The 56,853-nt window shown below is 55.3% G+C and carries 59 protein-coding genes and 2 pseudogenes (1 of these 61 only partly in view); 30 read left to right on the forward strand and 31 right to left on the reverse strand.

Annotation, left to right across the window (positions count from 1 at the left end; genetic code table 11):
• The 4 genes and pseudogenes from WEB64_RS14650 to WEB64_RS14665 all read left to right on the forward strand — a co-directional run.
• A pseudogene (locus tag WEB64_RS14650) lies at nt 1-210 on the forward strand (ABC transporter ATP-binding protein); the annotation flags it as partial.
• Nucleotides 207-923, forward strand: a complete 717-nt coding sequence (locus WEB64_RS14655) for an ABC transporter ATP-binding protein (RefSeq protein ID WP_368059090.1) — start codon at nt 207-209, stop codon at nt 921-923. The pseudogene WEB64_RS14650 and the gene WEB64_RS14655, both read left to right, overlap by 4 nt.
• Before the next feature lie 94 nt (nt 924-1,017).
• The gene (locus tag WEB64_RS14660; RefSeq protein ID WP_368059088.1) at nt 1,018-2,022 is read left to right on the forward strand and encodes a porin; all 1,005 of its coding nucleotides are present in this window, start codon (nt 1,018-1,020) and stop codon (nt 2,020-2,022) included.
• Between the two features lie 120 nt (nt 2,023-2,142).
• Nucleotides 2,143-2,952 carry an IclR family transcriptional regulator gene (locus WEB64_RS14665; RefSeq protein WP_368059086.1) on the forward strand — a complete coding sequence of 270 codons (810 nt, stop codon included), beginning with the start codon at nt 2,143-2,145 and terminating at the stop codon, nt 2,950-2,952.
• A gap of 12 nt (nt 2,953-2,964) precedes the next feature.
• Here WEB64_RS14665 and WEB64_RS14670 read toward each other — a convergent pair whose 3' ends face one another.
• Both WEB64_RS14670 and WEB64_RS14675 read right to left on the reverse strand, forming a co-directional pair.
• The gene (locus tag WEB64_RS14670) at nt 2,965-3,921 is read right to left on the reverse strand and encodes an AraC family transcriptional regulator (protein WP_368059084.1); all 957 of its coding nucleotides are present in this window, start codon (nt 3,919-3,921) and stop codon (nt 2,965-2,967) included.
• Between the two features lie 352 nt (nt 3,922-4,273).
• Entirely contained in the window at nt 4,274-4,828 is a 555-nt protein-coding gene (locus WEB64_RS14675) for a carboxymuconolactone decarboxylase family protein (RefSeq protein ID WP_368059082.1), read from the reverse strand.
• 165 nt (nt 4,829-4,993) lie between these two features.
• On the opposite strand from WEB64_RS14675, the gene WEB64_RS14680 reads away from it, so the two are divergent.
• Nucleotides 4,994-5,593, forward strand: coding sequence for a TetR/AcrR family transcriptional regulator (locus tag WEB64_RS14680; RefSeq protein ID WP_368059080.1), 600 nt, complete (start codon nt 4,994-4,996; stop codon nt 5,591-5,593).
• A gap of 26 nt (nt 5,594-5,619) precedes the next feature.
• Complete coding sequence (locus WEB64_RS14685; protein ID WP_368059078.1) at nt 5,620-5,859, forward strand: anti-sigma factor; 240 nt, start codon at nt 5,620-5,622, stop codon at nt 5,857-5,859.
• Nucleotides 5,860-5,980: 121 nt separating this feature from the next.
• On the opposite strand, the gene WEB64_RS14690 is transcribed toward WEB64_RS14685, so the two are convergent.
• The 3 genes and pseudogenes from WEB64_RS14690 to WEB64_RS14700 form a co-directional block, all read right to left on the reverse strand.
• Nucleotides 5,981-6,355 (reverse strand): type II toxin-antitoxin system VapC family toxin, encoded by a 375-nt coding sequence (locus tag WEB64_RS14690; protein ID WP_368059076.1) that lies wholly within the window; start codon nt 6,353-6,355, stop codon nt 5,981-5,983.
• Nucleotides 6,355-6,558: a type II toxin-antitoxin system VapB family antitoxin gene (locus WEB64_RS14695; protein WP_368059074.1), complete on the reverse strand. Its 204-nt coding sequence runs from the start codon at nt 6,556-6,558 to the stop codon at nt 6,355-6,357. The genes WEB64_RS14690 and WEB64_RS14695 overlap by 1 nt, the downstream gene beginning before the upstream one ends.
• A gap of 159 nt (nt 6,559-6,717) precedes the next feature.
• Nucleotides 6,718-6,909, reverse strand: a pseudogene (locus WEB64_RS14700) (mercuric reductase); the annotation flags it as partial.
• A gap of 197 nt (nt 6,910-7,106) precedes the next feature.
• On the opposite strand from WEB64_RS14700, the gene WEB64_RS14705 reads away from it, so the two are divergent.
• Nucleotides 7,107-7,784: a haloacid dehalogenase type II gene (locus tag WEB64_RS14705; protein WP_368059072.1), complete on the forward strand. Its 678-nt coding sequence runs from the start codon at nt 7,107-7,109 to the stop codon at nt 7,782-7,784.
• 58 nt (nt 7,785-7,842) lie between these two features.
• On the forward strand, nt 7,843-9,066 hold the full coding sequence (locus tag WEB64_RS14710; RefSeq protein ID WP_368059070.1) for an ADP-ribosylglycohydrolase family protein: 1,224 nt from the start codon (nt 7,843-7,845) through the stop codon (nt 9,064-9,066).
• A gap of 120 nt (nt 9,067-9,186) precedes the next feature.
• Here the strand turns inward: WEB64_RS14710 and WEB64_RS14715 are convergent, their stop codons facing one another.
• Genes WEB64_RS14715 through WEB64_RS14730 form a run of 4 tightly spaced genes read right to left on the reverse strand, consistent with a single transcriptional unit; the run spans nt 9,187 to nt 12,336 of the window.
• Complete coding sequence (locus WEB64_RS14715; protein WP_368059068.1) at nt 9,187-9,885, reverse strand: SDR family NAD(P)-dependent oxidoreductase; 699 nt, start codon at nt 9,883-9,885, stop codon at nt 9,187-9,189.
• Between the two features lie 46 nt (nt 9,886-9,931).
• Complete coding sequence (locus tag WEB64_RS14720; RefSeq protein ID WP_368059066.1) at nt 9,932-10,141, reverse strand: hypothetical protein; 210 nt, start codon at nt 10,139-10,141, stop codon at nt 9,932-9,934.
• Entirely contained in the window at nt 10,141-11,355 is a 1,215-nt protein-coding gene (locus WEB64_RS14725) for a YeeE/YedE family protein (RefSeq protein ID WP_368059064.1), read from the reverse strand. The genes WEB64_RS14720 and WEB64_RS14725 overlap by 1 nt, the downstream gene beginning before the upstream one ends.
• Nucleotides 11,356-11,379: 24 nt before the next feature.
• Nucleotides 11,380-12,336: a sulfurtransferase gene (locus WEB64_RS14730; protein ID WP_368059062.1), complete on the reverse strand. Its 957-nt coding sequence runs from the start codon at nt 12,334-12,336 to the stop codon at nt 11,380-11,382.
• Between the two features lie 158 nt (nt 12,337-12,494).
• On the opposite strand from WEB64_RS14730, the gene WEB64_RS14735 reads away from it, so the two are divergent.
• On the forward strand, nt 12,495-12,731 hold the full coding sequence (locus tag WEB64_RS14735) for a hypothetical protein (RefSeq protein ID WP_368059060.1): 237 nt from the start codon (nt 12,495-12,497) through the stop codon (nt 12,729-12,731).
• A 73-nt stretch (nt 12,732-12,804) separates the two neighbouring features.
• Here the strand turns inward: WEB64_RS14735 and WEB64_RS14740 are convergent, their stop codons facing one another.
• Both WEB64_RS14740 and WEB64_RS14745 read right to left on the reverse strand, forming a co-directional pair.
• Complete coding sequence (locus WEB64_RS14740; protein WP_368059058.1) at nt 12,805-13,305, reverse strand: DUF547 domain-containing protein; 501 nt, start codon at nt 13,303-13,305, stop codon at nt 12,805-12,807.
• 57 nt (nt 13,306-13,362) lie between these two features.
• Nucleotides 13,363-14,475 carry an S-(hydroxymethyl)glutathione dehydrogenase/class III alcohol dehydrogenase gene (locus WEB64_RS14745; RefSeq protein WP_368059056.1) on the reverse strand — a complete coding sequence of 371 codons (1,113 nt, stop codon included), beginning with the start codon at nt 14,473-14,475 and terminating at the stop codon, nt 13,363-13,365.
• Between the two features lie 91 nt (nt 14,476-14,566).
• On the opposite strand from WEB64_RS14745, the gene WEB64_RS14750 reads away from it, so the two are divergent.
• From WEB64_RS14750 to WEB64_RS14775, 6 genes are all read left to right on the forward strand, one after another.
• The gene (locus tag WEB64_RS14750) at nt 14,567-15,154 is read left to right on the forward strand and encodes a TetR family transcriptional regulator C-terminal domain-containing protein (protein ID WP_368065661.1); all 588 of its coding nucleotides are present in this window, start codon (nt 14,567-14,569) and stop codon (nt 15,152-15,154) included.
• Nucleotides 15,155-15,222: 68 nt separating this feature from the next.
• A complete protein-coding gene (locus tag WEB64_RS14755; RefSeq protein WP_368059052.1) occupies nt 15,223-16,347 on the forward strand; it encodes an alkene reductase in 1,125 nt (374 codons plus the stop codon).
• A gap of 30 nt (nt 16,348-16,377) precedes the next feature.
• On the forward strand, nt 16,378-17,127 hold the full coding sequence (locus tag WEB64_RS14760) for an SDR family oxidoreductase (RefSeq protein ID WP_368059050.1): 750 nt from the start codon (nt 16,378-16,380) through the stop codon (nt 17,125-17,127).
• Between the two features lie 85 nt (nt 17,128-17,212).
• Complete coding sequence (locus WEB64_RS14765; RefSeq protein ID WP_368059048.1) at nt 17,213-18,538, forward strand: DASH family cryptochrome; 1,326 nt, start codon at nt 17,213-17,215, stop codon at nt 18,536-18,538.
• Nucleotides 18,539-18,637: 99 nt separating this feature from the next.
• A complete protein-coding gene (locus WEB64_RS14770; protein ID WP_368059046.1) occupies nt 18,638-19,369 on the forward strand; it encodes a sulfite exporter TauE/SafE family protein in 732 nt (243 codons plus the stop codon).
• Nucleotides 19,370-19,603: 234 nt separating this feature from the next.
• On the forward strand, nt 19,604-20,686 hold the full coding sequence (locus WEB64_RS14775; protein ID WP_368059044.1) for a GGDEF domain-containing protein: 1,083 nt from the start codon (nt 19,604-19,606) through the stop codon (nt 20,684-20,686).
• A gap of 72 nt (nt 20,687-20,758) precedes the next feature.
• On the opposite strand, the gene WEB64_RS14780 is transcribed toward WEB64_RS14775, so the two are convergent.
• A complete protein-coding gene (locus WEB64_RS14780; protein ID WP_368059042.1) occupies nt 20,759-21,205 on the reverse strand; it encodes an META domain-containing protein in 447 nt (148 codons plus the stop codon).
• Between the two features lie 313 nt (nt 21,206-21,518).
• Here WEB64_RS14780 and WEB64_RS14785 point away from each other — a divergent pair, with 313 nt between their 5' ends.
• From WEB64_RS14785 to WEB64_RS14815, 7 genes are all read left to right on the forward strand, one after another.
• The gene (locus tag WEB64_RS14785) at nt 21,519-22,727 is read left to right on the forward strand and encodes an ammonium transporter (protein WP_368059040.1); all 1,209 of its coding nucleotides are present in this window, start codon (nt 21,519-21,521) and stop codon (nt 22,725-22,727) included.
• A gap of 133 nt (nt 22,728-22,860) precedes the next feature.
• The gene (gene cobS, locus WEB64_RS14790; protein WP_368059038.1) at nt 22,861-23,634 is read left to right on the forward strand and encodes an adenosylcobinamide-GDP ribazoletransferase; all 774 of its coding nucleotides are present in this window, start codon (nt 22,861-22,863) and stop codon (nt 23,632-23,634) included.
• Between the two features lie 171 nt (nt 23,635-23,805).
• Entirely contained in the window at nt 23,806-24,888 is a 1,083-nt protein-coding gene (locus WEB64_RS14795) for a TRAP transporter substrate-binding protein (protein WP_368059036.1), read from the forward strand.
• Between the two features lie 168 nt (nt 24,889-25,056).
• Nucleotides 25,057-25,602 (forward strand): TRAP transporter small permease subunit, encoded by a 546-nt coding sequence (locus tag WEB64_RS14800; protein WP_368059034.1) that lies wholly within the window; start codon nt 25,057-25,059, stop codon nt 25,600-25,602.
• A complete protein-coding gene (locus WEB64_RS14805; RefSeq protein ID WP_368059032.1) occupies nt 25,599-26,891 on the forward strand; it encodes a TRAP transporter large permease subunit in 1,293 nt (430 codons plus the stop codon). The genes WEB64_RS14800 and WEB64_RS14805 overlap by 4 nt, the downstream gene beginning before the upstream one ends.
• Before the next feature lie 34 nt (nt 26,892-26,925).
• Nucleotides 26,926-27,990, forward strand: a complete 1,065-nt coding sequence (locus WEB64_RS14810) for an endonuclease/exonuclease/phosphatase family protein (protein WP_368059030.1) — start codon at nt 26,926-26,928, stop codon at nt 27,988-27,990.
• A gap of 173 nt (nt 27,991-28,163) precedes the next feature.
• Nucleotides 28,164-28,340: a DUF1328 domain-containing protein gene (locus WEB64_RS14815; protein ID WP_368059028.1), complete on the forward strand. Its 177-nt coding sequence runs from the start codon at nt 28,164-28,166 to the stop codon at nt 28,338-28,340.
• A gap of 30 nt (nt 28,341-28,370) precedes the next feature.
• Here WEB64_RS14815 and WEB64_RS14820 read toward each other — a convergent pair whose 3' ends face one another.
• From WEB64_RS14820 to WEB64_RS14885, 14 genes are all read right to left on the reverse strand, one after another.
• Entirely contained in the window at nt 28,371-29,153 is a 783-nt protein-coding gene (locus WEB64_RS14820; protein ID WP_368059026.1) for a pseudouridine synthase, read from the reverse strand.
• A 25-nt stretch (nt 29,154-29,178) separates the two neighbouring features.
• On the reverse strand, nt 29,179-30,759 hold the full coding sequence (locus WEB64_RS14825) for a glucan biosynthesis protein (RefSeq protein ID WP_368059024.1): 1,581 nt from the start codon (nt 30,757-30,759) through the stop codon (nt 29,179-29,181).
• Between the two features lie 48 nt (nt 30,760-30,807).
• Nucleotides 30,808-32,961, reverse strand: coding sequence for a glucans biosynthesis glucosyltransferase MdoH (gene mdoH / locus WEB64_RS14830; protein ID WP_368059022.1), 2,154 nt, complete (start codon nt 32,959-32,961; stop codon nt 30,808-30,810).
• A complete protein-coding gene (locus WEB64_RS14835; protein ID WP_368059020.1) occupies nt 32,954-33,208 on the reverse strand; it encodes a hypothetical protein in 255 nt (84 codons plus the stop codon). Before WEB64_RS14835 ends, mdoH begins: the two co-directional genes overlap by 8 nt.
• Nucleotides 33,209-33,237: 29 nt before the next feature.
• Nucleotides 33,238-34,791, reverse strand: a complete 1,554-nt coding sequence (locus tag WEB64_RS14840; RefSeq protein ID WP_368059018.1) for a glucan biosynthesis protein G — start codon at nt 34,789-34,791, stop codon at nt 33,238-33,240.
• A 166-nt stretch (nt 34,792-34,957) separates the two neighbouring features.
• Nucleotides 34,958-36,193, reverse strand: a complete 1,236-nt coding sequence (locus WEB64_RS14845; protein ID WP_368059016.1) for a ShlB/FhaC/HecB family hemolysin secretion/activation protein — start codon at nt 36,191-36,193, stop codon at nt 34,958-34,960.
• 244 nt (nt 36,194-36,437) lie between these two features.
• Nucleotides 36,438-36,725 (reverse strand): YkgJ family cysteine cluster protein, encoded by a 288-nt coding sequence (locus WEB64_RS14850; protein WP_368059170.1) that lies wholly within the window; start codon nt 36,723-36,725, stop codon nt 36,438-36,440.
• A gap of 103 nt (nt 36,726-36,828) precedes the next feature.
• Complete coding sequence (locus WEB64_RS14855) at nt 36,829-38,220, reverse strand: diguanylate cyclase (protein ID WP_368059168.1); 1,392 nt, start codon at nt 38,218-38,220, stop codon at nt 36,829-36,831.
• A gap of 40 nt (nt 38,221-38,260) precedes the next feature.
• Complete coding sequence (locus WEB64_RS14860) at nt 38,261-39,148, reverse strand: mechanosensitive ion channel domain-containing protein (protein WP_368059014.1); 888 nt, start codon at nt 39,146-39,148, stop codon at nt 38,261-38,263.
• 53 nt (nt 39,149-39,201) lie between these two features.
• On the reverse strand, nt 39,202-40,779 hold the full coding sequence (locus WEB64_RS14865) for a PQQ-dependent sugar dehydrogenase (protein WP_368059012.1): 1,578 nt from the start codon (nt 40,777-40,779) through the stop codon (nt 39,202-39,204).
• A complete protein-coding gene (locus WEB64_RS14870) occupies nt 40,776-41,096 on the reverse strand; it encodes an antibiotic biosynthesis monooxygenase (RefSeq protein WP_368059010.1) in 321 nt (106 codons plus the stop codon). The genes WEB64_RS14865 and WEB64_RS14870 overlap by 4 nt, the downstream gene beginning before the upstream one ends.
• A gap of 159 nt (nt 41,097-41,255) precedes the next feature.
• Nucleotides 41,256-41,444 (reverse strand): CsbD family protein, encoded by a 189-nt coding sequence (locus tag WEB64_RS14875; RefSeq protein ID WP_368059008.1) that lies wholly within the window; start codon nt 41,442-41,444, stop codon nt 41,256-41,258.
• A 141-nt stretch (nt 41,445-41,585) separates the two neighbouring features.
• Nucleotides 41,586-42,959: a DUF2254 domain-containing protein gene (locus WEB64_RS14880; RefSeq protein WP_368065663.1), complete on the reverse strand. Its 1,374-nt coding sequence runs from the start codon at nt 42,957-42,959 to the stop codon at nt 41,586-41,588.
• Nucleotides 42,960-42,998: 39 nt separating this feature from the next.
• Nucleotides 42,999-43,274, reverse strand: a complete 276-nt coding sequence (locus WEB64_RS14885) for a YrhK family protein (RefSeq protein ID WP_368059006.1) — start codon at nt 43,272-43,274, stop codon at nt 42,999-43,001.
• Nucleotides 43,275-43,401: 127 nt separating this feature from the next.
• On the opposite strand from WEB64_RS14885, the gene modA reads away from it, so the two are divergent.
• The 7 genes from modA (at nt 43,402) to WEB64_RS14920 (ending at nt 50,395) form a co-directional block, all read left to right on the forward strand.
• Nucleotides 43,402-44,184: a molybdate ABC transporter substrate-binding protein gene (modA, locus tag WEB64_RS14890; protein WP_368059004.1), complete on the forward strand. Its 783-nt coding sequence runs from the start codon at nt 43,402-43,404 to the stop codon at nt 44,182-44,184.
• The gene (gene modB / locus WEB64_RS14895) at nt 44,184-44,870 is read left to right on the forward strand and encodes a molybdate ABC transporter permease subunit (protein WP_368059002.1); all 687 of its coding nucleotides are present in this window, start codon (nt 44,184-44,186) and stop codon (nt 44,868-44,870) included. Before modA ends, modB begins: the two co-directional genes overlap by 1 nt.
• Complete coding sequence (modC, locus tag WEB64_RS14900) at nt 44,867-45,955, forward strand: molybdenum ABC transporter ATP-binding protein (protein WP_368059000.1); 1,089 nt, start codon at nt 44,867-44,869, stop codon at nt 45,953-45,955. Before modB ends, modC begins: the two co-directional genes overlap by 4 nt.
• A 92-nt stretch (nt 45,956-46,047) precedes the next feature.
• Nucleotides 46,048-47,337: a cation:proton antiporter gene (locus tag WEB64_RS14905; RefSeq protein ID WP_368058998.1), complete on the forward strand. Its 1,290-nt coding sequence runs from the start codon at nt 46,048-46,050 to the stop codon at nt 47,335-47,337.
• A 180-nt stretch (nt 47,338-47,517) separates the two neighbouring features.
• On the forward strand, nt 47,518-48,507 hold the full coding sequence (locus WEB64_RS14910) for a TRAP transporter substrate-binding protein (RefSeq protein ID WP_368058996.1): 990 nt from the start codon (nt 47,518-47,520) through the stop codon (nt 48,505-48,507).
• 37 nt (nt 48,508-48,544) lie between these two features.
• Complete coding sequence (locus WEB64_RS14915; protein WP_368058994.1) at nt 48,545-49,084, forward strand: TRAP transporter small permease; 540 nt, start codon at nt 48,545-48,547, stop codon at nt 49,082-49,084.
• A 3-nt stretch (nt 49,085-49,087) separates the two neighbouring features.
• Nucleotides 49,088-50,395, forward strand: coding sequence for a TRAP transporter large permease (locus WEB64_RS14920; RefSeq protein ID WP_368058992.1), 1,308 nt, complete (start codon nt 49,088-49,090; stop codon nt 50,393-50,395).
• Here WEB64_RS14920 and WEB64_RS14925 read toward each other — a convergent pair.
• The 5 genes from WEB64_RS14925 to WEB64_RS14945 all read right to left on the reverse strand — a co-directional run bounded on the left by WEB64_RS14925 (nt 50,340) and on the right by WEB64_RS14945 (nt 56,251).
• Nucleotides 50,340-52,568: an OsmC domain/YcaO domain-containing protein gene (locus WEB64_RS14925; RefSeq protein WP_368058990.1), complete on the reverse strand. Its 2,229-nt coding sequence runs from the start codon at nt 52,566-52,568 to the stop codon at nt 50,340-50,342. The two genes, WEB64_RS14920 and WEB64_RS14925, sit on opposite strands and share 56 nt — an antisense overlap.
• A gap of 85 nt (nt 52,569-52,653) precedes the next feature.
• Nucleotides 52,654-54,216, reverse strand: coding sequence for a hypothetical protein (locus tag WEB64_RS14930; protein ID WP_368058988.1), 1,563 nt, complete (start codon nt 54,214-54,216; stop codon nt 52,654-52,656).
• Nucleotides 54,217-54,429: 213 nt separating this feature from the next.
• On the reverse strand, nt 54,430-55,098 hold the full coding sequence (gene tenA, locus WEB64_RS14935) for a thiaminase II (protein WP_368058986.1): 669 nt from the start codon (nt 55,096-55,098) through the stop codon (nt 54,430-54,432).
• A 95-nt stretch (nt 55,099-55,193) separates the two neighbouring features.
• Complete coding sequence (locus tag WEB64_RS14940; protein ID WP_368059164.1) at nt 55,194-55,703, reverse strand: DUF421 domain-containing protein; 510 nt, start codon at nt 55,701-55,703, stop codon at nt 55,194-55,196.
• 140 nt (nt 55,704-55,843) lie between these two features.
• Nucleotides 55,844-56,251 carry a polyhydroxyalkanoate granule-associated phasin gene (locus tag WEB64_RS14945; protein WP_368058984.1) on the reverse strand — a complete coding sequence of 136 codons (408 nt, stop codon included), beginning with the start codon at nt 56,249-56,251 and terminating at the stop codon, nt 55,844-55,846.
• A 212-nt stretch (nt 56,252-56,463) separates the two neighbouring features.
• Between WEB64_RS14945 and WEB64_RS14950 the strand changes: the two genes are divergently transcribed.
• Nucleotides 56,464-56,853 carry the 5' end (the start) of a YihY/virulence factor BrkB family protein gene (locus WEB64_RS14950; protein ID WP_368058982.1) on the forward strand. It continues 585 nt past the right edge of the window, so only the first 390 of its 975 coding nucleotides appear in the window; its start codon is at nt 56,464-56,466; the stop codon falls past the right edge of the window.

Raw genomic sequence — 56,853 nt, forward strand, 5'->3', positions numbered from 1 at the left:
CGCATCATCGAGCTGCTGGGCGAGCTCAAGCAAACCTACTGCATTGTGCTGGTGGAACATGATATGGACGCCATCTTCGAGCTGTCTGACCAACTCACCGTGTTGGATAACGGCACCCATCTGATTACCGGTACCGTGGAGGAAGTGCGCAACGAGCCCCGGGTAAAAGAGGCGTATCTCGGGAAAGATGACGAGGAGGAAGCGGCATGAGCAACAGCAGCCTGTTGGCAGTAAAAAACCTCAATACCCTTTATGGCCGCAGTCATATCCTGCACGACCTGTCGTTTACGCTGAACAAAGGCGAGTCCATGAGTCTGATGGGCCGCAACGGCATGGGAAAGACCACCACTCTCAAATCGATTCTGGGCATCGTGCCGCCACGCAGTGGCCACGTGTATTTCGATGGCGAGGACATCAGCACCCTGCCGACCTGGAAACGCATGCGCCGAGACATTGCCTATGTGCCTGAAGGCCGGGGCATGTTCCACAATCTGACAGTAAAGGAACACCTTCAGATGGCGGCCCGCCCGGACAGTAACGGCAAATCCGGGTGGGACTTCGACCGGGTTATGACGACCTTTCCCCGCCTCCAGGAACGATTGTCCAACCTGGGCACGGAGCTCTCAGGCGGTGAGCAACAGATGCTGGCGATCGGTCGCGCCCTGGTGACCAACCCCCGCCTGATGATCCTGGATGAAGCCACTGAAGGCCTGGCGCCACTCATCCGTAAGGACATCTGGAATGTCATTGCGACCATCCGCGAATCGGGTATTTCCACACTGATCGTAGACAAGAACATCAAGGCGCTGAAAAAACTCTGCGACCGCCATGTTGTTATTGTGAAAGGTAAAGTTCACTTTGACGGCAGCTCCGCAGAGCTGGATCAGAACCTGGAGAAAGTCGAAACCGCACTCAGTGTATAAACGTACATAAAACGGATAGGGATATTCACTAACCGGATATTTGACCCGGCCCGAATAATCGATAGTTCAAGTGCCAAACAACAAGGAGAAAATAATGAACTATCGTAACTCACTGCTGGCGCTGGCCATTGCTTCAGGTCTCAGCGCTACTCCCGCCGCTAGCGCACTTGAACTCGGCACGTTCAACGACACTGCCTTCAGCATTGGTAGCTATTTCAAAGCCGAAGGCGTTTATGAAAAAGTGGATGACGGCGATTCCCGTATCTTTGGTCGTTCCAACGAAACCCGCGTTAACCTGAAAGCGGTGACCCAGCAACACGGCCACACTATTGTCGGCTTTGTCGAGGGGGACTTTTACGGTGGCACCTTTCCGGGCGAGAACAACGATCTGCGGCTACGCCATGCCTTTATCAAGATCGACCAGACCACCGTGGGACAAACCTGGACCGGTCAGTTCTGGGGCGTGGCCTATCACGATTATCTGGATTTCCTGGGCGGCCCACGGGGCACACTGGGTGGCTTCAACTTCCGCACCACCCTGATCAGCCACGAAGTTGCCGGTTTCCGCTTCACCGCGCAAGATCCGGTCAATAACGATGCCGATACGCCGGACCTGGCCGTCAACTACAACCTGAATCTTGATGGTGGGCACCGTGTCACCCTTACCGCTTCCGGACGCGAACTGGAGAATGGTGACTTTGTCGGCGGTGGCGCTGTTGGCTCCAAGTTCATGATCGGGCCCCACAGTTTCAATCTGAATGCCCATCACGGCGAAGGTTTGGGTGCCTTTACCGGCGTGGGCGTGAACAACAGTCTGGCATCCCCGGATGTGGAAAATGGTAATGCCGTCAGCCAGACCGGCGTTGATGTCGGTTTCCGCTTCGTCATCAACAGCGAATGGCGCGCCAACGTGGCCTACACCGCCGTCGAGGTAGACGACATCGCCGACACGAATTACGAGGCCCACCGCGCCAACCTGATTCATGCCGTAACGCCGGACCTGGATGTAGGCGTGGAATGGCGCAAGTATAACCTTGCCTTTGGCCCCTTGCTGCCAGAAGGCCAGCAGGTTGAGGTCATGGCCAAGTACAAATTCTGATCCGGACCGTCAGAATTGGTATCCTTGCGAGCAAACCGGAAAACAGGCGCCCAAAGTCTCCAGGGCGTCTGTATTCCAATGACGCCCGCCGGCCACAGTCATTTGAGAATGGATACACCCATGGCAGACGAAAGCCCCAAGCGACAGGGCATCGGATCGCTGGAAATCGGTCTCCACATCCTGAACTACATTTCCATGGCTCCCAGGCCGCCCAGCCTCAAGGAGCTTTCAGGCGCACTCGACCTGTCCCCCAGCCGCGCCCACAAATATCTGGTGAGTCTGCTGCGGGAAGGTTATATCAACCAGGTGAACCACACCCAGTATACTCTTGGCAATTCCAGCCTCACTCTGGGCATCTCCGCGTTGGGTCGGATCAATCCCATCCAACTGTCCTATGAGGCGGTGGATCGTCTTAACGAGCAGACCGATAAAACAGTCTCGGTTACCGTGTGGAACGGTAATGGCCCGCTGGTGATAAAGTGGCTCGACTCCAGCCAGCCAATCTCGGTTAACGTTCGGCTGGGTGCCGAATTATCGCCGCTGAATTCCGCTTCCGGCAGAATTTACCTGGCGCACCTGCCCGCCATCCGCCGCAAACAACTGGTGGACCAGTATTACAAGAGCTCCCGAACCTTGCCCAAAAGCAGCGGCAAGCCCGTCACCCGGGAAGAGTTGCAGCCATACCTGGACCGTATCAAACGAGACAATTACTGCGCCTTCTTCAGCGATTACCTGCCCGAGATCAATGTGCTGAGTATGCCGGTGTTCGACATCAACGGCAGTATTGTAACGGTTATCACCCTGCTGGGCCTGGAACGGGACACGGACATTAGCGAGGGCACCTTCCTGTTCGAAAAGGTTCGGGAATGCAGTGACCGTGTGACGCGGCAGATCTGTGGACTGCAAAAAGAGGGTAATGGCGGAGCCTAAGGAGCCCTCTGATTAACCCGCCATCTTCAAGGTTTCGGAGGGCAGTTCACCAAAGTTCTTTCGATAGTCCGATGAGAATCGTCCGAGATGAGTGAATCCATAATCCAGAGCGATCTCGGTGACATTCCGACACTTGCCCTCAATTATTTCTTCCCGCAACTTCAATAGCTTCAGCTGTTTGATGTAACACTTCGGGGTGGTTGCAAAGGTTTTTGCAAACGCGTTGTAGATGGAGCGCACACTCATATTGGAGACGGAAGACAGCTCCTCGATATCGATATTGTTACGGACATTCCGCTCGATATACCCGAGCATCTTCCCCAGTGCCGGTGTGCAGAGAGGCCCGGACTCCCGGCCTGACCAGTTGCTGGGAAACGTTTTCAGCAGCTTCTTGAGGATGATCTCTCGATAAGGCGCGCACACCAGACTGATGTCATCGTCTTCCGCTTCCTCAAATTCCGACAGTACCGCCTTCATGATGTTGACCAGTGTCGGACACTCACTAAGTTTCACTGGTGCCCGGACGAATCGGATACCGTCATCCGGCAACCGGCTTTTAGCCAGTGCCCGGGCATTGTTCACCGCATGCTCTGGCATCCTGATGATCAGTTTTTCACAATCTTCCGAGTATTCCAGGTCGATTTTTTCATAAGGATTCACCATCACCGCTTCACCTGCGAGTACCTTCATGCGCTCGCCCGCCTGATGCCAGACACATTCACCCCGGGTGACAACCTGAAAGTGGTAGATCGAATCCAGCTCAGGACTTTTTACCCGAACATGGTTGCCGTAACTGAGTTGTGACAACCCCAAACCGGCAAATTCCCTGAAGCTGAGACTGGATTTTCCTTTCCGTTCGTCAAGCATTTCCAGACGATGCTGCCCGATATACTGGTTAACGAATGAAGACACTTCTTCCGGGTGTGCCCCCTGAAGGACCGTCGCGCCCACAAGTGGTTGACCAAACATCGCTTGCCTCGTTTACTTATTATTAATTCGTTTACCTTATATAAATAAAGCTGATCAATCAACAACCAATTTGACAGCGCAACGAGTAAGCCGCTAGATCCGGAAAGACTCAGAGAATCGGGCACAATTTTGCAGGGGGAGACTTGAAGATGGACGGGGAGATCAGCTTATGGTGTATAAAGCACAAGGCCAATAATCGTCAGTGACTGTTCAGATCAGCGAAGTTATTGAGTAATTTCTGCACAGAAGCGACTGCTGGTACAAATTTCAGGCTCGTATACCCGACTGATACCGCTTCCAACCAGTCAGGTATTGGCTCTCTCGCGAGGCTTTTTCGAACGACGGGCCTGATTTACTTAGCTTTCTTCCATTCAAACTTTTTGAAAGGCTCATCCACCGGCGTTTCAGCGATATGATTAATATAATTACTCATTACCTTCTGGGACAACACCAACATCACTTCCAGTACCTGTCGCTGTGCATAACCGGCATCGATAAAAGCCTGCACTTCGTCAGAGCTGACCTCCCCACGCTTGCGAACCACTGCGAGAGTGAAGGTGCGCAGCGCCTCAAGCTTGTCGTTCGGCAGCGGTGTTTCGTCCCGGAGCGCGTTAATGATGTCGTCTGAAACTTCCATCATTTTGGCGATACCGGTGTGGGCTGGCACGCAATAGTGGCAGGCATGCTCAACATTTATCGTCTGCCACACCACGGTGGTCTCGTCGTTGTCAAAACTGCTGGCCAGCACCAGTTCATGCAGCTTTTTATAGCCTTCCAGCACCTGCGGAGATTCCGCCATTACCGCATGCAAACCTGGAATCATACCGAACGCCTTGAACGAACCGTCGAGAAGCGCCTTGGATTGTTCTGGAGCGGACTGTTTGTCGTGAAGCGTAAATTTAACCATTGAAAAATTCTCCATATTAAAAATATTGTTGATTGATCACTCAACAACGCTAGCGTATCTATTTTTGAGCGATCATTCAATATATAATCTCGATTGAAGTCACCCTGTGCTCTCTCAAATATTCGTCAAGACAGACCGCACAGCCACGTTGAGAAGTAGAGAATCATGCCGAGAATTGCACGTTACGACAGACAATCCGCTCTCGATAAAGCCCTCGTTCTGTTTTGGCAAAAGGGGTATCACAACGCTTCTATCAAACAGATTGAGCACGCGCTGGATATGCGCCCCGGCAGCATCTATGCAGCGTTTGGCAGCAAAGACGGTTTGTTTCTTGAGGCGTTGTCCTGTTATGCCAAGGAGTCCGGCGACTATCTTTCCAGCCACATGGCAAAATACCCGTCTATTATCGATGGCTTGCAGGACTACCTGAGAGAAATCGCAATGGCCTGTGCGCCGGGCTGCCCGCTGCCCTCCCGTGCCTGTATGTTGGTAAAAACACTACTGGAATCCAGTAACACTCATCCCGCTATTAATCATCAGGTCAATCAGATCCTTGATGCCATAGAGCACCGTATTGGCGACGTGCTCGAACGAGCCAAAAACAACGGCGAACTGAAGCCTGGCGTAGACTGTAGTCGGCTTGCCCGCCTTATCCAGGCCCAGATCATTGGCTTGCGCTCGTTTGCACAACGGAACACCCGTGCCCGTGATGTTGTCGAGCTTGGCGAGGACATGGCAAATATTCTGGACCGGTACCGACTTTAGTACCCGCCTTTTGCGGGTGCAGAGATTTGGAGGGAATCGCCAGTGATTACATTGATGGTAAACTGGGAGCAACGCAGAAGCTGTCAGTCAAAATGCACTTGATGATGTGCAAGGATTGCCGTTCATTTATCGGTAATCTTCGCGCCAGTACCGACCTTATGCGAGCGCACTCCGCTGGCAAGCCTGATCCGGAGCTGATTCGCCGCATTGATGAGCAGATCGCTCAAGCCCTGAACATAAAAAGTAGACCTGAAGATAACACCTGACGCCAGGTACTTGACATCAAGAGCAAGCATGCCCCCTGCAGTCAAAGCTTTTTAAAACACGAAAGTGCAGCCAGGTAAGAGGCGCATGGGTTCTGTAGCTATCACATCAATTCGATATCATTTAGTCGGCATCAAAAGCAATATTAAACCGCGCCGCCAGAGTTGCCAGCCGCTTTTCCAGCGTCCACAGACGGGCGCCCGGGGTCATCAGGGTGGATGCCAGCAATGACATGTCCACAAGGCCACAACCCAGCCCGTAAAGCTTTTCTCGCTCGATGAATGCCATCACCTCGTTCCAGCTCGCCTGTGTGGCTGGCCGCAACAAGCCGATATCGCCAAGCGTGCGCTCCCGTGGCGCGGGCGGCGTGCCGCAGGCCAGTTCGCCCAGCACCATGGGATGTGTAAGCGCCTCATCCCGTAGCATCAAAACCACCAGCGACTCTCTGTGTCGCTTGAAATGGTCCACCCACACCGACGTATCGACCAGCACGCTCATTAGGCGCCGAGCTCACTTTTTCTGCGCGGGATATCCTTCATGTCAGAGGCAGTCCCACCCAGCGCGGCAAGGCGCTTGGCGGCCTGCACCCGCACAAAGGTACTGATTGCCTCCCGGAATAAATCTGCCTTGTTCATATCCGGGTCGGCAACATCCAAAGCCTTTTGGTAAAGCGAATCGTCAATGGTCACAGTAGTACGCATAAAAATTATCCTGAATCACTTTTGATGCTTAACTACATCATATTATACATCTAAGGGCTATGCAAAGATTCAACCGGTTCTCTACTTTCGAACGTGCAGAACAGATCTATGTGCCACCTTACCGGATTTCAAGATTCGCAGCGGCAGGCCTCTGATTGTCTATCCCGAGCAGCAGGGAAACTGCTTCACATCCTTGGTAAACGTCTGAGCACAAAGTTGGAGCCCCTCCCCCATCGTCAGATAGGGGAATAGCTCATAGCTGATTTACTGCACGGTCATTCTGGCTTTGATCGCCATTACCGCCGTCTGGATCAGTTCACCGGTATCCCCCGTCACCGCCTACAAGTCTAGCGTAATGTTTTCATATCATGTTTGTCTTGAAGCGTGAGTACGAGAAAGGTAACGTGATTGAAAGGTTGAGCGGTCACTCAAGAAAGAAAATAGACCGCACTACAAGTTTAGCGCTGAGTCGATGCGCTCCATCATCACCGCGTTGGGGCTATAGTTCCTACGATGAACGCGGTCCGAGAGTAGAAGGTATACGAGTCATGGTGAGACCAAAGGTCATTTTTTTCGATGTTAATGAGACACTCCTCGACTTGGGGCCTGTAAAGAAGACCGTGGGCGAAGCCTTGGGCGACCGCCCGGATTTGGTCCCGCTCTGGTTCACCACGATGTTGCAGTATTCGTTGGTTACGACGGTAGCTGACCGCTACAGCGACTTTGGTGAAATCGCCGTTGCGTGTCTCCGCATGGTCGCGGGAAATCAAGGGATCGAACTCGACAAAGTCGCAGCAAAGAACGCGATTGCTCCGATGCGCTCCTTGCCTCCACACTCAGACGTCGTCCCTGCACTCGAACGCCTTCGTGACGCGAATTACCGGCTGCTAGCGCTGACGAACTCCTCGAACGCAGCGGTCGCCGATCAGTTAAAGAACGCTGGTCTCGACGAGCTGCTCGAGTCGGCGCTGAGTGTCGAGGGCGTTGGGCTGTACAAACCGCACGCCCATGTTTATCGCTGGGCTGCCCGCCGGGCTGGAGTGGATGTCTCCGAATGCATGCTGGTAGCTGCCCACGGATGGGACGTGGCTGGAGCAACCTGGGCTGGCATGCGTTCCGCGTTTGTTGGTCGTCCCGGCCAGCAGCAGTTCCCTCTGGGACCAGAGCCTGAGCTGGCGGTTGCAAGGCTCAATGAGTTGGCGGATCAGTTAGCGACCTTGAGTTAAGGGACGGTTACGATTGGAATTACGCCAAACATCAACGCGCAACCGACGAGGATTTCCAATGATCCACATTGTACCCCGGGACCGAAAACCAGCAATGATTGCCGCCCTTGCCGGTGGCTGGGTTGCGGACGCCGCCAGCCTGGGCCTGCACTGGCTGTACGACAGCAGCCGCATTATGGAAGTTGGCGGCCAGTCGCCGGAATTCCTGCCGCCGAAGGCCGACTATTTCAAAGGCGGGTTCGGTTATTTTGCGCATGAAGGCAAACAGTCTGGTGATCTCAGCCACTATGGCGCAGCCACTGGCGTACTGACCCACTGCCTGCTGGCTGGCGAAGGCACCCTGGATATCCGCGATTATCAGCGGCGTTTTCGCGCTTTCTTTGGCCCAGGTGGTCAATGGCAGGGTTATATCGATAATCCGACCCGTCTCACTCTTGCTAATCTGCACAGTATTGAGCAGAACGCGATTGAACAGGCTCAAACGAGCATTACAACCGAATTGACAGATAAGCAGAAACGTATTCTGGTCCAGAAAGTTTTGCCTTACACCCGGCGCCTGAGTGGTGATCAATTAGCTGAACCGGTCACCCGTGCCATCAGCCTTACCTATCAAGAACCGGAGATACAGCGAGCAGGCGTTCACCTGGCGGAAACCATTGATCGTCAGTTACTACCGGAAAGCGGCGCCGATGACATGCAGCTTCCGGCTATTTCTAAACTGCCGCCGCTGGTGGCCGCCTACTGTGGTAGCGACACCCTGATGGAAGTCATAGAAGCGGCTGTCCGGGTGACTAATCACAATGATGAAGCCGTGGCATGGGCCCGCTGCGCTACCCGGCTTCTGGATCACCTGTTCCGGGGCGAATCCATGTCAGCGGCCCTGGACGCTGCCGTCCCCGAAGCACCCGATTCGAAGGATATCAACAAAGCTCGGCTCGGCGCCGGTTTGGATGCGCCAGGTGCTGGCGACACCTTCGGCCGCACCTGTTACCTCCACGAGGCTATGCCAGTGATCTTTCATATCCTGAGCCATGCGCAGAGCTACACCGAGGCCGTTCGAGCCAATATCCATTGCGGAGGTGACTCTTGTGGTCGGGCGTGGATTATCGGGCCAGCCATGGCGGCAATCCATGGAGTTGGCGGTGAGCGAGGCATCCCCCTGAGCTGGCTAGCCCTGGTTACGGGTGCGCCAACTATCCTCGCCGATATTGAATCACTGGTGAATGGCACATGGGCGCCGAAGGAGCAGACCCGTGAACAATCCAGTTGCCCGGCGCATTGAAAAAGCCCTCTGGTGCGAGGGCCTGGTACGTTTTTTTACACCGACATGTACCTGCGCCGCTGGTTCGAGCATTTTCAATCAGGACATTGCGTCGGCAAACGGTGCCGAACACCAGCGCCGTTACCAGTTTTCCCCGAATGGACGTATATCCAGTTCAAAGGTCCAGGCGGACGGGTCCTGTTGGCTGAGGTTCCAGACTGCATCCGCCACCGCCGCCGGTTTCACAAAAAAATCATCCGGCTTGTCCACTAGCCACTCACGGGTGCGGGGCAGGTCCACCACGCCATCGATAATCACATTCGCCACATGGATTTTTTCCGGCCCAAGCTGACGGGCCAGTGACTGGGCCAGGCTGCGCTGGGCCGCTTTAGCCGAAGCAAAGGGCGCGGTATTGGCCCTACCCCGGGTTGCCGCCGAAGCACTGGTAACGATAATGCTGGCGGCGTCATGCTGCCGGAGCTGTGGCAGTGCCGCCTTGGTGGCCGCCACCAGACCCTGCACATTGAGGCGCCAGTTGGCCTCGAAGTCTTCCAGGCTGGCCTCTTCGACGTTCTTGAACACACCACCACCGGCGTTGTAGAGCATCACCGATACCGGTCCGAGTTTGCTCTCGATTGACGACAATACCGCAGTAATCTGCTCTGGCTCCATCATGTCACAGGCGAAGGCATGGGCACCGGAAACCGATTGCTCCAGCTGTTTCAGGTAATCTTCGCTGCGGGCCAGCATGGCCACTTGAAAGCCCTCGTCGCAGAATCGTTGTACGAAAGCCTCACCATTGCCTGGCCCCACACCCATGACAACACATACCTTGCTCATAACCAGTCTCTCCCGCCGGTCACACCGGCTAGTTTGTCGGAATCGATCAGTCCCGTGTGGACGGACAAGGTGCCCCACAAGGCGCACAGGTCGTTTCATCCCGCTGATTCAAGGCCGTCTCCACGTTACCCTGTCCCGAATTGAACGCAAAGGTGGGGCTGTTCAGGTGGTCCACCAGAATCAGCCCCAGAATAATCCCCAGTATCGCGAGAATCCTGGCCTGGCTGTAAGCTCGCTCCATCGTGTTTTCCCGCATCAGTTTGGCAACCGGAACCAGGGGCGCAGGCGGATGCCGATCAGCGAACCCACGAAGGCACAGGCAAACCACACCCAGGCGTGCAGGCTGGCCGAAGCGATGCCGGAAAACAGCGCACCTATATTGCAGCCAAAGCCAAGCCGGGCGCCGTATCCCAGCAGCAGGCCACCCACCACGGCGGCCAGGAACTGGCGGCCTTCCGGTCGGTTGCGACTGGCTTCGTTGAAACGGTTAGCCAGGCCCGCCGCCAGCATGGCACCGAGCAGCAGCCCGAAGTTCATCACTGAGGGAATATTAGTGAGCACGGAATCCTTCAGCGCCATGGCAGGATAATCCCAGGTCCAGAATTCGAACTGGGACATATTAACGCCCACCATCTCCAACGCTTTGGCGCCCCACACATTGAACGCAAAGACGATACTCCAGGGTGCCCCACCAATCGCGAGTGTGAGGGCATTTCCAGCCGCCAGAATCAAGATGGCCCAGGTGAAGGGCCAGCGGCCGCTCAGCAGCGTCCTGAACACGCCGTGCTCCTGACCTTTCCAAAGCAGCTCGTCCTTTTCAACATTGCCATGGGCATTTCGCTCAATGCGGTTGACCCACCAGGCAATCAGGCTCAGCCCGACCAGTTGCATCACGATGGCGCCGCTGACCCCAAAGGTGTCCACCAGCGGTACCGGATCAAACCCCGGCTGGTCCAGCCACCAGGGCAGATGGATGGAACCAAGCACTGCGCCAACAATAAAGAACACCAGCGTCACCGCCATACGGATGTTGCCAGCGCCCAAAGTAAACAGGGTGCCGGAGCCACAGCCACCGCCCAGCTGCATGCCCAGGCCGAACAGAAAAGAGCCCACCACCAGGGAAGTACCAACCGGCGCAACCGCACCTACCAAGCCAGCCTGTCCACTATGGAGCATCGGCACCATAATCAGCGAGGTGACTCCAAACAGCAGCAATTGCGCGCGCATGCCCGCGCCTCGTTTTTTTACCACCAGGTTGCGCCAGCCAGCAGTAAAGCCGAAAGCGCCGTGATACAGCGTCATGCCAAGCACAGTGCCAATCACAAACAACACCACCATAAACGGGGCAGTTTCCAGCCAGATCAGCCCGCCTAAGAGAAAAAGGCTCACCAGCGCCGTTGACACGATAAAACGGTCTACTCTCCAGCCAGGTTGCTGAAATTCTGGCTGAATAATTGCCGAATCACTCATTACATGTCCACCGGGTTAACTGAATCAATTAAACAGGTCCATAAGTTTGCCAAGACCTTTCTTTGCTACCTGTAATGGACGATTGCTGTCCTGAGACCACTCAGCCATGGAGCCATCATACATCGCAACCTCTTCAAACCCCGCCAGCTCGCTCAGTACGAACCAGTCTGTAGCGGCCCAATGGCCGGTATTGCAGAAGGCAATTGTGCGGGTGGCGGGGTTCAGTTCGGCCTGGTTTACCCGCGCGGTGATGCTGTCCTGGTCGAGATACCAAACCTGGCCACGTTCACTCAGAAAATCCCCATGGGGCAGGCTCCGCGCATCCGGAATCGTACCCGGCGCCCTGGCTGCAGGCGACTGGTTTTCGCCCCGGAAATAATCCGATGGGCGCGCATCCACCAACTGGGCCTGAGTGCCACGCGCTTCTTCGACTTCCTCAAGTGAAGCAATCAGCTCCTGCTGAAGGTTGCCCTCAAACTGTGTGACAGCACGCTGGTGCCCTTCGCCACTGGCAATCTCATGCCCTCCGGCATTCCATCCGGCAAAGCCGCCATTGAGAATCGTGACGCCATCATGACCAAGTACGCGAAAGGTCCAGTAAACCCTCGCCGCGCTACCGAAATCTGTGGCGCCGGTGCCAGCAGGCACAACCACAACCGTATCGTCATTACCAATCCCCAGGCTACCAATCAGACGTTCCAGACTGACAACCGGTGGCAACAATCCGGCGACACCGTCCCGACTCTCACGCCAGCTATCCCCGGTGTAGCTGCTATAAATTGAGCCTGGGATATGAGCCTGCTGGAAACTGCTGCGGTCGCCGCCATTATCGATGCCGGAACGTACATCGAGTACGACCAGATCATCCCGGTCTAGATTGGCATTCAGCCACCCCGCATCCACCAGCGGCGGTGGCTTATCACCTTCAGCCGATGCCAGCGAACTGACAAAGACCAGAATCATTGCCAATAAAAGGCGCATGGCGTTTCTCCTCTACTTGCTGATGATTTTTGAGCGATCATTATGAATCCAATCAACATGCATGCATAGAGTGGTTTTTATAATGTTTTACTATATGCAAATCTCTGTTTTCCTTCGCCGAATACCTTCGAAAACCTGTAACGGAGGGGCCCAGACAGATGTCTATAGCATGCGAGGGCGACCTGACCAACACTGAACAGACTGTCCCTGTCGCCCACAACCTGAGGTACCAAACCATGAAAAAGCTCAGACTGATTCTCGCAGCCATCGCTCTTTCGTTTTCCGCAAGTACGGCATTGGCCATGGGTGGTCAGGCCGACCGGGTGAATGAGGCGCGGAGCTATCCGGATAAAACCGTAGAGAAGGTTGCAGATGTAAAAGCAACTGCCAAATAATTGAAAAAAGAAGCCGCTATTTTCCGGAACAGCGGCTATCTTGTGAGCGGTTTTGAACGACCGTGGACAGGGGCTAATGTAATTCCGGTAAGTTGGCTGGCTTGTTCAGGGCCCAGTTGTAATCGATGAATTTTATCTCCAATGTTTCTGCAACACGATTCACCATGGAGGAACCCGCCCCTTTTACAATAAACGCTTTCCGTGACCCGGAAGCTTCTCTGAAGTCCTCCTCGTACCACTTGAACAATTTCGAGAGATAGAGCGTTTTTCCTTCAACTTTCAGGTGGTGGTCGGTTGCAAATGCCCGCCGGGTGTTCTCAGCCAGCAGGTCCTCCAGGTTGTTGGCGGTGTAGACCTGGTCCCGCAACGGAGGACAACCAACAGATGCACAGTTCACCGCAAAATGAACACGGGCGTCTTTCCAGCCCTTGTCCGCGTATTCATCCCCGAGCAGGACTTCCTTTTCCATCTGGCTCAGGCTGTATTCGTGTCCATCGATTACAAACTTCTCCCGTTCGAACACGCTGTCCACAAACGGATTGACTCGGCCACCGTAATCCCACACCGATGACACCAGCTTCCCATCCGCGAAGAATCAGGGCAGAAGAGCAACATCGTCACAATCACCAAATCAAAAGTGAATAACCGTCCGAATACTTTTACCCTCATGCATCAGCTCAAACGCCTCATTGATGTCTTCCAGCGGCATATTGTGGGTGATGAATACGTCCAGCGGAATCTCGCCGGTTTTGGCTTTTTCCACATAACCCGGCAATTCGGTCCGACCTTTTACGCCACCGAAAGCAGAACCTTTCCAGACCCGGCCGGTAACCAGTTGGAACGGCCGGGTGCTGATTTCTTCGCCAGCGCCAGCGACACCAATAATGACGGACTCACCCCAGCCCTTGTGACAGCATTCCAGAGCTGACCGCATGACATCGACATTACCGATGCACTCGAACGAGTAATCCACACCGCCGTCGGTCATTTCAACGATGACCTCCTGGATTGGCTTGCCGAAGTCTTTCGGATTAACCACATCCGTCGCACCAAGCTGTTTGGCGATGTCGAATTTACCCGGGTTGATGTCGATGGCGATGATACGACTGGCCTTGGCCATAGTCGCGCCGATGATGGCCGCCAGACCGATACCGCCGAGACCGAAGACCGCCACCGTTGCGCCCTCTTCCACTTTGGCGGTGTTCAAGACAGCGCCAATGCCAGTGGTCACCCCGCAGCCGAGCAGACAGACTTTATCCAGCGGCGCTTCTTTCGGGATTTTGGCTAGCGATACTTCTGGCAATACGGTGTACTCGGAGAACGTAGAGCAGCCCATATAGTGGTAGACCGGCTCGCCTTTGTAGGAAAAACGGGAGGTACCGTCAGGCATTACGCCTTTGCCTTGGGTCGCGCGCACGGCGCCACACAGATTGGTTTTGCCAGAGGTGCAGAATTTGCACTCGCCGCACTCTGCCGTGTAGAGCGGTATAACGTGGTCACCTACTTCAACCGAGGTCACACCCTCGCCAACCGCTTCCACGATACCGCCGCCCTCATGACCGAGAATGGCGGGAAAAATACCTTCGGAATCAGCGCCAGACAGGGTGTAAGCGTCTGTGTGGCAGACACCGGTGGCCACAATGCGCACCAGTACTTCGCCTTTTTGAGGTGGTGCAACGTCCACCTCCACAATTTCCAGTGGCTTGTTGGGGGCAAATGCCACGGCCGCGCGAGATTTGATCACTGGTAACTCCTTATAAACTCGTTTCAGAATAAGCGTGTTTCGGGTTTTACGTGTTTGACTCATTGTAGACGAGCGGTCTAATATGACAACCATGACTTCAAACGATACCCGCAATCACATCATTCAGGTCGGGGCCGATCTGATCGCTCGCAAAGGCTTCGGTGCAACCGGTCTTAATGCGGTGCTCACAGCTTCAGGTGTGCCCAAGGGCTCGTTCTACCATTATTTTAGCAGCAAGAATGACTTCGGCCTGGCGGTTATTGAGTCGTTCGGTGAAGAATACGAGAGCAAGCTGGAACAGATCCTTACAGATCCGAGCCGATCCTGTATTGACCGCCTCCAGGCCTATTTCGATACCGGCCTGGAAACCATGACAGAGTGTGAGTACTCACAAGGCTGCCTGATGGGCAATCTGGGTCAGGAGTTGGCTGGCCAGCATGAAATGTTTCGGACCCGGCTGGATAAAGTGTTCTCTAGCTGGGAAAAGAAGTTCTCCCATTGCATCGCAGAAGCCCAGGCAAACGGTGATATTGACCATACCCTGGATGCCGACGAAGTAGCCAGTTTTCTGTTGTCTGGCTGGGAAGGCGCCATTCTGCGCGCCAAGGTAGTGAAATCCACCGAGCCCATGGAACGGTTCGCTAAAGTCTTCTTCAAACAGTGCCTGCGCACTGGGTAAATTTTTTTCGTTTTGCCCCTAGTAGACTGGTCTAATTAATTTAAGTTAATCCAACAGGAGTAACGTATATGAGCAACAACCCCCAGGACGTGCTGTTCGAATCCTTCAAGCTGGGCAACCTGTCGCTGCCAAACCGTGTGCTGATGTCGCCCCTGACCCGTTCACGCTCAAGCCAGCCCGGCGACGTACCTAACGACATGAACGCCGAGTACTATCAACAGCGCGCCAGTGCTGGCCTGATCATCAGTGAGGCCACTCAGGTATCGCCTCAGGGTAAGGGTTACGCCTTCACGCCGGGTATTCATTCAGATGAACAGATTGCTGGCTGGAAAAAAGTCACCGATGCAGTCCATGAGGCCGGCGGCCGTATCCACCTTCAGCTTTGGCATGTAGGCAGAATTTCCCACACGGATCTGCAGCCGGACGGCCGCAAGCCTGTTGCACCCTCAGCTATTGCCCCCGAAGGCGCCAAGACCTTTGTCAGCGCCGACTCCGGCATGGTCGAGATACCGGAGCCTCGCGCCCTTGAGACCGACGAGATTTCCGGCATTGTGGAGCAGTTCCGCGTTGGTGCGCAGAACGCGAAAGCAGCGGGTTTTGATGGCGTGGAAGTACACGCTGCCAATGGCTACCTGCTTGATCAGTTCCTTAAAAGCGGTAGCAACCAACGTACCGACGAATACGGCGGCTCCGCCGAGAACCGCGCCAAGCTCACGCTGATGGTCACCCAGGCGGCCATTGATGTCTGGGGCAAGGAAAACGTGGGCATTCGCGTCAGCCCAACGGGCAGCTTTAACGCCATGTATGACGAAGACCCCCTGGAAACCTACAGCGTCCTGGCCAAACACTTGAACGACCTGGGCCTGGCCTACATCGAAGTGGTGGAAGACTCGTTCCAGGGCAACCACGCCAACGGTCGGCCGGAATCTGTCATTGATGCCATCCAGGCCAATTTCAAAGGCAGCTACATTGCCAATGGCGCCTACACCGCGGAAGAGGCAAGACGCCGTATCAGCGCTGGACGCTGCAACCTGGTCACCTTCGGACGCCCATTTATTGCCAACCCGGACCTGCCGGAGCGTTTCCGCCAGGATGCACCACTGAACGAGTGGGACGACAGCACCTTCTATGGTGGCGATGCCGAGGGTTACATCGACTATCCATCGTTGGCCGACCAAACAACCACCGCGTAAATCATTCCAGGCATTTAACAAGGATTCTTTATGACTACAGCAAATGACCAGATTTCAGGCAAAGTCGTTATCATTACCGGCGCCAGCAGTGGGCTTGGTGAAGCCACTGCCCGCCGGCTGTCAGAGCGTGGCGCCAAGCTCGTTCTGGCCGCGCGTCGGGAAGAGCGCCTGATCAAACTGACCGAGGAACTCAAGGCCAACGGCGGTGAGGCCATCTGGCAAACTACCGATGTGACCGACCGCAAGCAGGTTGAAGCCCTCGCCAACACTGCCCAAGAGACCTTTGGCCGTATTGATGTGCTGGTGAACAACGCTGGTCTGATGCCGCTGGCGCCATTGGACGCACTCAAGGTTGATGAGTGGGACCAGATGGTCGATGTGAACATCAAAGGTGTGATGTACGGTATCGCGGCTGTGCTGCCAACCATGAGAGAACAGCACAGCGGCCACGTGATCAACCTGTCTTCCGTGGCGGGTCACAAATTGTTCCCGGGTGCGGCCGTTTATTGCGCCACGAAGTACGCCGTCAAGGCTCTGTCTGAAGGTCTTCGTATGGAAGCTGGTGAGGAAATTCGCAGCACCAATATCTCGCCGGGTGCAATAGCCACCGAGTTGACCAGCACCATCACCGACCCATCTGCGGCCGAAGCGGCCGAAGAGCTCTATAAAGTGGCTATCGATGCGGATGCCGTCGCTCGTGCGATTGTTTATGCCATCGAGCAGCCCCACGACGTGGATATCAATGAGATCATCCTGCGGCCGACCGCCCAGGAGCTTTAATCCCTCGGATTTGCAGGTCTGATCTTTTGCACTGCGATCAACGTAAACCCGTGCTTAGACCCGCCGTAAAAGGGACGCTTGTACCTTGAATACTCTCTACTGGTTTACCCGGGATCTACGCCTGCACGACAACCCGGCACTTCTGGCCGCCTCAAAGTCCGACATGCTGCTGTGCGTGTATGTGGTGGATCCACGTTGGTTTGCTCCGGGGCCGCTGCAAAGCAAAGCCATGGGCGGCCACCGCTGGCGTTTCTTATGGCAAAGTCTGATGGCGCTGGAGCGCAGCCTTCGACCACTGGGTCAGCGCCTTCATATAGCTTACGGTGAACCCGAAACGGTTATTCCGGAGCTGATTCATAGTCACGCCGTGGACAGGGTGATCCAATCCCGGCAACCGGGTACCCGGGAGGCATCGCAGTGGCAGGTTATCAAGGCCAAAACGGCTGAAGCAGTGTTTCAGCAATTCGAAACCCTGAGTCTGTTCACCGAAGGTTCCTTGCCTATCCCACTGGCGGAATTGCCGGATACTTTCTCCCAGTTTCGTAAGCGCATAGAGGGCGCCGGAGATCGTCCGTCAGAGCGGCTACGCATCCGTACGTTGACGGCGTTACCACCGCCACCGGGATTTCCTGAAGACAACCGGGGCGACTGTCCACCCATCCCGGAGCCACAACACCCACTGCTTTTTTTAGGCGGAGAGGCGGCCGGCCTGGCCCGGCTGCACGAGTTCCTTTACACCACCCACGGAGTTGATCGCTACAAGGAAACCCGCAACGCCCTGGAAGACTGGGATGCGTCCTCCAAGTTTTCCCCGTGGCTGGCCAACGGCAGCCTGTCTGTTTGCGAGGTTGTGGAAACGCTAACGGAATACGAAACCTGTGAAACCAGAAACGAGTCCACTTACTGGTTATGGTTCGAGCTGCTGTGGCGCGAGTATTTCCACTGGTATGCCATCCGACATGGCGCCAATCTGTTCCGCCGGAATGGCGTCCAACGCAAACGGCGCCAGGCAACCTTCTACGGACATCGGTTCAAGGCATGGTGCGAGGGCAACACAGAGTATCCGATTGTGAACGCAGCCATGAACCAGTTACGGGAAACCGGCTACTTGAGCAACCGGGCCCGACAGTTGGCGGCCAGTTGCTTCGTGAATGAATTGGGATTGGACTGGCGCTATGGCGCTGCCTGGTTCGAAGAACAACTGATCGATTATGATGTGGCAAGCAACTATGGTAACTGGCAGTATCTGGCTGGGGTGGGAGCGGACCCCCGTGGGCTACGTCAGTTCAATCTGGTTAAACAGACCCAGCAATACGACCCGGTCGGTACCTTCATAGACCGTTGGGGCGGTGAGGCAGAGCAACCTGTGGGACTACACACCGTGGACGCAGCGGACTGGCCTCTTTTATAGCCGCATGATGAAGCGCAGGTATGCCCCGTTTCACTGAGTATTTGCGGTTCATGCGGAGCCATTCTGGCAAAACGGACTTTAACAGGAGCTTCGATTTCCGTGACTGACCTCAGCCTGATCCAGATTTTACTGGCCAACCTTGCCCTGCTTGCTGGCGCCTGTCTGCAGGGGGTAGCCGGCTACGGGATCGGCACCTTGTCGGCACCATTGATGTTCCTGATCAGTCCCCTGCTAATTCCCGGCCCGCTGGTGCTCAACGCTGTAATACTGACCGTCTTGATGCTGATCCGTAATCGCGCCAGCCTGAGTTTCCGCGACGTGCGGTTTGCTATTGGTGGTGATGTGGTAGGCACTGTAATGGCGGGGATAACCCTGGCCGTGATATCCACCCAGGCCTTCGGACTGATTTTCGGCGGCTTGATTCTGGCGGCGGTGACACTGAGTGTTGCCGGTTTGCGGCCAACACTGACACCGCGAAACAGTGTGATTGCCGGGGCGGCCTCCGGCTACATGGGAACGATTACCGCCGTGGGCGGACCACCCATCGCCTTGATCTATCAGAACGAACAAGGCCCTCTGGTGCGGGCCAATATGTCAGCGTTCTTTCTGTTTGCCAGCTTCGCCAGTGCCACTGCCCTGCTGATTTCCGGCCATCTGGGGATGCGTGAGGTCATGCTGTTTGTGGTCACGTTCCCTGGCGTGCTGGCCGGGTTCCTGCTGTCTGCTCTATTGGTGAATCGGGTGTCTTTCGGTAGCCTGCGACCGCTGATACTCGGCATAGCAGCCGTCGCGGGCGCCGCTGCCGTCATCAGAGGGATCTGGACCTATTGACGGGTCGCTACGTGAACCGAATCGCGACTGAAGGCGCTCTGGCTCCGCCGGGTTCAAACAACCGATTTAGCGCCCCAATCAGACTTAGACTTTAGTCCTATAAAATGTCATTTTTTATGGAACCAAACTCGAGTATCAAAGACTTAGCATCGTTCGGCATTTCGGCATCTTGTAACCACAAGGAAGCTCGACTAATTTATCGATTCGTACATTACCAATCAGATAGAAAACGGTATGGAAACCACCCAGGAAACGGCAGCGCAGCTCGCGCAACCTCATCGGAAAGTCGTTTTAACCGCCTTGCTCTGGGTGACAATCACCGCCGGAGTGTTTTTTGCTGGTTTGAACTTCCTCTTTGGCTCTCAGGCCCTCGCCTTCATTGAACTCCTGATGGTGGGATATTCGGTTTTTCTGCTCTATATCATCCGTAAGACGCCGCATCTCGAACGCTGGATTCTGGCTTACGTCCTGCCTTTTTTTACCGCTATGATGTTTGCCATGACAGCACCCCGCACGACACCGTCGGTGTTTGCCTGGGTGTTGCTGGTACCGATTCTTGCGCACCTGTTACTTGGCCGTCGGCTCGGCCTTGGAGTTGCAATTTTTTTCATCGCTACCGCTGGCATCATTTTCTTTTATAAACACGGTGACAGCCCGGAGTTAATGCAACCTCTGCCTATCGCCAATATCATTATTATTGCACTGTCGATCCTGGCGTTCTCTCACGTTTATGAGATCAGCCGGGAAAAATCCGAGTTGGGGCTGTTTCTGATGGCGCAAACGGATTTTCTGACTGGTTTGGCCAATCGCGCCCGGTTCAACGATATTTTCGAGCGGGAGAGACGCCGGGCTATAAGGGAGAAACACCCCCTGACTGTATTGGTCATTGATCTGGACTACTTCAAGGAAGTGAATGATCAGTATGGCCATGAAGCTGGCGACAAAGCTCTGGTTTACGTCGCCAGGCTTCTTCAGAAACGGCTGCGGGCGACGGATCTTGCCTGCCGACTGGGTGGTGAGGAATTTGGCATTATACTGGTAGATACACCCGGGCGTAGGGCGATGCAAGTCGCGGAGGAACTCAGGTCAGCCCTGGAGACCCACCCTTTTGAGATCGGAGCCGATTCCATTGCCATGACCATGAGCATTGGCGTAGCCGAATTTGGACCAGACGGCGACGAGCTACGGGCCATGCTTGCCGCTGCTGACCATCGGCTGTACCAAGGTAAAGCAGAAGGCCGCAATCGGGTAATCTGGCACCCGGCCAAGCAGCCGGAACTGGTAACACCTACCGCCCCAACAGCGGACGCGTCCTGAGCGCAGATTCAAGGTCGAGCCGTGTTCCATCTCGCTAATTCGTTACTCCATTACGAAGCCATCAGGGCGACTTCAATTCAGATACACCGCTCCGAGGATCGCCAACGGTTCGCCCTGTTCGTTCAATAAGGTCATCCGGTCACCCTCAATAATGAGGTCCGCTGTATTCTTCAGAGCCTGCAGCATCGGTTCTTCAGTAGTGTCTCCGGGACAGGCCATCCGCGTTGACGCCATGGACATAAAGCCGATATTGCCCTCGGTGACACCGTACATGCCCTTAAGACTATTGCAGCTGGTATGGCCAATAACATGAAAGTCGTCACGAAAGATAAGATGGGCTTCTCGCTGATTGTCCTCAACCCGAACTTCTTCGCCCCCTACTTCCAATAACTTCCAGTAAGTGTTGGTCAGACTGGCTTCAGGACTGGGCAATGAGGTTTCCGGAGCAGAGGCGCAACCGCCGATAACCGCCAGGCAGACCAACAAGATTAACCACAGATGGATCCTTTCTTTTTTCACGAGCCTTGCTCCCTTAAAACATCTCTGATCATCGAATATCGAACCTTATGGCACACATCGCATCATTTATCCATGCTGGGCGCTCTGGCGCACCAAAGCACCAATAAACGGCACAAGCCAACAAATTGCACCATTATAGTGCTTAATCAGGAATATAATTGATCTGCTATCGATCAACGTTTAATGCCTACCCATGTAACGCCCTTTCATCACGCACATTGCTCAATTCTGGAACACCTCTTGCTCATACTGCACTCTAACAATGCCCAGAGCCGACATCCATGAACGGCCACTACTCAGGAGTGAACATCGCGTGGACATCACGAGTGCAGTACAAACCCTGACCGAGAGCGCCAATACGCTGTTTATACTGATCGGTGCCATTATGGTACTGGCCATGCACGCCGGATTCGCCTTCCTTGAGGTGGGCACTGTCCGACATAAGAACCAGGTTAATGCGCTGGTAAAAATCATCACCGATTTTGGTGTCTCCGCCATTGCCTATTTCTTTGTAGGGTATTACATCGCTTATGGCGGCCATTTTCTTAGTGGCGCTGAAACCCTTACTACCAGCCAGGACTATGAGCTGGTCAAGTTCTTTTTTTTGCTAACCTTTGCTGCAGCCATTCCGGCCATTGTCTCAGGCGGCATAGCAGAACGTGCGAAGTTCTACCCGATGTTGATCGCTTCGGCACTCATCGTTGCTCTCGTTTACCCGTTCTTCGAGGGCATGATCTGGAATGGCAACTACGGTTTCCAGGGATGGCTGGAGGGCCAGTTTGGTGCAGCTTTTCACGACTTTGCCGGCTCTGTTGTAGTGCACGGCGTTGGTGGCTGGATTGCACTGGCGGCGGTCCTGCTTTTGGGAGCCCGAAAAGGCCGCTATCGCAACGGCAAGGTTGTCGCATTCGCTCCCTCCAGCATTCCTTTCCTGGCGCTCGGCGCCTGGATTCTGACCGTTGGCTGGTTCGGTTTTAACGTGATGTCAGCCCAGACTCTGGACGGCATCAGTGGGCTGGTGGCCGTGAACAGTCTGATGGCCATGGTGGGCGGCCTGTTGGTTGCCATGCTCGCAGGCCGAAAAGACCCGGGCTTTATCCACAACGGCCCGTTGGCCGGTCTGGTCGCCGTGTGTGCCGGTTCTGACCTGATGCACCCGGTGGGTGCCCTTGTCGCTGGTGGCGTTGCAGGGGCCATTTTCGTCTACCTGTTCGAGTGGGCCCAGAACAGGATCGAACGTCTCGACGACGTTCTCGGTGTCTGGCCGTTACATGGTGTGTGCGGGGTCTGGGGTGGCATCGCTGCGGGCATCTTCGGCCAGTCATCGCTGGGCGGGCTCGGTGGTGTTAGCCTGATGTCGCAATTGGTTGGATCAGTTGCCGGGGTGGTGGTGGCGTTTGTTGGCGGCCTGGTTGTGTATGGCATTGTCAGAGCTGTTTCAGGGCTCCGATTGAGCGAAGAGGAAGAGTTCAATGGTGCGGATGTCAGTATTCACCGGATCGGTGCGACTTCGATGGAATAACGCTTTGTTTCCGGCTTAAGGCGAGGGCGGGGTGCAGTCTCCGATGCAATGAGCAGTGGCCGTGCCCCGACATAAAATTGCTTTACAATGTCGCGATCAATAACCAAAGCTTTACGAATCAAAGGAAGCATCTGTGCACACAAGTGGTATCAGCCTTCGGCAAGAGTGGCAGGCTTTCTGGCTGGCCTTGGGTTTCCTCACCCGTATTCCCATGCTGGCAAGGATCGATTATTCCCAGGCGTTGATGAACCAGAGCAGCGTCTACTTTCCGCTCGTCGGTCTGCTGCTGGGCGGCCTCTACGCTGCCCTGTTTTATGGCCTGAATCTGGCCCTCAACCCCTTGATTTGCATTCTGTTGGTGATGAGTTTCCATCTCTGGATCACCGGCGCCTTTCACGAAGACGGCCTCGCAGATAGCCTGGACGCCTTAGGCGGAGGCTACACCGTTGAGGCCAGGCTGCGTATCATGAAAGACAGCCGTATTGGCACTTATGGCACCGTCGCGTTGGTGATGGCGCTGGGGCTTAAGGCAGCCTTGCTGGTGGATATTGACCAGATATGGCTGGCTCTGGTGATAGCCCCTTGCGCTTCCCGCCTGACGCCTTTGTTACTAATGTATCTCATGACTTACGTTACTGACCCCGACAAAAGTAAGAGCAAACCTGTGGCTGAAAGGTTCTCCGGCGCCCGGCTGTGGGTCGCTTCCTTCTTCGTACTGGGCATCAGCCTGGTGCTATGGGCCTGGTGGCCTCTACTCGCAGTACCCATTCTGATCGCGGTTGCGGTGGTTACCTTCTGTTGGGGCCGTAATCTCAAACGCACACTTGGCGGTTATACCGGCGACGCCCTGGGGGCAAGCGTGGTATTTACCGAATTAGCACTTTTGCTTGTAATGGCATTCGCATGAGCAGGATCCTCACTCAGACTTAAGTCGACCATAGCGGGTTTTTAGTTCATTTCATAAACTAGGCATGCTAATTTCAAAAGGCAGAATTGGCTGCCTGGCAGTCGCATTGGAATACCCTCCGCGAGTGGCCAAGTTTCCAACATAATAAAATAAAGACAGGAACGCCTACCGATGAAGATTCGTTCACTAATAAAATCCACAGCAGCGCTGGCGCTGGCCGCCTTGCTGACAAGCACCCCAACCATTGCGCAGGAAAGCTTCACGCTGAGACTGGCTGAAACCTGGGGCCCGAATTTCCCGATTTTCGGTGACGCTACCAAGAACATGGCTGAAATGGCCGAAAAAATGTCTAATGGCCGCCTGAAAATTCGGATCGATTCCGCTAACCGTCACAAAGCACCCTTTGGTGTGTTTGATATGGTTAAAGCGGGCCAATACGACATGGGCCACTCTGCTTCCTACTATTGGAAAGGCAAAGTCCCCAACACCCTGTACTTCACCAGTATGCCCTTTGGCATGAACGCTCAGGAACAGTGGGCGTGGTTCTATCACGGCGGTGGCATGGAGCTGATGCAGGAAGTGTATGAGCCCCACAACATGCTGTCGTTTCCGGGCGGCAATACTGGCAACCAGATGGGTGGCTGGTTCCGTAACGAAATCAAAACCCTCGAAGATCTCCAGGGTCTGAAAATGCGAATTCCAGGGTTTGCTGGCGAAGTCTTTGCCGAAGTTGGTGTTAACCCGACCAATATTCCGCCAGGAGAGCTTTACACCGCTCTGGAACGCAACACAATTGATGCGGTTGAGTGGGTAGGACCGGCTCTGGACCTGCGCCTGGGCTTCCAGCAAATCGCTGACTATTACTACACCGGCTGGCACGAACCTGCCACCGAACTGCAGTTCCTGATCAACCAGGATGTTTGGGAAAAACTGCCTACCGATTTGCAGGAAATACTGCGAGTCTCCATGCGCACCGCGTCCTATGACATGCTGACCCATTCTGTACATGCTAACGCGGAAGCCTGGGCATCGATTCGTGACGAATACCCGAACGTACAGATCAAAACGTTCCCGGACGAAATCTTCCAGGCTATGGTCGAGGCCAACGAAAAAGTCCTGAAGGAATATTCAAAGGACGACGAACAGGGCCAGCGGATTATCAAATCGCAGCAAGAGTACCTGGATAAGGCACGTGCCTACACCGATATTTCCGAACGCGCGTATCTGAATACCATGGCTGAACTGAAAGAATAGGTTCACTGTCATTGACCAGAGGCCGGGCCTTCGCAAGAAGCCCCGGCATTCTTTTTTCAGGAGTTTGTGAAAAGCTCTCGTAGTTTAGATAAACTATACGGGCGCTTTTCAAAGGCTCTTATTCAATCCCGACCGATTCGGAGCGTAGCTCCGGCAAGAGGAACTATAATGCGTTGGTTGATTGCTGTGGATAACGGGCTGGGCGCCATTTCAAAGGCTTGTGGCTGGCTCGCAAGCGTGGCTTTTATCCTGATGATGCTAAACGTTTTTTACGATGTGGTTGCCCGCTATGCCTTTGACGACGTATCCATCGGCATGCAGGAAATGGAATGGCATTTGTATTCCTTCCTTTTCCTGATGGGGATTCCCTTCGCGATGAGAACGGATGGCCACGTGCGGGTGGACGTTTTGTACGCAGGCCGCAGCGAAACCTTCAAGGCCTGGATCAACCTCATCGGCGCTCTCCTGTTTGCACTTCCCATCGCCGCCCTGATCGCCTGGCTTGGCTGGGATTACATGATCGAATCTTACCGAATGGGTGAAGGCAGTGGTGACCCGGGCGGGCTGCCCTACCGGTTTATTATCAAAGGGCTGATTCCGTTTTCATCGTTCTTCCTCGCCATTGCCAGTCTCGGCATGGCGACCTTCGCCCTCAGAGTACTGGCTAAAGAATCCACTTACGAAGGCCAAACTGGCGCAGGAGGCTTGGCATGATCGGCATGATAATGTTCGTGGTCTGCCTCTTCATGCTGCTGTGGGGCTTTCCAGTTGCATTCACCTTCGGTGGTGTCGCCTTGATTTTCGGCCTGATTGCGGAAGGACCCCAGCTGTTTGCCTTCATGCCGTTCCGCATCATGAGCATTATGCAGAACACCGTTTTGATGGCGATACCGCTGTTCATCTACATGGGCATCGTGCTCCAACGTACTCGACTGGCTGAGCAGTTGCTTGAGTCCATGGGACGCCTGTTCGGTGGGCTGCCCGGTGGCCTGGCGATCTCTACGATTGTGGTGGGCGCCCTGCTGGCGGCCTCTACCGGCGTAGTAGGCGCCAGCGTTGTTGCTATGGGTTTGATCTCACTGCCGGTCATGCTGGCGAACGGCTACGACAAAAAGCTTGCCTGCGGCACGATCTGTGCGTCCGGTACATTGGGGCAAATCGTCCCTCCGTCCATCATCCTTATTATTCTGGGTGACGTACTCGGCTTGCCGGTAGGTGATCTGTTCAAGGCAGCAGTAATCCCCGGAGTTGTACTGGTCGGCCTGTATGTCGCTTATATTCTCTTTGTCAGTTGGAGGTCACCCGGCTCGGCACCTGCCATGCCCCGAGACAACGACGACACCCGAGCCCAGGAAGTTGGCAAAGCCCTGATGGCAATTATTCCGCCGCTGGCGTTGATTGTAGTGGTGCTTGGCTCTATTTTTACCGGTATTGCGACGCCGACCGAGTCCTCTGCCCTTGGGGCAATCGGCGCCCTGGTGCTGGCGGTGGCCTATCGCCAGTTCTCCTGGAAGATGATGTGGGAAAGCTCCCGTGACACGGTCAAGGTCACGGCCATGGTATTCGCGATTCTGGTGGGCGCTACCGCCTTCTCCATGGTATTCAGCTACACCGGCGGCGACTACCTACTCGAAGAGTGGATGCTGCAATTGCCGGGGGAAAAGTGGGGCTTCCTGATACTGACCATGATTATCATCCTGGTACTGGGTTTCTTCATCGACTTTGTGGAAATATCGTTCATCATCGTGCCAATCCTGGCTCCGATCGCTGAACTGATGGGCATCAATATGCTCTGGTTTGCCATTCTGATCGCAATGAACCTACAGACCAGTTTCCTGACGCCGCCCTTCGGGTTCAGTCTGTTTTACCTGAAAGGGGTATCACCACCCGAGGTCAAAACCACCGACATCTATCGCGGTGTCACGCCATTCATACTGCTTCAGATTATGGTGCTGATCGCGATTTTGATCTTTCCTTCATTCTTTGGCATGTCGGCGACCTGAATACCCGCCTTCCGCTGTAAGGAGACAGTGCATTTTGCTCAGCCTGATAGTTATGACCCTCGCCTGTACACTGATGACCGTCACTGTGCTCGCCAGAGTGCCATTGCACGACTGGTGGATAAGGGCTTGTGAGTTTCCCCGGCTCCAGATTGCCTCGCTCGCGCTGATCACCTTCGTTTTGTCCTGGTGGGCCGAAGAACCCTGGCGACTGACCGCATTGATCATGAATGGCATGGTCTTCGCCGTTCAGGGCTATCACATACTACCGTGGACTCGGCTGTGGCCGATCCAGGTTCAACCAGCGGAGCCCGGTCATGATGACCGGTGTATCACACTGCTGATCTCGAATGTGCTGACCCCCAATCGCAAAGCTTCTGCGCTTACCGAGCAAATACATCAGTTACAGCCCGATATTATTCTCACGCTGGAGTCTGATGACTGGTGGCAACAGGCCCTTGATGCCAGCCTGGCCGATGATTGGCCACACACGGTGAAGATTCCCCTGGATAATCTTTACGGCATGCACCTCTATTCCCGCCTTCCATTAGCGGAAACCGAAGTTAACTATCTGATCCAGGATGACATTCCGTCGATTCATACCTGGGTAACCCTGCCTTGTGGCGAACGTATCTACCTGCATGCCCTGCACCCCCGCCCGCCAGCACCTAGCGAAAGCGAGGAATCCCTCTGGCGAGATGCGGAGCTGCTGCTGGTTGGCCAGCGCATCCATCAGCGCGACCAACCTACTCTGGTGGTCGGCGACCTCAATGATGTCGCCTGGTCACGCACAACCCGGCTGTTCTGTCGGGTGAGCGGCATGCTCGACCTGCGCCGCGGGCGCGGCATGTTCAGCACCTTCCACGCCCATTACCGGTTGATGCGATGGCCCCTGGACCACGTATTCACCAGCGAGCATTTCACCCTCAAGAACATGTCCCGCCTCAATGACATCGGGTCTGACCATTTTCCGATTCTTGCAACGCTCTGTTTTCGGCCGTCCCGGGCAGACGAACATGAGATACCCGAAGCCGATGCTGAAGAAAAGCAGGATGCCGAGGAGACTATCAAGGAAGCAAGATCGCGGGATCAGGAAACCTGAAAACCGCTGTACACCATAGCTGCGCCCGTTATTACATCCCCGTCAGAATTAACTTAGGTTATTGTGCTTTCCTCGAACTTAGCGGATCGTTGACGGGTAAGTAACACATTAATCAAGGTCAGTCGTGGCAACTGTTATGGCGGAAAGACCTTAGACTCTAAGGAGAGGAATCTATGCTTTATTGGGCAGTGGTATGTCTTATCGTAGCAATTATCGCGGGTGTTCTGGGCTTTGGTGGCATCGCCGGTACTGCAGCGGGTATTGCAAAAGTTCTGTTCTTTATCTTTCTGATTCTGCTTGTGGTCTCTTTGGTGATGAACGCCATGAAAGGGAAAGGACCAAAGGTTTAGACGAACTGCAAGACGGCTCGACCTAAAGGTCTAGCCCGCTGGTTTCAGCTTAGATGGCTGGCGTCTCCCGAAGTCGCTTGCTTCTTCTGTTTTACTGGAACCAGCTACCATTCCATCGATTACCGCCATTTCCTTTGAGCTCAGTTCCCGCCACTGACCGGTTTTGAGTCCGGCCAACTCAATATTCATTACCCGCACGCGTTTGAGCCTCACCACGTTATAGCCAAGATACTCCGTCATTCTGCGTATTTGTCTGTTCAGACCCTGGGTCAGGGTAACCTTGAACGTGGCATCCGAGATGCGCGCAATTTTGCAGGGCTGGGTAACGGTATCGAGAATCGGAACCCCCGCTGCCATTGTACGGAGGAAGGCCTCATCAAAGGCTTTATCGACCGTTACCACATATTCCTTCTCGTGAGCGTTACCGGCCCGCAGTATTTTGTTTACGATGTCGCCGTCGTTGGTCAGCAGAATCAGACCCTCAGAAGGTTTGTCGAGACGCCCGATCGGAAAAATACGGCCACCACGAAATTTCACCGCATCGACAATGTTGCCATGGACCTGAGGATCGGTCGTACAGGTGACGCCTATCGGTTTGTTGTATGCGAGGTAGACGGCTTTAGGCCTGGTTCGCAGAGGCTTGCCACGCACCTTTACATGATCCCCTGGGCCCACTTTCAGCCCCATCACAGCGACCTCGCCATTAACCTTTACCAGTCCGCCTTCAATCAGTCGGTCGGCCTCGCGCCGGGAACAAAGACCGGTTTCACTGATGAATTTGTTCAGCCGTGTGGTATTGGTCTGTGTCGTCATAACTGCGAACTTTTGTTAAGGGACACTAGATACCCTGCTCTGCTTTGGGTGGTGGTGTGTACTGGTAAACCCAGGTTTCGGTAAGGGGTTGGTCACCGAGCTTCAGGTACATCCGAATATCGATCGGCGCTTCTGATTCCCCGGGCACCAGATCAAACATCGCCCGATAGCCATCAATGGCGTGCAACGGCCGGGCCGAGGTGATTTCCACCTTCCCCCGGCTCACCGTGATGACCGGCTCGATCTCCGCTTCAGGTCCCAGCATACCGAGAACACCTCCGGAGAAGTCGATTGCAAAACGCCAGGAGAAATACGTGCGTTCCTGCCCCACAACGCCGCCAAGGCCGGTGCGAGTGGCCTGGGTGGTTGCCAGCTCATGAGGCTCTGCTGGCATGGTATCACCCCAGGTGAGCCGGTAGGAGATCAAATGTTCTTCGCCGGGTTTCAGGGGCGTGTCCGGGTTCCAGAACGCTACAATGTTATCGAAGGTTTCATCCTGGGTCGGTATCTCAACCAGCATGACAGCGCCCTTGCCCCACGCTTCGCCCGGTTCGACCCAAAGACTTGGCCGACGGTCATAGTACACCCCGTCATCCTGGTAGTTGGCGAAGTCCCGGTCCCGCTGCAGCAACCCGAAGCCTTTTGGATTGTGGTCCATGAACGAGTTGACCTGCACCTGCCGTGGGTTGACGAGAGGCCGCCATATCCGCTCGCCAGAGCCGGTCCAGAGCGCGAGCCCGTCGGAATCATGAATCTCCGGACGCCAGTCATACCCCATACGCCGATCATTTTCGCCAACCTGATACATGCTGGTCAGGGGTGCAATACCAAGACGCTCAATAGCTTTACGGGGGTATAGCGCGGCGCTGATCTTCATAACCATATTGCGTCCGGGGAACAGGTCAAATGCGTAGGCGCCGGTAATACTGGGAGAATCCAGCAGAGCATACACCGTGAGCTTATCGGAACCGGATTTCGGCTTTTCAAGCCAGAACGCAACAAACTCGGGAAACTCCTCCTCCCGATTCATGCCAGTATCAATCGCAAGACCCCGAGCTGAAAGCCCGTATTGCATATCCTCACCCACAGCACGGAAATAACTGGCACCGAGAAAGGCCGCCAGGTCGAGCTTGAAGTTCGTGTGGAACTGTACCCGAAAACCCGCATAGCCAAGGTCATCTGGCAAGTCATCCAGGGGAAGATCTCCTGAATATCGGAAATAATCGGGGTCATAGCCCAGTTGCTGGGCCTCACCATCGATAACTTCATAGATCTTTACCGGGGTCTGAAAATACAGCCCGAGATGAAAAAACTGGGCATGAAACTCGCTGCCCTCCTCTTGCCAGAGCGATTTCTCAGGCCGGAACTGAATGGCCTGGTAATCATCCCAGGAGAGCTTCTTGAGACTCTCCGGGGTGTCACCCTTACGGGACTTGTAGGCCTCAGAAGCCAGAGTACGAGCATGTCCCTTGAGCCAGGCGAAATCGAATTGCCGGGCCTCGCCAACGGGTTTACCCATCGCCAGCCGACTGGTCAGCATCGAAGGCACAGTCAATCCGTAAGCGCTCAACGCCGCGGCCATTTTTAAAACAGTACGCCGATCCATATTACCTTCTCCAGGTGCTTGATGGCTTTGGTCTCACAGACTGAGGGGCTAAGGCTCTGACTCCTCACGCTCGCTGTCGGTAGCCGCGAGGACGAGCAACCGGCGGCCCCAGAAACTATCAGGGTTGGCCCGCCAGGCGGACAGATGCAACCACTCCAGCGACTCTTTATCACGACACAGGTGGCTCAACTCACTATTGGTAAGTGCGTCCGGGCCCTCTTTCATACACAGCCGGGCCAAACGCTCGTGAGTGCTCTGCCGAACACTGCTCCCGTGCTTCCTGGCCAGCGTCTGGTGCAGGTGGTTGAGGCGGGGTGACAAGACGGCTTCCTCAAATCGGGTGAGGCCCTGAACCTGAAACAAGAGACGACGTTCGTCCACGGCGTCCTCCAACAACTCCGAAGGTTGGACTTCTTCAGGAATGAGCAGCATACCGTGCCTGGCCATCGCCCTACCTGCACTCACGCGGCTCAGGAGCACCGAGGTGGGCGCCGCAAGCACCAGTGGGATGGCCACCGGTAACGACCATAAAAAGAACAAGGGGTCCAGCCAGTACGCAAACCCTGACCAGGCTAACCCTGCCATCATTCCGGGCGACTGGTTTATCAGCGCTTCCTGCCAGGTGGTTTCTTCCGTCCGGTTCTGACCAGCCCAACTGAGGGAAAAATTCAACATCGCGCCCAGGACGTATCGGCTATGAGCAAGCATACGGACCGGTGCCAGCAATACCGAAATGAGAATTTCCACCACTACACTGCCCAGCAACCGCAAAAAACCACCAAACAACTTTGCCTGACGGCTCACCAATAGCGAAATGATGGCTAGAAACTTGGGCAGGAATAGCAGCACCACGGTGCTCAAGGCCAGGCCGATAGCCCATTGCGGCCGCCACTCCGGCCAGAGTGGGAAAAGGTCCTGATGGCCTTCTGGAAAATAGTCGATGGGCGATAACGCCAGTTGGGTCGCTTCCACCGTTGTCAGTGCCAGAAAACAGAACCAGAGCGGAGACGCCAGGTAGGCCATAATACCGTTGAGAAAGGCCATTCGATGAGCGAATCTCAACCGGCGTTCAAACAGCATGATCCAGAAATGCTGGAGATTGCCCTTCGACCAGCGCTCGTCGCGGGTCAGTTCGTCCGCAATAGTCGGTGGCGATTCTTCAAAGCTCTCACCCAGGCCCGGTTCCAGCCAGACCTCATAGCCTGCCCGGCCCATGTACGCAGCTTCAACAAAGTCATGGCTCATGATCGGACCACGAAACAAACCGAAGCCGGGTAACTTGCGAAGACCGCAATGCCGCATGAATGCATCCACACGAATAGTTGCGTTATGCCCCCAAAAGGCGGCATCGCCCATCTGGATAGCCGCCAGCCCAGTGGCGAACAGGGGTGAGTAGACCCGATTAGCAAATTGCTGCAGCCGGGCGAACAGGGACTGGCCGTTAATCACCGTGGGGTTGGTTTGCAGGATGCCGGTCGCCGGTTCCAGTTCCATTAACTGGACCATCCGCACCAGGGTTCGCCCGCTCAGCAGACTGTCGGCGTCCAGCACGATCATATAGCTATAGCGACGCCCCCAGCGGCGGAGGAAATCCGCTACGTTACCGCTCTTGTAATTCTGGTTGAGGGTGCGCCGTCGGTAGAACAGGCGCCCCTCGGCGCTCAGTTCGTCACACATACTCTGCCAGGCGGCCTGCTCTTCCAGCCAGACATTCGGGTCGCGACTATCAGACAGAATGTAGAACTCGAAATGCTCTAGCCGCCCGACCCGCTCAAGATCCCGGTAAACCGCTCGCAAACGTCGCAGGGTACGTTGGACGGATTCATGATAGATAGGCATGACAATGGCTGTTGGCGCGAGCGGCGTCGCGGCAAGTTCATCGGCACTGTGTCGCTTGAGCAGGGAGAAGCGATCGCCGCCTGACAAACGCAGGATAAATCCGTACATCGCAGTCCAGAAGCCAACCGCAATCCACGCATATAACAGGAAAAAGACCGCGACCAGAGCCTTCTCAACCCAGGTATTACCATGGTAAGGCAGCACCCAAAGCAAAAAATAGCAGGCCACCAACGTCTGACCAAAGACAAAAAGCGATAGTAACGCCCGTCGTACTGTGGCTACCCGATGCCATTTCAGACGGGTCTCCGGGCGGGGGGCGAGCGATGCAGCCGAACGCTGTGATGAGCCAGCCAGTTCAGACATTGCGCCAGTATCCTATACTGCCGCGCCTGAGTTCGGGACGCTGAGGGGGGACGTCGATGGCGGGCAGCGAAAAATATTCAGGAACCAGGTCCATCGAACGGGATATAGCACCTTCACTACCTTCTGCCAAGGCAGAATCCACAAGTTGTAAGGCCCGCCGGCAGACATCGTTGGTTGGTGGAATACCATAGCCTTCGATATAAGCCAGCACACGATCAAGCGCTTGCTGACACAATGCTCTTGCCATAATGACACTCCATCCTTGCGTGTTTCGCCTTACCGTTCCTGGGCACGAACACCGGAGTCCGGTGGCAGTTCATAGGTCCAGGTTTCGGTGAGCGGCTCCCCGTCCATACTCAGGTAAGCCCGGACTGACATTAAAGCTGCCGGAGCTGGCCGAACCAGCATCGACAGCCTCCAGCTTTTATCCGGCTCGCTGTACTCCACAAAATGCTCAAGAATCTCAACATCAGCCCCACCAGTAGCAGAACTGACCACTGAGGCCTGGGCGTCGAGAGTATCAAGCTTGCCTCCGGCAAAGTCGACAATGATGCGATAAGCACCTTCCACGGAGCCACCGCCGACCCGATTGCCATCGCCAATAAATGTTTGCATGGCCGCGGCCGTAGGTTGGCCGGTGACGGATGCGTCGCCAAAGTGCAAGGTGTATTCGCGGCTGATCTCTTCACCCGCCCCAACTGGCTCTTTTGGCCGCCAGAACGCGACAATATTATCGTTGGTTTCCGATCTGGTGGGTATCTCCACCAGGACAATCTCACCTTTACCCCAATTCCCTTTGGTCTCTACCCAGGCGCTCGGACGTTTATCATACCTGGCCTCAAGATCCTCAAAGCGGGCGTAATCAGTATCCCTTTGTAGTAAACCGAAACCCTGGACATCTTCAGTCTGGAGGTAGCTCATGCGTAAACCATGCGGGTTGATCAAGGGCCGCCAGAGCCACTCACCCGTATTGCCATCATGAATCAGCAAGCCATCGGAATCGTGGACCTGAGGCCGCCACTCACCATGAGGCCGGGGCGTATTTTCCCCGTAATAGAACATACTCGTCAGCGGGGCCATGCCCAGCAAGCCCACTTCCCTGCGCATAAACAGGGTCGCTGTCACTTCAACGCGCGTTGCGTCCCCGGGAAACACCCGGAAGCGATAGGCGCCTGTTACGCTGGGCCCATCCAACAAACTGTACACCACCATCGAATCCGCATCGGCATCAGGTCGCTCAATCCAGTATTCAACGAATGAAGGGTACTCCTCACCTGAGCGCAGTCCGGTATCAATAGCGACGCCCCGGGCCGATAAACCAAAGTGATTGTCTTTGCCAACACCCCGAAAATAGCTGGCACCGGCAAACGACAGAAACTGGTTCTGGACGGTATCGGTTTCCATTGGATAGGTCAGCCGAAAACCTGCATAGCCCAAATCGGCAGGTATGCGCTTGGCCAGAGTATCGTTCGGATAATTGAAGTTCGCCTTCTCGAAGGGAACCGACCGCACACCTTCCGCATCAATCTCGTTAATCGCAACCGCGTGGCCATAGTAGGTTCCAGGCGAAGCCATCATCACCCGGAATCTGGATTCCGAGTCGCTCCACAGACTGGCCTCAGGTTTGAAACGAATCTCTTGATACTGAGAGTAGGTCAGCTCTCGCAAAAACTGGGGTATCTCCGCCGGAGCCTGGTAGGGCTGCTCCGCCAGCTTTTTCGCTTTTTCAGCAACAGTGCTGAGATCAAACGGCGACTCAGCCTGAGCCGCTTGACTGAAAAATACAAATAACCCGGCCCCTAAAAGACCGTAAGCAAACGCTGAGGACATTCCATCTCCTGAAGTATCAGACCTGCTGGCAGAACAACAGCAGGAATTCCGTAACCACATCATCAGTTCATCAGTGGACCCCCATCTAACAACGAGGGCCAGCCTTGCTTCAAGTGACAACTATGTAAGGCACAACAGAAAATACGCAGGCAATCCTGAGTTTAGACTACTTCAGGCTGATAGACAGGGTCAGCGACACATCGGGGGTATCGGGTTTTTGCATAACGCTGAGAGAATCGCCGAGCATACGACCGACACGAAGACCGGCCGTCAAACCTTTGGACTTCAACTGCAAGGCGATTTCCGCTGCGCTGGCGCTGCCCCAGAGGTCCGGTTGATGTTCGGTAGGCGCCACCCACCCCTTGAGCAATGACAACCGCACGCTGGAGTGGATGTTTGAGAGCATAAGTAACGGAAACCAGGGGCTGCTGGCTTCAAGACGCAACCAACCGCCTTGTTGGCTATAAGCACCCTGGCCGCCAAAGCCACTGATTTGGGCGGGCCCGGCGACCAGCATATATTGTGAACCGGGAATGATATCCGGACTGTACTGGTACTGGCCATTCAGACCCCAGTTCCAACGCCCGAGGGGCTGCTTGAGAGAGCCTAGAACGGTGTATTTACGGTACTCCGCATCGATATCTGTGCCGGGCCAGGGGTCGCGGTCAGCACCGAGGGAGGTCAGACCCCGTTTCACTGACACGCTGCTGAACGCTGACGTACCGAAGACGCCGATTTCGCAGTTCATTTGAGTTTCGAACCAGAACGAAGACAGATGTCGGCTGGCATCATCCACCCGTTCCCCTTCCGTAAACGCGGTATTAGCCTGTGCGGCCAATCCCATCAGGGCGTCAAAGCGCAAGTCACCCAGCTCAAACATATGACGCCGCAAACTCGCATCCACCGCCTGGCGATCACCGCTGATCTGATACTTGCGCCCCCCCCCGGTCACCGAGTCCTCGTAGTCAGACAAGTTACCGTTAACGTTTATGGCGCCAAACCTCGACGGAAATGAGTAGCCAAAACCGAAGCCGTGGTTGCTGCCCTCAGCATGGCCTGCCAAAAAACGGTTGTACCGGAGGGACAGGGCGTCACTACCCCCCGTGATACCCTTTGCAGCCAGATCAAGACTGCCCCGGTAATCGCCGTTGGAATTAACGGTGTCGCCCCCGAACGAGATGCGATCCCCCAGCCAGGTAGGATCTGCAGCGCGAATTTGCAGCGAGGGGTCGAACTCGTGGTTAGAGGCAGCATCCGAGGTCTCGGCCGTTGCTGACTCAGCGTAGATTGGAATATCACGAAGAGAAAAATCAAATACCTGCGGGGTTTTTTCCGATGCCGACGCAGCAGAGCCAACGCTCAGCAGACAGCCCCCCACGATAATTTTCAGCAACGGATTCACGAAACCATACCCTTTACACTTTCTTGACATTGAACATGACGTGCAATGTACGGGTAGACGACGACTGAATCCAGCGATTAGAAGCTAAAGTTTCAAACGCTTACAATTTTAATTTTATAGCCAAAACAGAACGCTACATTTGATACTGAATGTAAATTCATGAGTCTGGATGGAGGAGGTATTGTGAACAAAAAAGGTGAAATAGATCACTGATCAAGGCGTGCAAGAACGCAATTGGGAGCGGTTACAGGTGAGCAGCGCGCTCACTCAGGCAATCCTCTGAACCCATTTCAAACTCCCGGCACACCCAGGGTCGGTACTCGTAGATGCTGCAAAGCATGGTTTCACGGTCCAGGGCAGCGCACCATCCATCGTCAAGACGCGCCATAACCTCGCCACCCCATGAGTCAGAATCCACGTAGCGCTCAGGCACACCGGTGTCAGTGATCAGCATCACCTCAAGACGACAACAGCAGGCAAGACAGGATGAACAGGTTACTGCGGGCTCATCCGGAGCCACGGTAGTGGGTATTTTGTAGCGGGGGTGATCACGTTGACGACTGGTCAATGACGACTCCTGTAATCGGATTTACTGCAGTTTGCCCGTTCATACCAGGACTGAACATGAACAGCTATCAACCTGTCCCGAAGGCATTCAAACCGCCCATCGGATCAGCCACCATACTGTAACGCTTACCACCTTTGCGTTTGGCTGCATACATCGCGTCGTCAGCGTGCCTGACCAGTTGCAGATCGTCCCGGCCGTGCTCGGGATACACTGCAATGCCAAGGCTCGGGGTCGTGATCAGAGTTTTTCCTTCCAGTACGTAAGGCGCACTCAGAACGGTGAGTATTTTCTCCGCCACCATCGTGACATCCTCAGGCCTGCCGATGCCGTCGAGCACAATAGCAAATTCGTCCCCACCCATACGGCCAACGGTATCTGACTCCCGAACACACTGCCCAAGGCGACGAGCGACCTCCCGCAGTAGGTTGTCGCCTATGGTATGGCCGAAGGTGTCGTTGATGTGCTTGAACTTGTCCATGTCCAGATAAAGCACCGCCAGTGGAACCAAATCTCTCCGCGCCCTGGTCAGGGAGCTTTGCAGACGGTCCAGAAACAGCGCCCGGTTAGGCAATTCAGTCAGCTGATCGTGCTGTGCAAGGTATTCCAGACGAGAGTGGGTGCGCTTACGTTCTATCGCTGCCGCCACCTGACTCGACACAAACTGCAGTAACTCCTTGTCCCGCGGCGTATAACGCACCTCCCCGGAATAACTCTGGACCACGAGGGCACCGATAGTGTCAGCCCCCGACACCAGGGGCACTCCCAACCAGTCCAGTGCATGTTTCCCGACGACCATGCCAATCTCGGACATCACCTGCTCGGCGGTATCAGGGGTGAGCAGGATAGCTTCACCGGATCGGATAACTTCGGCGCTGAGTGTCCCGGACTCCAATGGCGTGGGTGATGGCGCCTGATCGTACTGATCGACGTAATAGGGGAAGCTGAGCTGAGCCGCCGTGGCATCGTAAAGCGTGACAAAAAAATTGTCGGCAGGCAGTAGCTGTTCAATGACCTCATGCACACGCCCGAACAATGCCTGCAAATCGCCGGTCGAGTGCGCCGCCTCGGAAATAGCGTAGAGTGCCTGTCGTAGCGCTTCAGCGCGTTTGCGTTCCGTAATATCCCTCGCCACACCCACCCTTACCTGCTCTGTTTCAAGCCAACGGGTAGACCACATAATATGGACAATACGACCATCTTTGCGGAAATAACGGTTTTCATGATCTTCCGATGGAGTGCCAGCAGTGATGCTTTCCACAAGGGCCAGGGTGTGTGCATGGTCGTCCGGGTGCATCAATTCAAAGGCTGTCCGGCCAATCATTTCTTCCGGCCGGTAACCAAATACCCGTTCACTGGCAGCGCTGACAGATAAAAAGCGTCCGTCTTTATCCACCACACAGACCACGTCCATCAGCAGATCAAGCAATTTTTCGTTAGGAATGCGAGGTGTTTGGTTCATAGTCGTAACTATAAAGCTGTAGACATTCAATGCGCCAGCTTCAATCCCCTCTACCGCTAATCTCATCCGTCGGTTTTTCAGATTTTTTCTGAAAATCATTCTGGGTGAACACCTCCAGCAGGATCGACTGCTCGATGAAACCCTTCTCTCCAGGCCTTACAGGCACCCTAACCACCAGATGTAACTCGCCCGCTGTTGGTACCTGGATGGTCACCCGGGGATCAACTGACGGCACTTCCAGACCACGATACATACTGACATTGCTCATGTGTCCTCTTACCTCCTCGATATAAGGCCCACACAGCCTGTTAGCAGCCTCCAACAAGGCTTTCTGCGCTCCGCGCCAATCGTCGTTGAGCTTGAATGGCACGGTAAATACATGAAAACCGTACTCGTAGGTAAAGCTTTCATTGACCACCGGCTCCGACACAAACACCGCGTTCGGAATCACCACCATGCGTCCTGTGCGCTGGTGAACATTCTTGCCGGGGCCGACTTCCAGAATCGTGGTGGTCAGCAAACTCTGATCAATCACGTCACCACGAAAGTCCTTGACCTGAATACGGCTGCCCAGGGAAAAAGAGCGGGCGCCGGTTTTGATGATGGAGCCGATCACACAGAGGATCAGTTCTTTGGTAGCCACCACAAACGCCACGGCAATCGCTACCACCGACAATGCCAGAGTGCGAAGTTCCGCGCCCCAGATCAGTACCAGGCCCAGCAGCATCAGTAACAGGAACCCGTTGCGGGAATTTACCAGCCATTTGCGACGGAGCTCATGAGACGCCACTTTCCGGCGGATAAATCGAGCCACCAGCATCCGCAGAATCACCACCACTACGATCAGGATGGCTGTGCTCAACAGCAGCCTCAGAACCGAATCCGATATCACGATATTTGCCGGTAACCGGTCGAGCATTTCGTACATTTATTAGATCCTGTTGTCGTCGGCTCCGGGCTCACCAGCAAGCTCTAACAAGCTTACCGGGGCGTTACTCGCAACACTTGGCCATTTGCGCTATCTGTCAATAAATAAACAGCGCCATCGGGGCCGGTTTCTACATCCCGGATACGCTCGTTCAGGGCTTCAAACAACACCTCGACCTCCCGGGCTTCACCATTCTCCAGGCTTACACGATGAACCTGTTTTGCAGCCAGAGCTCCTACCAGCAGATCGCCCTGCCATTGAGGGAATAGCTCGCCGGTATACAGCGTCATACCTGAGGGTGCAATAGAGGGCGTCCACTGAAGCAGCGGCGACTCCATTCCCGGGCGGTCAGTGAACGGTGTCACCCGGGCGCCAGTATAATCGAGACCAAAACTGGTGATCGGCCAGCCGTAATTTTTGCCAGCCTCTATCAGATTGATTTCATCGCCGCCTTTCGGCCCGTGCTCGTGGGCAATCAGTCGGTTCTCCTCACTGTCGTAGATCAGGCCCTGCACATTGCGGTGCCCATAGCTGTATATCTCAGGCAATGCGTCTTGCTGACCCTTGAAAGGATTATCGGCAGGTGCAGAGCCGTCGCCGTTCAGCCGCACTATAGTGCCGATATGACTGGTCAGTTTCTGGGCCTCCTCCCGGTAATCGAAGCCGTCCCCGAGGGAGAGCGCCAGAGTGTCATCCGGCAACCAGGCGATGCGGCCGCCGTAATGGGCGGCGCCCACTTTGGCTGGCTGCACCCGAAAAATTTCTTCAGTATTTTCGAGACCCTGATCTCCCAACCGCGACCGGGCCAGACAAGTGTGGTTGGCTTTCGCCGTACCGCAGGCGTAACTGAGGTAAATCTGCTGACTGTCAGGGAAATCCGGCGCCAGCGAGACTTCGTTCAACCCGGATTGACCGGACGCAAATACTTCAGGCACGCCGGACAGCGGTTCAGGCTGCAATTTCCCATCTTTGGATAGTAAGCGCAGGCGACCCACCCGTTCCGTGACCAGGGCACCGCCGCCAGGCAAGAATGCGATCGACCAGGGATGCTCCAGCCCTTCGGTCACCACCTCAATCCGATAGTCCGATGACGGCTGTGCAACCGCTTGATCTGCAGGCAACATCAACCCGCCGACCAGCACCAGACCAAGCGCAGTACCATATCCGCGAGAGCCAACCGAAGAGACGCCGACAAGGCGGGCAAACAGCCAGCCGGACACCGCAGCGCCAGCCAGCATTGCCAGTAGCCCACCACTACCCCGGGTAGCCGCAATCAATGTCGGCATGGGCGCCAGTGCGTTCGCCAGAATAAAGGTCACCCAAAGTCCTATCGCAGCCGCGAGCGCACATACCGGCGCTAGCCAGCGCTCGCCGACAACACGACCAAGCAGCAACGCGGCGCTCTGGGAGAGCAAAAAACTGACCCCGAACAAAGCCCCATACACGGGCGCGAAATTGACTATATCCATAAGACTGGTCTGCAGACGTTCACCCACGGCTATTTCCACGCCCAGGTTTTGCAGGGCCATTAGATTGAACTGGGTTTGAATCACGCTGCCCAGCAAGGCCCCAAACACCAGCGCGGCAATAAATGCGCCCACTATTTTCAAGCCACCAGGGCGTGACGTCACGAAGATTCTCCAGGCGGCATAACCACCCATTCAGGTTCGTCAAATTCGCCGATCAACTTTATCTCACATACACCGGCCGCGCTGCGGATAATATCAGTCACGTCCTGATTATGTTGCGATTCCATCGCATCCCGGGCAGATTTACTTTCCCAGTGAGCGATCGCGATCAGCACGTTCGGGTCGTCCATTTTGCGATGCAGTTCGGTACCCCGTGCACCGGGGGCTTGCTGGATGATCTGACTGGCGCGCACCCAGGCATCCGCGTATTCCTCCGCCGTATGACCTGACCGGATGTGAACTTCAAAGATGTATTTCATTTCGCCGTCCTCCTTTGTCCCGGAGAGCAATAATACCCGTCTTACGTTCTAAACCCCTACCATAACAACATACCGCCTAGCCTGGCGTGACCTGTTCAGACCGGAACACAGGCCAAAAAAAAGCAGCCCTTAGGCTGCTTTTTAAAAAGGCAGATCAGATTACTTGGTGCCGGATTTAACCGTATCTTTGACCTTGCCTTTGGTTTCTTCCAGATGACCCTTGGTGTTCTGATTCTTACCTTCAGCCTCTGTTTCCTCGTCGCCGGTAACTTTGCCGTACCCTTCTTTAACCTTACCTTTAACTTTATCCAGGGTACCTTCGGCTTTGTCCTGCTTTGAATCTTTCATATCCATTTCCTTGATCCGGGGCTTGTGTAACTGCAGCTTCAAACTAGCAAGTGGCCGGGCAACTAACCAATTAACCTACTTTAACCTCTCGGCCATCTTCACTTACCAACACTGCAGCGATCACGGACATCCTGCGTGATTTCATAGAGTAACGTGTTCGCCTTTACCTGTAGTAGCCCGTTCAAGGGAGCTGGTGCTCAGCGTCGCGATGAGACGCGACGACTTGTCGCCAACGCGCTGCCGGTCCTGGCGGTCGGGAACACTTATGTATCCCAGTTCAGCAACCGCCTGAGCATGCTGCAGCAACACCTTGCGTCGGGCCATATCTGTCGTAATGCTCGCCAGTAGTTCGAGCGAACCAAGCAGAACTTCCAGAACCGCCACATTAGCTGAGGCGTTCTGACGAATCTGGTCGAAGGCATCGGCGATCAAGTCGGCATAGGTCGGGCCTGGGGTCAACAATCGAATCTTGTCGTCTTTAGCGCGAAAGCTGCACTCAATCTTACGATCTGTCAAACGGACCAAGATTGCTGTCAGATGGTGAAGACACATGACGGCCGTTGTGGTGTCATTGACGCCGGGCGACAACGCCCGTAACGCCACGTCGACCAGTTGGCGAATCCCGAAGGCGGCGTCCTGCTCCACGGTTCGCTGACGGCCCACCGCGTATAGCCAGTAAAGCTGGCTGTAATCGTCGTCGGTCACAGCCGTGCCCAGAAGAGAAAACACAGGAACCCCTTCGATCACGAACTGGCCCACCATTCGCTCCATTCGCACCACCGTGTGGCGTTTGCGCGCGAAGGCCAGCAGGGCGTCAATATCGGCGCTCTGGAGATACCCTGTTTTATCCGCCAAGACCGGATACCAGTTCTGGGTCGCCCCCGAATTCGCCGACTCCAGGAAGGAGTTTTCCAAACCCCCACGCTCAGGGTACAGGTTTTCAATAGCCGCGATGGTGTCGGCAGCGACCTCCGCCAGGATATGGTTCGCCTGGATGACCCGTGCAATGTGGTGAATGAAATAAATCAGTACAGCGATGCCGACAAATCCCAGCGCCAGCCCGCCAAGAACCGCTAGTGAGGGCACATATTCGACGTCGTCGCCGCCACGAATGGTCCTTAACACGACCAGGCAATAGGCGAAAATCCCGACAAATGCGCCGAGGGCCGATTGGGTTCCCTTGTCCCGCATGAAGTTGTGCAAAACCCGGGACGAGTACTGGCTTGAGGCAAGAGAAAGAGCCACCAGGGTGCTCGAGAAAGCCACTCCGGCCACCGTGATCATAGTTGTCGCAATGGTGGTCAATAACCCCCGCGCACTCTCGGCATCGGAGCCGAACAGACGCGGCCATTCCTCGAGTAGACCCGAGGGAAGCCAGTGCTCGGATTCGACCAAAACCACAGCGAGAATGACAGAAGCCAATACAAGCAGTGTGGGCAAGAACCAAAAGCTGGAGCGAACGGCGAGCCATAACTGGCGGATATTATTAATGTTGATTCTCCCTTTGGTTCGAATGGCAGCGGTTCTGCAGCCCTCAAGTAATCGCTGGTATCCCTAATGCTCCCAATTGCTGGCCGGTATCCTCTTGACGTGCATATGGCTGATCAGCCGAATGGTTGGTCGGATCAGGAACTGGAAGCTGCCAATGATAAACAACCAGATCGCGGCTTTCTCCAGGCCGGGGAAAAGAAACAGTATACTGCCGCCCAGAAACCAGAGCGCGATAAAGAAGTCATTGATGATGCTGAGCATTTCGTATCGACGCCGGATGATGAGCTCCTCGCCGCCTAGTTTCAGAGTGAGCGGATTGTCCGTCGGGGTATCGTCCATACTGGCCTCTTTTCTGAGCTGTATGCTCTTGATTAACAATTTACCGAAGCGGGCATTTCAATGATAAGGTTCCAGACTAATAGCGCCGCATGCAGTACGTCCAAGGCTTTTAACAGGGAGTTACGGCATGGCTTTTCTCGCAGCTTTTTTCGCCCGGAGAGGCCGAATCTTTGCCATGTTTGTTTCGCTGATATCAGCTTCCTTCGTATCGGCCAGCGAACCCATGCGCATCGCCGCAGCTTCTGATCTTCGTTACGCACTCAATGATATTATCGAGCTTTATCATCATAGCCATCCCGGCGCCAATATCGAAGTCATCTACGGTTCTTCCGGCAAGATGACGACGCAAATTATGAATGGCGCGCCTTATGACCTCTTTTTTTCCGCCGACATAGCCTATCCAATAAAACTCAGGGACCACGAGCTGACGGCGACGGAGCCCGCCGTTTATACCCTCGGTCGTATCGTGCTCTGGAGCAACACCCTCGACGCCACCAACCTCACCCTGGAGACTCTGACCTCCGACACCGTTCGCCGGATCGCCATCGCCCAGCCATCTCATGCCCCTTACGGTCTGCGCACCAAGGAGGCACTGCAGTCGGCAGGCGTCTGGGAAGCGGTGCAGCACAAACTGGTGTTCGGTGAGAACATTGCCCATACGGCACAGATGGCCCAGTCCGGGGCGGCCCAGGTCGGTATCATAGCGCTATCGCTCGCCAAATTCCCCGACCTGGCAAGGCACGGTTACCATCTGATTGACGACGCCTTGCACAGCCCGCTCGCTCAGGGGTTTGTCGTTACCCGGCGTGGTGGCAACAAACCGCAAGCCCGGGCGTTCGCCGAGTATATGGCCAGCGATCAGGCCCACCACATCATGTCCCGCTACGGCTTCACCATGGGAGTGGACTGATGTTCGCACTGGGACCGGCGGAGTGGCAGGCAATCACTGTCACCTTCAAGCTCTGCCTCTACACCACGCTGATCCTGCTGATCATGGCCACGCCCCTGGCCTGGTGGCTGGCCCGAGGGCACTCTACCGGCCGGGTGATGGTTCAGGCCATTGTCGCCTTGCCGTTGGTACTGCCACCAACGGTTCTGGGTTTCTACCTGCTTATCGTACTGGGCCCCCAGGGAGTGGTGGGCGAAACACTGGAGAATCTGGGTCTTCACCACCTTGCGTTTACGTTTGAGGGCGTTCTCATCGCCTCAGTGCTCTATTCCATGCCGTTTGCGGTGCAGCCGCTGACCCAGGCGTTCAGCGGTCTGGGGCGGCGGCCGGTAGAAGTCGCCAGTAGTTTGGGGGCCAGCGGCGTGGATCGGTTTTGCAGCGTGATTTTTCCGCTGACCCGCGGTGGCTTTCTGGTGGCCGCTACCCTGACATTCGCCCATACCCTTGGCGAATTCGGCGTCATTTTGATGCTCGGCGGCAGCATACCCGGTGAGACCAAAGTGTTGTCAGTGCTGATTTACGACCATGCCGAGGCGATGAACTACGACGCCGCCCATAGCCTGTCACTGATGCTACTGATATTTGCCTTCGTGACCCTGTTTCTGGTTTACAGCATCAATCGGCGCTTTACGGTAGCCAGGCTATGACGCTCCAGACTATGACGTTAAAAATACGCGCGCATCTGACGTACGGCGAAAGCTTCGAACTCAAGATGGATAGCGAACTTCCTCTCAATGGCGTGACCGCGCTGTTTGGCCGCTCCGGGTGCGGCAAAACCACGTTGTTGCGCATCATCGCCGGTCTGGAACGGGTTCCGGGCGCGGCCGTGAGCTTCGGCAATCAGCATTGGCAGCAGCATAGCCATTTCGTGCCGCTGCATAAGCGGCGTATCGGTCTGGTATTTCAGGAACACAGCCTGCTGCCACACTTGTCGGTAAAAGAGAACTTGCTCTACGGTTACAAGCGAACCCCTGAACCACTACGGCGCCTGCACCCGCCTGAAGTCACCACCATGTTGGGCATTGACGATTTACTTGACCGGCGTATCGATCAGTTATCCGGCGGCCAGCGTCAGCGCGTCTCGTTGGGCCGGGCCCTGCTGATAAGCCCACAACTGTTGCTGCTGGACGAGCCCATGGCGGCGCTCGACACCTACACCAAGCGGGAAATCATGCCGTTCCTGTCAAGGATGGCGACCGAGTCCGAAGTGCCCATTATCATGGTCAGCCACGCTCCTGATGAAGTCGAGCGTCTGGCAGACTGGGTGGCATTCATGCACGACGGCCAGATTCAGAGTGTCAAGACACTGCGCGACGCTCTTGCCCACCCCCACTCACCGTTGTTTGACGACACCGGAGCGGTGTCTGTCCTGGAGGGCAATCTGGGAACCACAGCTAAAGATGGATTACGGAAGTTCGGCTCGCCGGGAGCGCAATTATGGGTACCCGATACCGGTCAGACAGCCGGTCAGCAAACCAAAAGGCTGCGCATTCTCGCCCGGGATGTCAGCCTGTCACTGGACGAACCTCACCGGATCAGTATCCAGAATCACCTGCCAGTAACCATCGAACGCATTGATCCACCCCATAACAACCGCATGGTAGTAGCCTGCCGCACCGGGGACCAGCAACTGCTGCTGGTAGAGGTGACCGCCCGTGCGGTTAACCAACTCGGATTATCCACAGGGCAGCGGCTCTACGCCCTGATCAAAGCGGTAGCGTTGCTGGAGTGAGATTGGGTGGCCAAGCGCCTCAAAAGAGTACATCGTATGGCGACCATAACGCCCCACGGTTCTGAAGCCAACACTCACACCACAGAGTCGCTATGACCACCGCTATCTGGTTTATATTACTGGGCTCGCTACTACTGGTTGTGGGCTTTACCGCCGCCTACATCAAAACCGTGCCGGCCACGACGGCCATTGTGTACTTGCTTATCGGGTTCGTACTCGGGCCCATGGGCTTTCATCTGTTTCATTTCAATCCGCTGGAAGAGTCGGCGTTGATGGAACTGCTGACCGAAATAGCGGTATTGATTTCACTGTATTGTGCCGGCGTGAAAATGCCCGCCCCGGTGACGTTCAAGCGTTGGCGAAACCCTCTGCAACTGGCAGTTATTTCAATGACGTTGACCGTCGGGCTGGTAACGCTCTTCGGTTATTACTGGCTCGCCCTGCCCCTTGGGGCCGCCGTTCTGCTCGGTGCAGTTGTAGCGCCGACTGATCCAGTACTGGCCACCGAAGTGCAGGTTCGCCATGCCGATGATAATGACCAACTTCGGTTTGCATTGACCAGCGAGGCTGGCATGAACGACGGCAGCGCTTTCCCGTTTGTGATGCTCGGCCTGGGCTTGCTGGGCCTGCACGACCTGGGCGACTCGGGTTGGCGATGGCTCGTCATGGACGTGATCTGGGCCAGTGGAGCGGGGATCGGCATTGGTATCCTGGCGGGGTGTGGGGTTGGCTGGCTGGTGCAGAAAATGCGCACGACTTTCTCCGGTACCGAGTTTCTGGAAACCTTTTTAGGCCTCGGCCTGATTGCCTTTGCCTACGGTATCAGCCTGTGGGTGGATGCTTGGGGCTTTCTGGCGGTGTTCAGTGCGGCCGTAGCTTTGCGACACACCGAATTGAGGTTGTCTGGTCTCAAACAGGACTACTCCGACGCGACTTCTGGAGAAACATACCCGGGTGATAAACCACAACCTATTGCCCATATCCACGAGAGCTCACTGGTGTTCAACGAACATCTGGAACGGCTGGCTGAAATTCTGCTGGTTCTGATGATCGGCGGCTCTATGTTCTGGGATTCCTGGAGCTGGCGGGCGGTCGGCTTCGCCGCCTTTCTGTTCTTTATCGCCCGCCCGCTCAGTGTTCATATTGGCTTGCTGGGAACCAGGGCCCCTATGCGCCTGCGAAATCTGGCGGGCTGGTTCGGGGTTCGCGGAGTCGGTTCGCTATACTATCTGATGTACGCCGTTCAGCACGGTCTGCCGGAAAATATAGCGATGGAATTGATTCACTTGATCCTGGTGGTCGTTGCCTTATCGATCCTGGTTCATGGCATCAGCGTGAAACCTGCCATTGCCCGGTTTTGGCGGTCGCGCAGGTCGGGATGAACCCGCCCCGGCTTATCCGGTCGTGGCGCACAAGGCCAATATCTGCAAGTGTCACCAACTCGACTAGACTGAGAATAGATTCCATCCATCACGATACAGCCGTGGCGGGTCTTTCTGCCCGCCGGTATACCAATCGATGGGCATCTTCAGCTCACTGGCAGACACACGGAGGACGATACTATGACACTGAAATCTACCCACCTGGCCGCGATGACTCTGTCCGCTGTCACTTTGTCGTTGTTCATGGCGAGCACCCAGGCTGCAACCAAATGGGATATGCCCACGCCTTACGGTGACTCGAACTTCCATACCGTTAACATCAGTGAATTCGCTGATGATGTTCGCGAGGCCACTGACGGTGAGCTGGATATAACCGTTCACAGTGCCGGATCACTGATCAAGCATCCGGAAATCAAAAACTCGGTACGCCGCGGCCTGGTGCCTATCGGCGAACTGATCATGTCTCGCCTGGCCAATGAGGACCCCCTGTTCGAGGTGGATTCCGTGCCTTATCTTGCCAGTAATTATGAGGAAGCCTGGACACTCTGGCAGGCGTCCCGGGATATGCTGTCCAAACGTCTTGCAGATCAACGGCTGAAGCTTCTGTTTGCGGTGCCATGGCCACCCCAGGGGATCTACACCCAGTTTCGCATTGAAACCGGTGAAGAGTTACAGGGTGTGAAAATGCGGGCGTATAACAAGTCCAGCGAACAACTTGCCGACCTTTTCGGGGCGGTGGCGACCCAGGTTGAAGTGCCCGATATTCCAACCGCCTTCGGAACTGGCCGCGTCGACGCCATGATCACCTCCCCGTCCACCGGTGCTAATACCCGTGCCTGGGATTACCTCAGCCATTTCAACCATGCCCAGCTCTGGTTGCCTAAAAATATGGTTGTGGTGAATATCAAAGAGTTCGAGAGCCTGCCCGAGGAGGTTCAGAAGGCCCTTGAGGAGGCTGCCACAGCTGCAGAAGATCGTGGCTGGGAAGCCAGTAAGGCTGAAACCGAGGCCCAGATCAAGGTCATGAGTGACAACGGCATTGTGGTATATGAGCCCACCGACGCCTTTGCTGGACGGCTGAAGACCGTAGGCGAGGAAATGGAGAAAACCTGGCTTGAGCGGGCCGGCGAGGACGGTGAGGCACTGCTGAAGCAATATCGCGGGCAATAGGCCTCACTGAACATTCCTGGACCTGGGGGGCACACCCATGCGCAAGACTCTGGATGCGTTTTACCGAGTGGGGGGATTTCTGTCGGCGCTTCAGTTGGCGATCATTATGATTATGATCGTATTGCAGGTGCTTGGGCGTGTGGTCGATAAACTGCTGTCGTGGGTCGGAGTGGATCAGCTTGGATTACAGGTTCCAGGGCTGGCTGAGCTGGCGGCGTTCCTGTTGCTAGGGGCTACGTTTACGGGCCTCGCCTACACCTTCTCGCAGGGCAGTCATATACGGGTAACCCTTCTACTCCGGTTGCTGCCCAAGCCTCTGCAACGCTGGTTCGATATTCTGGCTGTCCTGGTGGCGGCCGGAATTACCGGCTTTGCGATCTGGTTCGGGTCCAGCCTTGCCTATGACAGTTACGACTTTGGGGATCTGTCCATCGGCACCGTCCCGGTACCCCTCTGGATTCCCCAAGCCGTCATGGTGCTGGGTCTGGCCTGGTTACTCATTGCGTTGCTGGACGCCCTGTTCGCCCTGCTGAGCGGTCGAATTCCCCATTTACAGGATGAGACACCGCAGGAGTAATCCATGGAAACGATCTGGATAAGCGTCGCGCTTCTGTTGGCACTGCTGGCTCTGCTTGGGTCGGGTCTATGGGTTGCCTTCGCCCTGGCTGCGATCGGATGCGCTTCGCTTTTTTTTCTGAGCAACATCTCGGTAGGCGATAGCCTGGCAACGGCATTCTACGGGGCGAGCGTGTCGTGGGAGCTGGCGGCATTGCCGATGTTTATCTGGATGGGCGAAGTGCTGTTTCGTTCACGGCTTTCAGAAGAAATGTTCACCGGCATTGCGCCCTGGGTCAGTAAAATTCCCGGACGTTTGCTGCACACCAATATTATCGGCTGCGGAATTTTTGCAGCCATTTCCGGGTCATCTGCCGCGACTGCCGCGACCATAGGGAAAATGTCGGTGCCGGAGCTGACCCGGCGCGGTTACAACCGCAAACAGATACTGGGTACCCTGGCGGGCTCGGCAACCCTGGGGTTGCTGATTCCACCGTCCATCATCCTGATTGTGTACGGGGTGGCCACTGAACAATCCATCGCCCGGCTGTTTGTGGCGGGTATTCTGCCCGGCCTGCTGTTGCTGGCGATGTTTGCAGGCTACGTAGCGATATGGTCGATACTCAATCCTGACGGCGCGCCGAAGGGTGAGGATGAGTCCCTGCCATTCCGTGAGAAACTCCGACGCAGCCGACCCCTGATCCCGGTCGTTTTGCTCATTGTCGGGATTATCGGATCAATCTACGCCGGGCTGGCCTCGCCGACCGAATCTGCAGCCGTAGGCGTGGCATTGGCTCATCTTTTATCCTGGCGCGGTGGCTCGATGAACATGACCACCTTCAAGACCGCGATGATGGGTACAGTGAAAACCTCCACCATGATTGCCTTCATTCTCGTAGGTGCGCAGTTTCTCACGATTGCCATGGGGTTCACCGGAATACCCCGGGAACTGGCTACGTGGATCAATACCCTGGCGCTATCGCCTTATATGCTGTTGCTCGCGTTAACCGTTTTCTTCATTTTACTCGGCTGCTTTCTCGATGGCATTTCAGTGGTCGTGCTGACCACATCCGTCATCCTGCCCATGGTTGAGGGTGCCGGTATCGACCCCCTGTGGTTTGGTATCTACCTGGTAATCGTAGTTGAAATGAGCCAGATTACCCCGCCGGTAGGTTTTAACCTTTTTGTTATCCAGGGTCTGACGGGAGAAAATATTTTCCGGGTGGCCTGGGCAGCACTACCTTATTTCCTCTTACTTCTCGGCGGTGTTGTGTTAATCACCATCTTCCCGGAGATTGCGACTTTCCTGCCTGGCCAGATGGGCAACCAGTAAGACCAGCCCGAGCTGCATGCAGCTTTTTATAGCTTTCGATCAGGCGCTGGTGTTTTTCGAGCCCCTCCAGTTGCATGTTGGTCGGCGTTAGCCCGTGGAATCGGATATCGCCGTTCACCGAACCGACTACGGCTTCCATTGTCTGCTCACCAAACATACGGCCGAGGTTAACCCGGTAGTCGCTCAGCTCCAGCTCTTCATCCAGAGTGATTTCCAGAACCGCATTCACCGCACGGTAAAACAGCCCCCGTTCAACCGTATTGTCATTGAACTGGAGGAAGGCTTCGACCCTCTCCAGAGCTTCCTCGTGCTGCTGCAGCGCCAGGTTGATCAGCAGCTTGAGCTCCAGGATGGTGAGCTGGCCCCAGACTGTATTTTCGTCGAACTCTATGCCGATCAGGGTAATAATGTCCGTATAATCGTCAATCTGGCTTTCTTCAAGGTGCTCCGCCAGATTATTCAGTTGATCATCGCTCAGGCTGTGCAGGTTGAGAATATCTTCACGGTAGTCCAGAGCCTTATTGGTGTTGTCCCACACCAGATCATCGGCCGGGTACACCTCTGAATACCCTGGCACCAGAATACGGCATACCGGTGCGCCCAGTTCCTCGTATACAGCCACGTAGGATTCTTTATCCAGTTCCTTGAGGATATTGAACAGGCTGGCCGCTTCTTCCTCATTGCTACCGGAGAAATCCCATTCGCAGAAATCGTAGTCTGACTTGGCACTGAAGAAGCGCCACGACACCACCCCGGTGGAATCAATAAAATGCTCCACGAAGTTGTTGGGTTCGGTGACCGCCAGGCTATTGAACGTAGGAGGCGGCACATCGTTCAGGCCTTCGAAGCTTCGCCCCTGCAGCAATTCTGTCAAGCTACGCTCCAGCGCCACTTCCAGGCTCGGGTGAGCGCCAAAGGACGCAAACACGCCGCCGGTTCGCGGGTTCATCAGAGTGACACACATCACCGGGAATTCGCCGCCCAGGGAGGCATCCTTAACCAGTGTCGGGAAGCCCTGGGCTTCGAGGGCCTGAACGCCTTCCAGAATGTTCGGGTATTTTTCCAGCACGTGCTCAGGTACGTCCGGCAACGCGATCTCTTGCTCGATGATCTGCTTCTTTACCGCCCGCTCAAAGATTTCGGAGAGGCACTGAACCTGGGCTTCGTGCAAGGTGTTGCCCGCACTCATACCGTTGCTGAGGAACAGATTTTCGATCAGATTTGACGGGAAGTACACCACCTTCCCGTCGGATTGGCGCATGAAAGGCAGCGAAACGATCCCGCGTTCGGTCTTGCCGGAATTGGTATCGATCAGGTTGGAACCGAACAGCTCGCCGTCCGGGTTATAAATAGCCAGGCAGTGGTCATCCAGTATGCCCTCTGGCAGCTCGTCTTCCGGACCCGGCTTGAACCATTTTTCATTGGGGTAGTGGACGAACTCGCGGTTGGCAATCTCTTCCCCGAAAAACTGATCGTTGTAAAAGAAGTTGCAGTTCAGCCGCTCAATGAATTCGCCCAGGGCCGAACACAGGGCGCTCTCTTTGGTCGCGCCCTTGCCGTTGGTGAAACACATGGGTGAAGCGGCATCGCGAATATGCAGGGACCACACATGAGGGACAATGTTGCGCCAGGAGGCAATTTCGATCTTCATGCCCAGATCCTGCAGGATGCCGGTCATGTTCGCGATGGTCTGCTCCAGGGGCAGGTCCTTGCCTTCGATAAAGGTCTGGGCGCCCCCCTCGGGTTGCGTCATTAACAGGGCCTGAGCGTCTGAGCCCAGGTTTGCCACCGGTTCAATCTCGAAGGTCGGGCCGGTTTGCACCACTTTCTTCACGGTACAGCGATCAATGGACCGCAGAATTCCTTGCCGATCCTTGTCGGAAATATCTTCCGGCAGCTCCACCTGGATTTTAAAAATCTGGTTGTAGCGATTCTCCGGATCCACGATATTGTTCTGAGACAGGCGAATGTTCTCTGTAGGGATATCCCGGGCCAGGCAGTAAACCCGCACAAAATAGGCCGCGCAGAGCGCTGAAGACGCCAGAAAATAATCAAAGGGGCTGGGTGCGGAGCCGTCGCCCTTGTAACGGATGGGCTGGTCGGTCACCACGGTGAAATCGTCAAACTTGGCTTCAAGTCTGAGGTTGTCGAGAAAATTGACGTTGATTTCCATTACGAAGATACCCGGATCAGAGAATTTGGCGCGCCATTGATTTCAATGGCGGCCATTATCCAGTTTTTGCAGGCGTTCGTCTTGGTCAGATGACGGACTTACGCGAGGTTTCGGGGGCTGTTTCCACCAGGCGTTTCTTCCATTGCTGACCAGATTCGGTATTGCCAGCCTCATTGGCAGCGCGTGAGGCACCTGCCAGTGTGTTGTATCGTTGCGGCCAGCTCTGATCTGATTGTTCGTAAGCTACCAATGCTTCATCCGGACGATCAAGAGAAAGCAGCAAGTCCCCCAGAGACTCGTAGGGAGGCAGCAAAGAACCCGGTGTTACAGGATGCTTTTCCACTGTCGCTTCGAGTTCACCGGCTGAGCCCATCAACTTGATAGCGCGTTCCGGATCGTTCTCAGCATTGGCGATCCAACCGGCGAGAATCCTGCGATCAACTTCCAGGTAGACTGAAAAACGCTTATCGGCGGCTGATTTTGCGCTTTCCACCAGTGTGGCCATGCGCTGCTCTGCCTGGCGGGCGGTGGCCAGATCGCCGGTATGCACCGCACCCAGACCACGGGCAAACCAGACCAGTCCGTCCGGCCAAGCAAAACTGTCCCAACTGATGTACGCGGGTTCGCGAGGCATCAGAGCGGCGGCGGCTTCCCAGTTTCGGGCTTCAACCGCCAGTCTGGCCGGAATAGATGCGAGATGGTAGGCACCAGGAAAATTGCCCTGATGTGGACCGTTGGTCTGCGCCATTGTCCAAACGTCCTCAGCAGCCTTGTCCTCTCCACGCTGGAGGTGCCCATAGACCAGGTAGTCCAGAGCGTGGATGTAGTGAAACGATGTAGCACCATCCACTTTGTGATCTTTCGCAAATTCAGCGGACCGGCGATTCCATTCAATCGTCCTGGGCCAATCACCAAGCCGCACATAGATATGAGAAGGCATATGCAACGCATGGGGCACGTTGGGAGCGATCTCCCCGTAGGAGTCAACTATCTGAGTGGCATTTCCCCCGCGGCCATCGGCATCGGTTGCATGAATGGTGTAATGAACAGCTCCCGGATGGGTTGGCTCGGTTTTCCAGGCGGTACGCAGTATTTGCTCCGCCTCATCGTGAAGGGCTTGCCGGTTGTCGGCAGAAAGCGCCAGGGTCAGACGTGAAAGGGCATAAAGCGTGGCCACATTAATGTCCTCCGGGAAGGCCTGATAAGCCTTGTCCATACCCGCTATCCAACCTGCAAGGCGTTCCCGAACCTGATCGGTTTCCGGCTCGAAGAATGCGGCGGTTGCCTCAATCAGCAGCTTCTCCCGTTCATCTTCAACAGTTGCCCGGGCTTTTTCGATTGCTTCCCGCCCCCTTGTGATATCAGCTGCCGTCGGGGATGTTCCCCACAAGGGCTGCAACAGCGAGGTGGCAACCCCCCAATGAGCTGCAGCGCAATCCGGAGCCGTCCTGGTGATGGCGTCAAACTCGGCATTCGCCTGGGTGTACATCATGTGATGCATCATCCCCAGGGCGTGATCAACGTCAGAACGTAAATTTTCAGCACAGTTGGCCTGGAAGTTAACCGCGCCGATATCATCCGCGGCGATAGCCGGAAGGGGCACAGCTAATGAGACGGCAAGAATGGCGTAGCGTAAATTAGATGTCATGACAGCACTCTCCTGGACCGTAGTGTATGGAGCCAGCATGTCATAAATCGGGTCAAGGACTGAGTATCATACCGCCAGTGGTGGCCATACATGCGCAGCTTGCCATTCTAACGCTACGCCTATTTTATCTTCGTTGCGAGACAAAACTTTGGCCAGATGGTGGACCTGAAAAATAGATAAAACAATGTTTTTAAAGTGATTTTTAAAAAACCCTTAGTCACTCAACGAAAGCCCCATTTGCCAGAAGTCAATTTCCAGCCGGGTCGCATCACTAAAGATGCGGCTGAGCTGCTCAAACCGGGTGGCGGATACGTCGGCGAGCCGTTCATCCAGCCAGCGGATTTCCGCCTGCATGGCGTGCTGGAACTCGTCGCTTTCGTACATGACGATCCAGGCATCGTAGGGATTCTGCTCACCCCGGAGAGTTCCGGCGCGGCTGTTCAACCAGTTGGCTATCTCGCCGTAGCCCGCCATGCAGGGCGACAACGCCACATGGAGATCCAACAGATCGCCCCGGTTGCCCGTGTCGAGCACATAACGGGTGTAGGCGAGAGTGGCTCGGGCCTCTGGCAACTGGGCCAACTCCTGTTCCGAAATGCCCCATTCCTTGCAGTAACTGACGTGCAGATCCAGCTCCACATCAACAATAGCCTGCAATCCTTCTTTGGCTTGCCTGAGATCAGCCAGGGTCGGGCTTTTGTACGCCGCCAGCGCAAACGCCCGGGCGAACTGGATCAGGAACAGGTAATCCTGCTTCAGATAATGCTGGAACGCCTCCGGCGCCAGCGAGCCATCCCCGAGCTGGCGCACAAAGCTGTGCTCAATGTAAGCCTGCCATTGCGCTGGGCGGGTGCTTTTGAGGTCTTCAAAGGTATAGGGCATTTCGACTCCAACACGGTGGCTTAAGCAAGCTACGTTCTTCGAGGGGCAAATTGATTCTTCAGACCAATCACCGAAGCATTCTGCGCCGGACTCCGCTAAGGTCCTTGAACGCCGTCAAGGCTTGAACGATCCTCCCCCGAACTTCGGCCAATAACACTGAAAGACCCGTCCGTCTCCAGGACCACGGCTTCGGCATCGTTCAGGGACACAAACCCCGACGCCCGGACCGCCGCCAGAACTTCGTCCTCGGTTACCCGCGCACGCCGCAGAGCCGCGTTCAGAAAAACGCCTCGATGTACCAGCATCATTGGCTCACCCGTCACCAGTTGCCGCACCCAGCGCGCCCGAACGCTGGACCAGGTGACGACAAACTGCAGCCCGATCAGCAGAGCAAAGGCCAAGGCGCCATCGGCCAGGGCAACATCCTTGCTCAGCAGAACCGTGGCAAGGGTTGAACCCAGAGCAACCGTCACCACCAGATCAAAGGCATTCATCTTGGAAAGCGTTCGCTTTCCAGAGATACGCAGGAAAATTACCAGCGTGATATAGGCCAGCGCCCCGACCACCAATGTTCGGAACATGCTTTCCCAGCCGTCGAAAAACATCTGCGCCACGGTGCTCTCCTGTTTCCGAAACCTGTGTTTGGATCCCTCACTATGTCGCCGAACGCGCATAGCGCCATTTCAACTACCGTTTAAACTAGGGAGGAAAACTCAGCGGGTCAACAAGGTCGAAGAGCTCTGGTTTAGCGAAGCTTGGTGTGTGCCAAACGTTTGGCATTGGCCGTAGCCTTACGATGAAACGGAGCGATACCTTTGTTCACAATACCCAGAGCGGCATTTTTTAGTTGAGCTGCCATGCGTGCGGAGGGGTGACCAACTCCCGGTGACGACCAGAAGGAGCGAAAAGAATTAGCCGCCAGCGCCTGGCTGGATCGGATGGTTTGCAGAGCCATAGCGTACCAGGATTCTTTGAACGCGGCCAACTTCTCTGCTCCCATGAGCTTGAACTCTTTGCGGTCACGCGCTGAAAGAGTAGGGCCAGACGCTACCATACGAGCCAGGCGACGAGCGACGACCTGCGGGACAGCGAACGCGAGCCCGACGGTTTTTGCCGCGATGGACTGAGTATTGCGATTGCGGCGAGCTGGCATGCGTACTCCTTCTTTGATATAGGGTTTGAGCTTCTAGGCTAGTGTCCCGTCTGGCTAATTCGTTGACCTACTGCGTGACGCTGGGGTTTCTGGCCAAGGCGCCTGACGTTAAGCATACGACGTTCCGAATGGCTCCGCCGTTAACTTGCGGTAATAGCACTCCTTCACCGTCCCTGCTAGCGTACAGAGCCCCCTAATGAAGGGACAAGTCGATGAGCGAGCACGTCAGCAAGACCCCCAGCACCAGTTCGCGCGGCCGCAACGCCTGGCGTCCGAGTAATATCGACATCCAAGGCTGGCGCGATATCGCGTTACGCGTGAAGAATGAGGCCGCGAAGGATAATATTGGATTGATAGCCGCGGGCGTCGCGTTCTATTTCCTTCTGGCGATCTTTCCCATGATTGCCGCCTTCATCTCCATTTACGGCTTGGTATTCGATCCGGCGGAGGCCCGGGAACAAGTCACGGCACTGGCGAGAGTACTACCCGCCGCAGCGCGCAGTCTGCTTACCGAGCAAGCCGAGCAACTTACCAGCGGCTCTAAATCTGCATTAGGATTCGGCGCCCTGATCAGTATCCTCGTCGCGCTCTGGAGTGCGCGC

Origin of the sequence: Marinobacter sp., from assembly GCF_040882185.1 — a bacterium.
In the GTDB taxonomy this organism is placed as follows: domain Bacteria; phylum Pseudomonadota; class Gammaproteobacteria; order Pseudomonadales; family Oleiphilaceae; genus Marinobacter.

What these genes read in the sequence shown, in the direction of transcription:
- WEB64_RS14705 (WP_368059072.1), top strand. Translation starts at nt 7,107, where the DNA reads ATGGTGAGACCAAAGGTCATTTTTTTCGATGTTAATGAGACACTCCTC.
- WEB64_RS14940 (WP_368059164.1), bottom strand. Translation starts at nt 55,703, where the DNA reads ATGTTTTTCGACGGCTGGGAAAGCATGTTCCGAACATTGGTGGTCGGG.
- WEB64_RS14715 (WP_368059068.1), bottom strand. Translation starts at nt 9,885, where the DNA reads ATGAGCAAGGTATGTGTTGTCATGGGTGTGGGGCCAGGCAATGGTGAG.
- WEB64_RS14855 (WP_368059168.1), bottom strand. Translation starts at nt 38,220, where the DNA reads ATGAACCAAACACCTCGCATTCCTAACGAAAAATTGCTTGATCTGCTG.
- WEB64_RS14905 (WP_368058998.1), top strand. Translation starts at nt 46,048, where the DNA reads ATGACCACCGCTATCTGGTTTATATTACTGGGCTCGCTACTACTGGTT.
- WEB64_RS14695 (WP_368059074.1), bottom strand. Translation starts at nt 6,558, where the DNA reads ATGCGTACTACTGTGACCATTGACGATTCGCTTTACCAAAAGGCTTTG.
- WEB64_RS14930 (WP_368058988.1), bottom strand. Translation starts at nt 54,216, where the DNA reads ATGACATCTAATTTACGCTACGCCATTCTTGCCGTCTCATTAGCTGTG.
- WEB64_RS14815 (WP_368059028.1), top strand. Translation starts at nt 28,164, where the DNA reads ATGCTTTATTGGGCAGTGGTATGTCTTATCGTAGCAATTATCGCGGGT.
- WEB64_RS14730 (WP_368059062.1), bottom strand. Translation starts at nt 12,336, where the DNA reads ATGCGCCTTTTATTGGCAATGATTCTGGTCTTTGTCAGTTCGCTGGCA.
- WEB64_RS14800 (WP_368059034.1), top strand. Translation starts at nt 25,057, where the DNA reads ATGCGTTGGTTGATTGCTGTGGATAACGGGCTGGGCGCCATTTCAAAG.
- tenA (WP_368058986.1), bottom strand. Translation starts at nt 55,098, where the DNA reads ATGCCCTATACCTTTGAAGACCTCAAAAGCACCCGCCCAGCGCAATGG.
- WEB64_RS14910 (WP_368058996.1), top strand. Translation starts at nt 47,518, where the DNA reads ATGACACTGAAATCTACCCACCTGGCCGCGATGACTCTGTCCGCTGTC.
- WEB64_RS14720 (WP_368059066.1), bottom strand. Translation starts at nt 10,141, where the DNA reads ATGCGGGAAAACACGATGGAGCGAGCTTACAGCCAGGCCAGGATTCTC.
- WEB64_RS14660 (WP_368059088.1), top strand. Translation starts at nt 1,018, where the DNA reads ATGAACTATCGTAACTCACTGCTGGCGCTGGCCATTGCTTCAGGTCTC.
- WEB64_RS14775 (WP_368059044.1), top strand. Translation starts at nt 19,604, where the DNA reads ATGGAAACCACCCAGGAAACGGCAGCGCAGCTCGCGCAACCTCATCGG.
- WEB64_RS14835 (WP_368059020.1), bottom strand. Translation starts at nt 33,208, where the DNA reads ATGGCAAGAGCATTGTGTCAGCAAGCGCTTGATCGTGTGCTGGCTTAT.
- WEB64_RS14675 (WP_368059082.1), bottom strand. Translation starts at nt 4,828, where the DNA reads ATGGTTAAATTTACGCTTCACGACAAACAGTCCGCTCCAGAACAATCC.
- WEB64_RS14710 (WP_368059070.1), top strand. Translation starts at nt 7,843, where the DNA reads ATGATCCACATTGTACCCCGGGACCGAAAACCAGCAATGATTGCCGCC.
- WEB64_RS14655 (WP_368059090.1), top strand. Translation starts at nt 207, where the DNA reads ATGAGCAACAGCAGCCTGTTGGCAGTAAAAAACCTCAATACCCTTTAT.
- WEB64_RS14870 (WP_368059010.1), bottom strand. Translation starts at nt 41,096, where the DNA reads ATGAAATACATCTTTGAAGTTCACATCCGGTCAGGTCATACGGCGGAG.
- WEB64_RS14760 (WP_368059050.1), top strand. Translation starts at nt 16,378, where the DNA reads ATGACTACAGCAAATGACCAGATTTCAGGCAAAGTCGTTATCATTACC.
- WEB64_RS14820 (WP_368059026.1), bottom strand. Translation starts at nt 29,153, where the DNA reads ATGACGACACAGACCAATACCACACGGCTGAACAAATTCATCAGTGAA.
- WEB64_RS14725 (WP_368059064.1), bottom strand. Translation starts at nt 11,355, where the DNA reads ATGAGTGATTCGGCAATTATTCAGCCAGAATTTCAGCAACCTGGCTGG.
- WEB64_RS14805 (WP_368059032.1), top strand. Translation starts at nt 25,599, where the DNA reads ATGATCGGCATGATAATGTTCGTGGTCTGCCTCTTCATGCTGCTGTGG.
- WEB64_RS14665 (WP_368059086.1), top strand. Translation starts at nt 2,143, where the DNA reads ATGGCAGACGAAAGCCCCAAGCGACAGGGCATCGGATCGCTGGAAATC.
- WEB64_RS14680 (WP_368059080.1), top strand. Translation starts at nt 4,994, where the DNA reads ATGCCGAGAATTGCACGTTACGACAGACAATCCGCTCTCGATAAAGCC.
- modC (WP_368059000.1), top strand. Translation starts at nt 44,867, where the DNA reads ATGACGCTCCAGACTATGACGTTAAAAATACGCGCGCATCTGACGTAC.
- WEB64_RS14840 (WP_368059018.1), bottom strand. Translation starts at nt 34,791, where the DNA reads ATGTCCTCAGCGTTTGCTTACGGTCTTTTAGGGGCCGGGTTATTTGTA.
- WEB64_RS14825 (WP_368059024.1), bottom strand. Translation starts at nt 30,759, where the DNA reads ATGGATCGGCGTACTGTTTTAAAAATGGCCGCGGCGTTGAGCGCTTAC.
- mdoH (WP_368059022.1), bottom strand. Translation starts at nt 32,961, where the DNA reads ATGTCTGAACTGGCTGGCTCATCACAGCGTTCGGCTGCATCGCTCGCC.
- WEB64_RS14755 (WP_368059052.1), top strand. Translation starts at nt 15,223, where the DNA reads ATGAGCAACAACCCCCAGGACGTGCTGTTCGAATCCTTCAAGCTGGGC.
- WEB64_RS14915 (WP_368058994.1), top strand. Translation starts at nt 48,545, where the DNA reads ATGCGCAAGACTCTGGATGCGTTTTACCGAGTGGGGGGATTTCTGTCG.
- WEB64_RS14925 (WP_368058990.1), bottom strand. Translation starts at nt 52,568, where the DNA reads ATGGAAATCAACGTCAATTTTCTCGACAACCTCAGACTTGAAGCCAAG.
- WEB64_RS14860 (WP_368059014.1), bottom strand. Translation starts at nt 39,148, where the DNA reads ATGTACGAAATGCTCGACCGGTTACCGGCAAATATCGTGATATCGGAT.
- WEB64_RS14885 (WP_368059006.1), bottom strand. Translation starts at nt 43,274, where the DNA reads ATGGACGATACCCCGACGGACAATCCGCTCACTCTGAAACTAGGCGGC.
- WEB64_RS14875 (WP_368059008.1), bottom strand. Translation starts at nt 41,444, where the DNA reads ATGAAAGATTCAAAGCAGGACAAAGCCGAAGGTACCCTGGATAAAGTT.
- WEB64_RS14750 (WP_368065661.1), top strand. Translation starts at nt 14,567, where the DNA reads ATGACTTCAAACGATACCCGCAATCACATCATTCAGGTCGGGGCCGAT.
- WEB64_RS14795 (WP_368059036.1), top strand. Translation starts at nt 23,806, where the DNA reads ATGAAGATTCGTTCACTAATAAAATCCACAGCAGCGCTGGCGCTGGCC.
- WEB64_RS14735 (WP_368059060.1), top strand. Translation starts at nt 12,495, where the DNA reads ATGTCTATAGCATGCGAGGGCGACCTGACCAACACTGAACAGACTGTC.
- WEB64_RS14670 (WP_368059084.1), bottom strand. Translation starts at nt 3,921, where the DNA reads ATGTTTGGTCAACCACTTGTGGGCGCGACGGTCCTTCAGGGGGCACAC.
- WEB64_RS14920 (WP_368058992.1), top strand. Translation starts at nt 49,088, where the DNA reads ATGGAAACGATCTGGATAAGCGTCGCGCTTCTGTTGGCACTGCTGGCT.
- WEB64_RS14945 (WP_368058984.1), bottom strand. Translation starts at nt 56,251, where the DNA reads ATGCCAGCTCGCCGCAATCGCAATACTCAGTCCATCGCGGCAAAAACC.
- WEB64_RS14690 (WP_368059076.1), bottom strand. Translation starts at nt 6,355, where the DNA reads ATGAGCGTGCTGGTCGATACGTCGGTGTGGGTGGACCATTTCAAGCGA.
- modB (WP_368059002.1), top strand. Translation starts at nt 44,184, where the DNA reads ATGTTCGCACTGGGACCGGCGGAGTGGCAGGCAATCACTGTCACCTTC.
- modA (WP_368059004.1), top strand. Translation starts at nt 43,402, where the DNA reads ATGGCTTTTCTCGCAGCTTTTTTCGCCCGGAGAGGCCGAATCTTTGCC.